Origin of the sequence: Streptococcus sp. Marseille-Q6488, from assembly GCF_946902925.1 — a bacterium.
Lineage (GTDB): Bacteria > Bacillota > Bacilli > Lactobacillales > Streptococcaceae > Streptococcus.
Map to the genome: position 1 here is coordinate 169083 of NZ_CAMPPZ010000008.1, position 57671 is coordinate 226753.

The 57671-nt window shown below is 40.8% G+C and carries 48 protein-coding genes and 1 other RNA gene (2 of these 49 cut by a window edge); 33 read left to right on the forward strand and 16 right to left on the reverse strand.

Annotated elements, in window-relative coordinates:
• The 8 genes from rpsG to pepC all read left to right on the forward strand — a co-directional run.
• On the forward strand, positions 1 to 47 hold the 3' portion of the coding sequence (rpsG, locus tag OVN23_RS04085) for a 30S ribosomal protein S7 (RefSeq protein WP_000087873.1). It extends 424 nt beyond the left edge of the window; only the last 47 of its 471 coding nucleotides appear in the window; its start codon lies off the left edge, out of view; its stop codon occupies positions 45 to 47.
• Between the two features lie 278 nt (positions 48 to 325).
• The gene (fusA, locus tag OVN23_RS04090) at positions 326 to 2407 is read left to right on the forward strand and encodes an elongation factor G (RefSeq protein WP_000090350.1); all 2082 of its coding nucleotides are present in this window, start codon (positions 326 to 328) and stop codon (positions 2405 to 2407) included.
• Positions 2408 to 2510: 103 nt separating this feature from the next.
• The gene (locus OVN23_RS04095; RefSeq protein ID WP_267240614.1) at positions 2511 to 6902 is read left to right on the forward strand and encodes a PolC-type DNA polymerase III; all 4392 of its coding nucleotides are present in this window, start codon (positions 2511 to 2513) and stop codon (positions 6900 to 6902) included.
• An 18-nt stretch (positions 6903 to 6920) separates the two neighbouring features.
• A complete protein-coding gene (locus OVN23_RS04100; protein ID WP_061439880.1) occupies positions 6921 to 7073 on the forward strand; it encodes a hypothetical protein in 153 nt (50 codons plus the stop codon).
• Between the two features lie 27 nt (positions 7074 to 7100).
• Complete coding sequence (locus OVN23_RS04105) at positions 7101 to 8342, forward strand: aminopeptidase (protein ID WP_267240615.1); 1242 nt, start codon at positions 7101 to 7103, stop codon at positions 8340 to 8342.
• 9 nt (positions 8343 to 8351) lie between these two features.
• Positions 8352 to 8582, forward strand: a complete 231-nt coding sequence (locus OVN23_RS04110; RefSeq protein WP_000580443.1) for a GlsB/YeaQ/YmgE family stress response membrane protein — start codon at positions 8352 to 8354, stop codon at positions 8580 to 8582.
• Positions 8583 to 8653: 71 nt separating this feature from the next.
• Positions 8654 to 9376 carry a pseudouridine synthase gene (locus tag OVN23_RS04115; RefSeq protein WP_267240616.1) on the forward strand — a complete coding sequence of 241 codons (723 nt, stop codon included), beginning with the start codon at positions 8654 to 8656 and terminating at the stop codon, positions 9374 to 9376.
• A gap of 111 nt (positions 9377 to 9487) precedes the next feature.
• Positions 9488 to 10822 carry an aminopeptidase C gene (gene pepC, locus OVN23_RS04120; protein WP_267240617.1) on the forward strand — a complete coding sequence of 445 codons (1335 nt, stop codon included), beginning with the start codon at positions 9488 to 9490 and terminating at the stop codon, positions 10820 to 10822.
• A gap of 168 nt (positions 10823 to 10990) precedes the next feature.
• Here pepC and OVN23_RS04125 read toward each other — a convergent pair whose 3' ends face one another.
• The 5 genes from OVN23_RS04125 to OVN23_RS04145 form a co-directional block, all read right to left on the reverse strand.
• Complete coding sequence (locus OVN23_RS04125) at positions 10991 to 11902, reverse strand: PTS system mannose/fructose/sorbose family transporter subunit IID (protein ID WP_267240618.1); 912 nt, start codon at positions 11900 to 11902, stop codon at positions 10991 to 10993.
• A 23-nt stretch (positions 11903 to 11925) separates the two neighbouring features.
• Positions 11926 to 12729, reverse strand: coding sequence for a PTS mannose/fructose/sorbose transporter subunit IIC (locus tag OVN23_RS04130; protein ID WP_061439868.1), 804 nt, complete (start codon positions 12727 to 12729; stop codon positions 11926 to 11928).
• Positions 12730 to 12754: 25 nt separating this feature from the next.
• Complete coding sequence (locus OVN23_RS04135; RefSeq protein WP_267240619.1) at positions 12755 to 13744, reverse strand: PTS sugar transporter subunit IIB; 990 nt, start codon at positions 13742 to 13744, stop codon at positions 12755 to 12757.
• A 253-nt stretch (positions 13745 to 13997) separates the two neighbouring features.
• A complete protein-coding gene (adhP, locus tag OVN23_RS04140) occupies positions 13998 to 15017 on the reverse strand; it encodes an alcohol dehydrogenase AdhP (RefSeq protein ID WP_261045318.1) in 1020 nt (339 codons plus the stop codon).
• Positions 15018 to 15241: 224 nt separating this feature from the next.
• The gene (locus OVN23_RS04145) at positions 15242 to 16054 is read right to left on the reverse strand and encodes a Cof-type HAD-IIB family hydrolase (protein WP_267240620.1); all 813 of its coding nucleotides are present in this window, start codon (positions 16052 to 16054) and stop codon (positions 15242 to 15244) included.
• Between the two features lie 189 nt (positions 16055 to 16243).
• Here OVN23_RS04145 and OVN23_RS04150 point away from each other — a divergent pair, with 189 nt between their 5' ends.
• The 6 genes from OVN23_RS04150 (at position 16244) to folK (ending at position 22526) form a co-directional block, all read left to right on the forward strand.
• Positions 16244 to 17662 carry an NCS2 family permease gene (locus OVN23_RS04150; protein ID WP_000359263.1) on the forward strand — a complete coding sequence of 473 codons (1419 nt, stop codon included), beginning with the start codon at positions 16244 to 16246 and terminating at the stop codon, positions 17660 to 17662.
• A 104-nt stretch (positions 17663 to 17766) separates the two neighbouring features.
• Entirely contained in the window at positions 17767 to 18474 is a 708-nt protein-coding gene (locus tag OVN23_RS04155) for a CPBP family intramembrane glutamic endopeptidase (protein WP_267240621.1), read from the forward strand.
• A gap of 244 nt (positions 18475 to 18718) precedes the next feature.
• Positions 18719 to 19696, forward strand: a complete 978-nt coding sequence (folP, locus tag OVN23_RS04160) for a dihydropteroate synthase (RefSeq protein ID WP_173253116.1) — start codon at positions 18719 to 18721, stop codon at positions 19694 to 19696.
• 1 nt (position 19697) lies between these two features.
• Complete coding sequence (locus tag OVN23_RS04165; RefSeq protein ID WP_173218034.1) at positions 19698 to 21020, forward strand: bifunctional folylpolyglutamate synthase/dihydrofolate synthase; 1323 nt, start codon at positions 19698 to 19700, stop codon at positions 21018 to 21020.
• Positions 21001 to 21555 (forward strand): GTP cyclohydrolase I FolE, encoded by a 555-nt coding sequence (gene folE, locus OVN23_RS04170; protein ID WP_061827444.1) that lies wholly within the window; start codon positions 21001 to 21003, stop codon positions 21553 to 21555. The genes OVN23_RS04165 and folE overlap by 20 nt, the downstream gene beginning before the upstream one ends.
• A 158-nt stretch (positions 21556 to 21713) precedes the next feature.
• On the forward strand, positions 21714 to 22526 hold the full coding sequence (gene folK, locus OVN23_RS04175; protein ID WP_267240622.1) for a 2-amino-4-hydroxy-6-hydroxymethyldihydropteridine diphosphokinase: 813 nt from the start codon (positions 21714 to 21716) through the stop codon (positions 22524 to 22526).
• A gap of 45 nt (positions 22527 to 22571) precedes the next feature.
• On the opposite strand, the gene OVN23_RS04180 is transcribed toward folK, so the two are convergent.
• Complete coding sequence (locus OVN23_RS04180; protein WP_000886035.1) at positions 22572 to 22889, reverse strand: DUF960 domain-containing protein; 318 nt, start codon at positions 22887 to 22889, stop codon at positions 22572 to 22574.
• 359 nt (positions 22890 to 23248) lie between these two features.
• Between OVN23_RS04180 and rplM the strand changes: the two genes are divergently transcribed.
• The 4 genes from rplM (at position 23249) to OVN23_RS04200 (ending at position 29228) form a co-directional block, all read left to right on the forward strand.
• Entirely contained in the window at positions 23249 to 23695 is a 447-nt protein-coding gene (gene rplM / locus OVN23_RS04185) for a 50S ribosomal protein L13 (RefSeq protein ID WP_001044624.1), read from the forward strand.
• 18 nt (positions 23696 to 23713) lie between these two features.
• A complete protein-coding gene (gene rpsI / locus OVN23_RS04190; RefSeq protein WP_000075973.1) occupies positions 23714 to 24106 on the forward strand; it encodes a 30S ribosomal protein S9 in 393 nt (130 codons plus the stop codon).
• Between the two features lie 1061 nt (positions 24107 to 25167).
• Positions 25168 to 27381, forward strand: coding sequence for a glycoside hydrolase family 31 protein (locus OVN23_RS04195; RefSeq protein WP_267240625.1), 2214 nt, complete (start codon positions 25168 to 25170; stop codon positions 27379 to 27381).
• A gap of 437 nt (positions 27382 to 27818) precedes the next feature.
• Positions 27819 to 29228 carry a peptide MFS transporter gene (locus tag OVN23_RS04200; RefSeq protein WP_413777633.1) on the forward strand — a complete coding sequence of 470 codons (1410 nt, stop codon included), beginning with the start codon at positions 27819 to 27821 and terminating at the stop codon, positions 29226 to 29228.
• A gap of 379 nt (positions 29229 to 29607) precedes the next feature.
• On the opposite strand, the gene OVN23_RS04205 is transcribed toward OVN23_RS04200, so the two are convergent.
• Genes OVN23_RS04205 through OVN23_RS04230 form a run of 6 tightly spaced genes read right to left on the reverse strand, consistent with a single transcriptional unit; the run spans position 29608 to position 32029 of the window.
• Positions 29608 to 30084, reverse strand: coding sequence for a glutathione peroxidase (locus OVN23_RS04205; RefSeq protein WP_267240626.1), 477 nt, complete (start codon positions 30082 to 30084; stop codon positions 29608 to 29610).
• Complete coding sequence (locus OVN23_RS04210) at positions 30081 to 30659, reverse strand: DUF3278 domain-containing protein (RefSeq protein WP_267240627.1); 579 nt, start codon at positions 30657 to 30659, stop codon at positions 30081 to 30083. The genes OVN23_RS04205 and OVN23_RS04210 overlap by 4 nt, the downstream gene beginning before the upstream one ends.
• 12 nt (positions 30660 to 30671) lie before the next feature.
• Positions 30672 to 31013 (reverse strand): hypothetical protein, encoded by a 342-nt coding sequence (locus tag OVN23_RS04215; protein ID WP_267240628.1) that lies wholly within the window; start codon positions 31011 to 31013, stop codon positions 30672 to 30674.
• 10 nt (positions 31014 to 31023) lie between these two features.
• Positions 31024 to 31266 carry a hypothetical protein gene (locus tag OVN23_RS04220; RefSeq protein WP_000711739.1) on the reverse strand — a complete coding sequence of 81 codons (243 nt, stop codon included), beginning with the start codon at positions 31264 to 31266 and terminating at the stop codon, positions 31024 to 31026.
• A gap of 10 nt (positions 31267 to 31276) precedes the next feature.
• The gene (locus OVN23_RS04225) at positions 31277 to 31819 is read right to left on the reverse strand and encodes a DUF3278 domain-containing protein (RefSeq protein WP_173282733.1); all 543 of its coding nucleotides are present in this window, start codon (positions 31817 to 31819) and stop codon (positions 31277 to 31279) included.
• Positions 31820 to 31834: 15 nt separating this feature from the next.
• Entirely contained in the window at positions 31835 to 32029 is a 195-nt protein-coding gene (locus OVN23_RS04230) for a helix-turn-helix transcriptional regulator (protein ID WP_001082471.1), read from the reverse strand.
• A gap of 165 nt (positions 32030 to 32194) precedes the next feature.
• Here OVN23_RS04230 and rsmH point away from each other — a divergent pair, with 165 nt between their 5' ends.
• The 5 genes from rsmH (at position 32195) to OVN23_RS04255 (ending at position 39146) form a co-directional block, all read left to right on the forward strand.
• The gene (gene rsmH / locus OVN23_RS04235) at positions 32195 to 33145 is read left to right on the forward strand and encodes a 16S rRNA (cytosine(1402)-N(4))-methyltransferase RsmH (protein ID WP_138702533.1); all 951 of its coding nucleotides are present in this window, start codon (positions 32195 to 32197) and stop codon (positions 33143 to 33145) included.
• A gap of 12 nt (positions 33146 to 33157) precedes the next feature.
• Positions 33158 to 33463, forward strand: a complete 306-nt coding sequence (gene ftsL / locus OVN23_RS04240) for a cell division protein FtsL (protein ID WP_000415898.1) — start codon at positions 33158 to 33160, stop codon at positions 33461 to 33463.
• Positions 33464 to 33466: 3 nt separating this feature from the next.
• Positions 33467 to 35719, forward strand: coding sequence for a penicillin-binding protein PBP2X (gene pbp2X, locus OVN23_RS04245; protein ID WP_267240653.1), 2253 nt, complete (start codon positions 33467 to 33469; stop codon positions 35717 to 35719).
• 1 nt (position 35720) lies between these two features.
• Positions 35721 to 36701: a phospho-N-acetylmuramoyl-pentapeptide-transferase gene (gene mraY / locus OVN23_RS04250; protein ID WP_267240654.1), complete on the forward strand. Its 981-nt coding sequence runs from the start codon at positions 35721 to 35723 to the stop codon at positions 36699 to 36701.
• A gap of 339 nt (positions 36702 to 37040) precedes the next feature.
• Positions 37041 to 39146 (forward strand): ATP-dependent Clp protease ATP-binding subunit, encoded by a 2106-nt coding sequence (locus OVN23_RS04255; RefSeq protein ID WP_267240655.1) that lies wholly within the window; start codon positions 37041 to 37043, stop codon positions 39144 to 39146.
• A 165-nt stretch (positions 39147 to 39311) separates the two neighbouring features.
• On the opposite strand, the gene OVN23_RS04260 is transcribed toward OVN23_RS04255, so the two are convergent.
• Positions 39312 to 39794 (reverse strand): S-ribosylhomocysteine lyase, encoded by a 483-nt coding sequence (locus tag OVN23_RS04260; RefSeq protein WP_000032562.1) that lies wholly within the window; start codon positions 39792 to 39794, stop codon positions 39312 to 39314.
• A 94-nt stretch (positions 39795 to 39888) separates the two neighbouring features.
• A complete protein-coding gene (locus OVN23_RS04265) occupies positions 39889 to 41373 on the reverse strand; it encodes a DUF1846 domain-containing protein (RefSeq protein ID WP_267240656.1) in 1485 nt (494 codons plus the stop codon).
• Between the two features lie 152 nt (positions 41374 to 41525).
• On the opposite strand from OVN23_RS04265, the gene OVN23_RS04270 reads away from it, so the two are divergent.
• From OVN23_RS04270 to OVN23_RS04290, 5 genes are all read left to right on the forward strand, one after another.
• Complete coding sequence (locus tag OVN23_RS04270) at positions 41526 to 43136, forward strand: glycoside hydrolase family 13 protein (protein WP_267240657.1); 1611 nt, start codon at positions 41526 to 41528, stop codon at positions 43134 to 43136.
• Positions 43137 to 43410: 274 nt separating this feature from the next.
• Positions 43411 to 45378, forward strand: a complete 1968-nt coding sequence (locus tag OVN23_RS04275; protein WP_267240658.1) for a peptide ABC transporter substrate-binding protein — start codon at positions 43411 to 43413, stop codon at positions 45376 to 45378.
• A gap of 226 nt (positions 45379 to 45604) precedes the next feature.
• The gene (locus OVN23_RS04280; RefSeq protein WP_267240659.1) at positions 45605 to 47563 is read left to right on the forward strand and encodes a peptide ABC transporter substrate-binding protein; all 1959 of its coding nucleotides are present in this window, start codon (positions 45605 to 45607) and stop codon (positions 47561 to 47563) included.
• A 332-nt stretch (positions 47564 to 47895) separates the two neighbouring features.
• Entirely contained in the window at positions 47896 to 48996 is a 1101-nt protein-coding gene (glf, locus tag OVN23_RS04285; RefSeq protein WP_267240660.1) for a UDP-galactopyranose mutase, read from the forward strand.
• A gap of 234 nt (positions 48997 to 49230) precedes the next feature.
• Positions 49231 to 51210, forward strand: a complete 1980-nt coding sequence (locus tag OVN23_RS04290; protein WP_267240661.1) for a peptide ABC transporter substrate-binding protein — start codon at positions 49231 to 49233, stop codon at positions 51208 to 51210.
• A 164-nt stretch (positions 51211 to 51374) separates the two neighbouring features.
• Here the strand turns inward: OVN23_RS04290 and pbp1a are convergent, their stop codons facing one another.
• Positions 51375 to 53528, reverse strand: a complete 2154-nt coding sequence (gene pbp1a / locus OVN23_RS04295; RefSeq protein WP_267240662.1) for a penicillin-binding protein PBP1A — start codon at positions 53526 to 53528, stop codon at positions 51375 to 51377.
• Positions 53525 to 54121, reverse strand: a complete 597-nt coding sequence (gene recU / locus OVN23_RS04300) for a Holliday junction resolvase RecU (protein ID WP_000248774.1) — start codon at positions 54119 to 54121, stop codon at positions 53525 to 53527. The genes pbp1a and recU overlap by 4 nt, the downstream gene beginning before the upstream one ends.
• 66 nt (positions 54122 to 54187) lie before the next feature.
• Between recU and OVN23_RS04305 the strand changes: the two genes are divergently transcribed.
• The 5 genes from OVN23_RS04305 to mapZ all read left to right on the forward strand — a co-directional run.
• The gene (locus OVN23_RS04305) at positions 54188 to 54715 is read left to right on the forward strand and encodes a DUF1273 domain-containing protein (protein WP_267240663.1); all 528 of its coding nucleotides are present in this window, start codon (positions 54188 to 54190) and stop codon (positions 54713 to 54715) included.
• 69 nt (positions 54716 to 54784) lie between these two features.
• Positions 54785 to 55126, forward strand: coding sequence for a cell division regulator GpsB (gpsB, locus tag OVN23_RS04310; RefSeq protein WP_000146532.1), 342 nt, complete (start codon positions 54785 to 54787; stop codon positions 55124 to 55126).
• Positions 55127 to 55146: 20 nt separating this feature from the next.
• Positions 55147 to 55527: RNase P RNA component class B (rnpB, locus tag OVN23_RS04315), an RNA gene on the forward strand.
• Between the two features lie 84 nt (positions 55528 to 55611).
• Positions 55612 to 56769: a THUMP domain-containing class I SAM-dependent RNA methyltransferase gene (locus OVN23_RS04320; protein ID WP_267240664.1), complete on the forward strand. Its 1158-nt coding sequence runs from the start codon at positions 55612 to 55614 to the stop codon at positions 56767 to 56769.
• 12 nt (positions 56770 to 56781) lie between these two features.
• Positions 56782 to 57671, forward strand: the 5' portion of a protein-coding gene (gene mapZ / locus OVN23_RS04325; protein ID WP_267240665.1) for a cell division site-positioning protein MapZ. The gene runs 499 nt beyond the window's last position; only the first 890 of its 1389 coding nucleotides appear in the window; its start codon is at positions 56782 to 56784; the stop codon falls past the right edge of the window.

Consider the following 57671-nt stretch of genomic DNA (forward strand, 5'->3'; position numbering starts at 1 on the left):
ACCGTATGGCTGAAGCTAACCGTGCATTCGCACACTTCCGTTGGTAAGATTAAGATACTAAGGGCGTTAAAAAAGCGACTGAAAATTAGGAAGCTTGACGAAGAATCGAAGATTCTAGGAGAGCTTATCTATTTTCCGAGCTTTTAGCCCGGGTTCAAATTAGCTAAATCGATTAGTATTAGCTATAACTCAACTTACCAGCTCGTAAGTTGAAACCAACAATAGCATGAAAACATTGAGAACGGGTAGGTCCTGCCTATCCGTTTTTATTAAAATCGTGTTATAATAGAATAGAAATCAAAAATAAATAGGAGAAACAAACCTCATGGCACGCGAATTTTCACTTGAAAAAACTCGTAATATCGGTATCATGGCTCACGTCGATGCTGGTAAAACAACTACAACTGAGCGTATCCTTTACTACACTGGTAAAATCCACAAAATCGGTGAAACTCACGAAGGTGCGTCACAAATGGACTGGATGGAGCAAGAGCAAGAGCGTGGTATCACTATCACATCTGCTGCGACAACAGCTCAATGGAACAACCACCGCGTAAACATCATCGACACACCAGGACACGTGGACTTCACAATCGAAGTACAACGTTCTCTTCGTGTATTGGATGGTGCGGTTACCGTTCTTGACTCACAATCAGGTGTTGAGCCTCAAACTGAAACAGTTTGGCGTCAAGCAACTGAGTATGGAGTTCCACGTATCGTATTTGCCAACAAAATGGACAAAATCGGTGCTGACTTCCTTTACTCTGTAAGCACACTTCACGATCGTCTTCAAGCAAATGCACACCCAATCCAATTGCCAATCGGTTCTGAAGATGACTTCCGTGGTATCATCGACTTGATTAAGATGAAAGCTGAAATCTATACGAACGACCTTGGTACAGATATCCTTGAAGAAGACATCCCAGCTGAATACCTTGACCAAGCTCAAGAATACCGTGAAAAATTGATTGAAGCAGTTGCTGAAACTGACGAAGAATTGATGATGAAATACCTCGAAGGTGAAGAAATCACTAACGAAGAATTGAAAGCTGGTATCCGTAAAGCGACTATCAACGTTGAATTCTTCCCAGTATTGTGTGGTTCTGCCTTCAAGAACAAAGGTGTTCAATTAATGCTTGATGCGGTTATCGACTACCTTCCAAGCCCACTTGATATCCCAGCGATCAAAGGTGTTAACCCAGATACAGACGAAGAAGAAACTCGTCCAGCATCTGACGAAGAGCCATTTGCAGCTCTTGCCTTCAAGATCATGACTGACCCATTCGTAGGTCGTTTGACATTCTTCCGTGTTTACTCAGGTGTGCTTCAATCAGGTTCTTACGTATTGAACACTTCTAAAGGTAAACGTGAACGTATCGGACGTATCCTTCAAATGCACGCTAACAGCCGTCAAGAAATTGACACTGTTTACTCAGGTGATATCGCTGCTGCCGTTGGTTTGAAAGATACTACAACTGGTGACTCATTGACAGATGAAAAAGCTAAAATCATTCTTGAGTCAATCAACGTTCCAGAACCAGTTATCCAATTGATGGTTGAGCCAAAATCTAAAGCTGACCAAGACAAAATGGGTATCGCCCTTCAAAAATTGGCTGAAGAAGATCCAACATTCCGCGTTGAAACAAACGTTGAAACTGGTGAAACAGTTATCTCTGGTATGGGTGAGCTTCACCTTGACGTCCTTGTTGACCGTATGCGTCGTGAGTTCAAAGTTGAAGCGAACGTAGGTGCTCCTCAAGTATCTTACCGTGAAACATTCCGCGCTTCTACTCAAGCTCGTGGATTCTTCAAACGTCAGTCTGGTGGTAAAGGTCAATTTGGTGATGTATGGATTGAATTTACTCCAAACGAAGAAGGTAAAGGATTCGAATTCGAAAACGCAATCGTCGGTGGTGTGGTTCCTCGTGAATTTATCCCAGCGGTTGAAAAAGGTTTGGTAGAATCTATGGCTAACGGTGTTCTTGCAGGTTACCCAATGGTTGACGTTAAAGCTAAGCTTTACGATGGTTCATACCACGATGTCGACTCATCTGAAACTGCCTTCAAGATCGCGGCTTCACTTGCCCTTAAAGAAGCTGCTAAATCAGCACAACCAGCTATCCTTGAGCCAATGATGCTTGTAACAATCACTGTTCCAGAAGAAAACCTTGGTGATGTTATGGGTCACGTAACTGCTCGTCGTGGACGTGTAGATGGTATGGAAGCACATGGTAACAGCCAAATCGTTCGTGCTTACGTTCCACTTGCTGAAATGTTCGGTTACGCAACAGTTCTTCGTTCTGCATCTCAAGGACGTGGTACATTCATGATGGTATTTGACCACTACGAAGATGTACCTAAGTCAGTACAAGAAGAAATCATTAAGAAAAACAAAGGTGAAGACTAATCTGTCCTCACTCTAGAAGGAAGTCACTTAGTGGCTTCCTTTTGTCTTTAGAAAACACCTCTAAATATGGTAAAATAGTAGGAGAATAATGTGAGGAAAATAAATGTCAAACAGTTTTGAAATTTTGATGAATCAACTGGGGATGCCTGCTGAAATGAGGCAGGATCCTGCTTTATCACAGGCCGATATTGAGCGAGTTGTGGTTCATAAAATTAGTAAGGTATGGGAGTTTCATTTCGTATTTTCTAATATTTTACCGATTGAAATCTTTTTAGAATTAAAAAAAGGGCTGAGTGAGGAATTTTCTAAGACAGGCAATAAAGCTGTTTTTGAAATCAAGACTCGGTCTCAAGAATTTTCAAATCAGCTCTTGCAGTCCTACTATAGGGAGGCTTTCTCTGAGGGACCATGTGCTAGTCAAGGTTTTAAGTCTCTTTATCAAAATTTGCAAGTTCGTGCGGAGGGGGACCAACTCTTTATTGAAGGATCTGAGGCGATTGATAAGGAACACTTTAAGAAAAATCATCTTCCTAATTTAGCCGAACAACTTGAAAAATTTGGTTTTCCAACTTTTAACTGTCAAGTAGAGAAAAATGATGTGCTGACCCAAGAGCAGGAAGAGGCTTTTCATGCTGAAAATGAGCAGATTGTTCAAGCCGCCAATGAGGAAGCGCTCCGTGCTATGGAGCAACTGGAACAGATGGCACCTCCTCCAGCGGAAGAGAAACCAGCCTTTGATTTTCAGGCCAAAAAGGCTGCGGTTAAGCCAAAGCTAGATAAGGCAGAGATTACTCCTATGATTGAAGTGACGACGGAGGAAAATCGTCTGGTCTTTGAAGGGGTTGTGTTTGATGTGGAGCAAAAAGTGACCAGAACAGGGCGTGTTTTGATCAACTTTAAAATGACGGACTACACTTCAAGTTTTTCGATGCAAAAGTGGGTTAAGAACGAGGAAGAGGCCCAGAAGTTTGATCTAATTAAGAAAAATTCTTGGCTCCGAGTGCGTGGGAATGTGGAGATGAATAACTTCACACGCGATTTGACGATGAACGTGCAGGATGTGCAGGAAGTTGTTCACTATGAGCGGAAGGATTTGATGTCAGAAGGTGAGCGTCGGGTTGAGTTTCACGCTCATACTAACATGTCGACTATGGATGCTTTGCCAGAGGTAGAAGAAATCGTTGCGACAGCTGCTAAGTGGGGACACAAGGCGGTTGCCATCACGGATCATGGAAATGTTCAGTCCTTCCCACACGGCTATAAGGCGGCCAAAAAAGCGGGAATCCAGTTGATTTATGGAATGGAAGCCAATATCGTGGAGGATCGTGTCCCTATCGTCTATAACGAAGTGGAGATGGACTTGTCGGAAGCGACCTATGTGGTCTTTGACGTAGAAACGACGGGGCTTTCAGCTATCTATAATGACTTGATTCAGGTTGCGGCCTCTAAGATGTACAAGGGGAATGTCATTGCTGAATTTGATGAATTTATTAATCCTGGTCATCCCTTGTCAGCCTTTACTACTGAGTTGACTGGAATTACAGATGACCATGTCAAAAATGCTAAGCCACTGGAACAAGTTTTGCAAGAATTCCAAGAATTCTGCAAGGATACGGTCCTAGTTGCCCACAATGCGACCTTTGACGTTGGCTTTATGAATGCCAATTATGAGCGTCATGGTCTGCCAAAAATTAGTCAACCAGTTATCGATACGCTCGAATTCGCAAGAAACCTCTATCCTGAGTATAAACGTCATGGTTTGGGACCTTTGACCAAGCGTTTTGGTGTGGCCTTAGAACATCACCACATGGCCAATTACGATGCGGAAGCTACAGGTCGCCTGCTTTTCATCTTTATCAAAGAGGTGTCAGAAAAACATGGTGTGACTGATTTGGCTAGATTAAACATTGATTTGATTAGTCCAGATTCTTATAAAAAAGCTCGGATCAAACATGCGACCATTTATGTCAAAAATCAGGTAGGTCTAAAAAATATCTTTAAGCTGGTTTCTCTGTCTAATACCAAGTATTTTGAAGGGGTGCCACGAATTCCGAGAACAGTTTTAGATGCCCATCGGGAAGGATTGATTCTGGGGTCGGCTTGTTCAGAAGGTGAAGTTTTTGATGCAGTCGTTTCCCAAGGTGTGGATGCGGCGGTTGAGGTGGCCAAGTATTACGACTTTATTGAGATCATGCCACCAGCTATCTATGCTCCATTGATTGCTAAGGAGCAGGTCAAGGATATGGAGGAACTCCAGACCATTATCAAGAGTTTGATAGAAGTTGGAGACCGTCTTGGTAAGCCCGTTCTAGCTACGGGAAATGTCCATTATATCGAACCGGAAGAAGAGATTTACCGTGAAATTATCGTCCGTAGCTTGGGACAGGGGGCTATGATTAACCGAACTATCGGGCATGGAGAACATGCCCAACCAGCACCACTTCCAAAGGCTCATTTTAGAACGACAAATGAAATGTTGGATGAATTTGCCTTCTTGGGAGAGGAATTAGCTCGTAAACTGGTTATTGAAAATCCCAATGCCTTGGCAGAAATCTTTGAACCTGTTGAAGTTGTTAAGGGGGATTTGTACACGCCTTTCATCGACAAGGCGGAAGAAACGGTCGCTGAATTGACCTATAAGAAAGCTTTTGAGATTTATGGAAATCCGCTGCCAGATATTGTCGATTTGCGGATTGAAAAAGAACTGACTTCCATTCTGGGGAATGGATTTGCTGTGATTTATCTGGCTTCCCAGATGCTGGTACAACGTTCTAATGAACGGGGTTACTTGGTTGGTTCTCGTGGGTCTGTCGGATCTAGTTTTGTTGCGACTATGATTGGGATTACAGAGGTCAATCCTCTCTCTCCTCACTATGTCTGTGGTCAGTGTCAGTACAGTGAGTTTATCACCGATGGTTCGTACGGTTCAGGATTTGATATGCCCAATAAGGACTGTCCAAACTGTGGTAACAAACTCAGCAAAAATGGGCAAGATATTCCTTTCGAGACCTTCCTTGGTTTTGATGGGGACAAGGTTCCCGATATTGACTTGAACTTCTCGGGAGAAGATCAACCTAGCGCCCACTTGGATGTACGCGATATTTTTGGTGAGGAATATGCCTTCCGTGCAGGAACGGTTGGTACGGTGGCTGCCAAGACTGCCTATGGTTTTGTCAAGGGTTACGAGCGGGACTATGGCAAGTTTTATCGTGATGCAGAGGTAGAACGCCTCGCTCAAGGTGCTGCTGGTGTCAAGCGGACAACAGGACAACACCCGGGGGGAATCGTTGTTATTCCGAACTACATGGATGTCTATGATTTCACGCCTGTTCAGTATCCAGCGGATGACGTGACGGCTGAATGGCAGACGACTCACTTTAACTTCCACGATATTGATGAGAACGTCCTTAAACTTGATGTACTGGGACATGATGATCCGACCATGATTCGAAAACTCCAGGACTTGTCTGGGATCGATCCTAATGAAATCCCTATGGATGATGAAGGCGTGATGGCCCTCTTTTCTGGGACAGATGTGCTAGGGGTAACTCCTGAACAAATCGGAACACCGACGGGTATGCTGGGAATTCCAGAGTTTGGAACCAACTTTGTACGTGGAATGGTAGATGAGACGCATCCGACGACTTTTGCAGAGCTGCTTCAGCTCTCAGGTCTGTCCCATGGTACCGATGTGTGGTTGGGAAATGCTCAGGATCTGATTAAGCAAGGAATTGCGGACCTATCAACCGTTATCGGTTGTCGGGACGACATCATGGTTTACCTCATGCATGCCGGTCTCGAACCTAAGATGGCCTTTACCATTATGGAACGGGTACGTAAGGGCTTGTGGCTCAAGATTTCCGAAGAGGAGCGAAATGGCTACATTGAAGCCATGAAGGCCAATAAGGTGCCAGAGTGGTATATCGAGTCCTGTGGGAAAATTAAGTACATGTTCCCTAAAGCCCATGCGGCAGCCTACGTTATGATGGCCTTGCGTGTAGCTTACTTCAAGGTTCACCATCCCATTTATTACTACTGTGCTTACTTCTCCATTCGTGCTAAGGCTTTTGATATCAAGACCATGGGTGCGGGCTTGGATGCCATCAAACGCAGAATGGAAGAAATCTCTGAAAAACGGAAGAACAATGAGGCCTCTAATGTGGAGATTGACCTCTATACAACTCTTGAGATTGTCAATGAAATGTGGGAACGTGGTTTCAAGTTTGGCAAACTCGATCTCTATCGTAGTCAGGCGACAGAGTTCCTTATCGATGGGGATACCCTCATTCCGCCATTTGTAGCAATGGATGGTCTGGGAGAGAACGTTGCTAAGCAGTTGGTGCGATCGCGTGAAGAGGGAGAATTCCTCTCTAAAACAGAATTGCGCAAGCGTGGTGGGCTCTCATCAACCTTGGTTGAAAAGATGGATGAGATGGGGATTCTGGGCAATATGCCAGAGGATAACCAGTTGAGTTTGTTTGATGAGTTGTTTTAAGGTCTTGGAGGGAAAAAAATGAAACTAAGAATTTTTGCGGAAGATAGGCCAGCTGAGAAGGTATTTGAATATCAATTAGAACTTGATGATCAGATAATTCTTCTATCAACAGCACTCTTGTCAGGTGCTATTGCTTTAGCAGGATTATTCTCTGCTTTGAAAGAAAAATAAAAATAGAAAATAGAAAAGAGAAACAACATGGTTTTACCAAATTTTAAAGAAAATCTAGAAAAATATGCGAAACTATTGGTTGCGAACGGAATCAATGTGCAACCTGGTCACACTTTGGCTCTCTCTATCGATGTGGAGCAACGTGAGTTGGCTCACTTAATTGTCAAAGAAGCTTATGCTTTGGGTGCACATGAGGTGATCGTTCAGTGGACAGATGATGTCATTAACCGTGAGAAATTTCTCCATGCTCCGATGGAGCGTCTGGACAATGTGCCAGAATACAAGATTGCTGAGATGAACTATCTTTTGGAGAACAAGGCTAGCCGTCTTGGAGTTCGTTCATCTGATCCAGGTGCCTTGAACGGAGTGGATGCTGACAAGCTATCAGCTTCTGCTAAAGCTATGGGACTTGCTATGAAGCCAATGCGCATCGCAACGCAATCCAACAAGGTTAGTTGGACTGTAGCAGCCGCTGCTGGACTTGAGTGGGCTAAGAAAGTCTTTCCAAATGCTGCGAGCGACGAAGAAGCAGTCGATCTCCTTTGGGACCAAATTTTCAAAACTTGCCGTGTCTACGAAGCAGATCCTGTTAAGGCTTGGGAAGAACACGCTGCAATTCTTAAGAGCAAGGCCGATATGCTTAATAAAGAGCAATTTTCAGCCCTTCACTACACAGCGCCAGGGACAGATTTGACACTTGGTTTGCCAAAGAAGCACGTTTGGGAATCAGCTGGTGCTATCAATGCGCAAGGAGAAGGATTCTTGCCAAATATGCCGACAGAAGAAGTCTTCACAGCACCTGACTTCCGTCGCGCAGATGGTTATGTAACCTCTACAAAACCACTTAGCTATAATGGAAATATCATCGAAGGCATTAAAGTAACCTTTAAAGATGGACAAATCGTGGACATCACTGCTGAGAAGGGTGATCAGGTCATGAAAGACCTTGTATTTGAAAATGCTGGTGCGCGTGCCTTAGGTGAATGTGCCTTGGTACCAGATCCAAGTCCAATTTCTCAATCAGGCATTACCTTCTTCAACACCCTTTTTGATGAGAATGCTTCAAACCACTTGGCTATCGGTGCAGCCTATGCGACTAGCGTCGTTGGTGGAGCAGAGATGAACGAAGAAGAGCTTGAAGCTGCGGGACTTAACCGTTCAGATGTTCACGTGGACTTTATGATTGGTTCTAACCAAATGGATATCGATGGGATCCGTGAGGATGGAACACGTGTGCCTCTCTTCCGTAACGGAGATTGGGCAAATTAAGGAGCCAAGATGATAGGAAGTATGTTCGTTGGTCTCCTAGTGGGATTCTTGGCAGGTGCTTTGACCAATCGTGGAGAGCGAATGGGATGTTTTGGAAAAATGTTTCTAGGCTGGATTGGTGCCTTTATAGGTCACTTACTATTTGGGACTTGGGGACCGATAATAGCAGGAACTGCCATTATTCCGGCAGTACTAGGTTCCATGATTGTCTTAGCGATTTTCTGGAGACGAGGAAGTTAATTTCTTAAATCTGAAACGAAAAGGAGGTTGGTCATTGTACCAGCCTCCTTTTGATATGATATAATAGTTCTATGAGATTAGATAAATTTTTAGTTGCCTGCGCTGTGGGGAGCCGGACTGAGGTCAAAAACTTGCTCAAGGCTGGGCGCGTGACGGTAAATGGTAAAAAAGAAAAATCAGCTAAATTGCAGATTGATGAAGAAAGAGATGATATTCGCTTTGATGGGCAAGTGTTGGAGTATGAAGAGTTTGTCTACTACATGATGAACAAGTCCAAAGGAGTTATCTCAGCGACTGAGGATCCTAAGCACAGAACCGTTCTGGACTTGCTGGATGATATTGCTCGGAGCAAGGAAGTTTTCCCAGTAGGACGCTTGGATATTGATACACATGGTCTTCTACTCTTGACCAATGATGGCCAGCTTGCCCATGCTCTTCTTTCGCCCAAGCGTCATGTGGACAAGACTTATCTGGCACAAGTCAAGGGAATTATGACCCAAGGAGATGTGGAGACATTTGCCAAGGGAATTCCTCTTAAAGACTTTACTTGTCAGCCCGCTAAACTGGAGATTGTGTCCATAGACACAGAAAAAAATCAAAGCCAAATTCGTGTGACCATTGCAGAAGGGAAGTTCCATCAGGTCAAGCGTATGGTAGCCTACTGTGGCAAGGAAGTAGTAGACTTGCAACGCTTGACTATGGGAACTTTAGTTTTAGATGAGAACTTGCAGCGAGGAGAATGGCGTCGCTTGACCAAGGAAGAATTAGAGGTTCTCCTTGCAAGTATTGCTTAGTTTGGTTTATTTTCGAAAAAGGTGAGGGACAATGTCCTCGCCTTTTATGTTTTTTAGTTGCTTCCTTTGTGAAAAGAGTTATAATAGACTGTAGAATAAAAGGAGGAATCTATGAACGCGATTCAAGAATCATTTACAGATAAACTATTTGCCAACTATGAAGCAAATGTCAAATACCAAGCGATTGAAAATGCTGCTAGTCACAATGGAATTTTTGCAGCTCTGGAACGTCGCCAAAGCCATGTAGACAACACATCTGTTTTCTCATTGGATTTGACCAAGGACAAGGTTACTAACCAGAAAGCATCTGGTCGTTGCTGGATGTTTGCGGCTCTCAACACCTTCCGCCACAAACTCATCTCGCAATACAAATTGGAGAACTTTGAGTTGTCACAAGCCCACACTTTCTTCTGGGACAAGTATGAGAAATCAAACTGGTTCTTGGAGCAAGTCATTGCGACTGCAGACCAAGAATTGACGAGCCGTAAGGTTAAATTCTTACTTCAAACTCCTCAACAAGATGGCGGTCAATGGGATATGGTGGTGTCTCTCTTTGAGAAATATGGTGTTGTTCCCAAGTCAGTTTACCCTGAGTCTGCTTCATCTAGTAGCAGTCGTGAGCTAAATGCCATTCTCAACAAATTGCTTCGTCAAGATGCTCAAATTTTGCGTGACTTGCTTGCTTCTGGCGCAGACCAAGCGACTGTTCAAGATAAGAAAGAAGACCTCTTGCAAGAAATCTTTAATTTTCTTGCTATGTCTTTAGGACTTCCACCACGTAAATTTGACTTTGCTTATCGCGATAAGGATAACAACTACCAAAGCGAAAAAGGTATCACGCCACAGGAATTTTACAAGAAATATGTCAATCTTCCTTTAGAAGACTACGTTTCTGTTATCAATGCTCCAACTGCTGATAAACCTTACGGAAAATCTTACACAGTTGAGATGTTGGGAAATGTTGTCGGTAGCCGTGCAGTTCGTTACATCAACGTTCCTATGGAGCGTTTGAAAGAATTGGCGATTGCTCAAATGCAAGCAGGTGAGACTGTTTGGTTTGGTTCTGATGTCGGCCAGCTCAGCAACCGTAAGGCTGGAATCCTTGCGACAGATGTTTATGACTTTGAATCAAGCATGGACATTAAACTTACTCAAGACAAGGCTGGACGTTTGGACTATAGCGAAAGCTTGATGACCCACGCCATGGTCTTGACAGGTGTTGACTTGGACGAAAATGGTAAATCAACCAAGTGGAAGGTTGAAAATTCATGGGGAGACAAGGTCGGTACAGATGGTTACTTTGTTGCCTCAGACGCTTGGATGGACGAATACACATACCAAATCGTTGTCCGTAAGGAATTGCTGACAGCAGAAGAACAAGCTGCCTATGAAGCAGAACCAATCGTACTTGCACCTTGGGATCCAATGGGAGCCTTGGCAGAATAATACTCAATGAAAACAAAGAGCAAACTAGGAAACTAGCCGCAAGCTGCTCAAAACACTGTTTTGAGGTTGCAGATGGACGCTGACGTGGTTTGAAGAGATTTTCGAAGAGTATAAAAGCATAGAAAAAAGGAATCAGGCTTAGAACCTGGTTCCTTTTAAGTTGTTTGATTACATGATGTGAAGAACATGTGCCACAATACCCACTGCGAAGAGTGCAAGGATAATAGTGATTGGAGATACTTTTTTCTTAAGCAAGTACATGCAAAGTAAAGTAAGGAGTAGTCCTGATAGTCCAGGAATCAACATATCCAAGTTTTGTTGGAAAGTAGTAACTTTTTCAGGTGTTTGAGATAATCCTTGTCCTACTTGTGCGAATGCTTCTTGGATACCTTTAGACCCTTCTGGCAATTTATCCCAATGGATATAAGCCTTTTCATCTAGTTGAACTTTGGCAACATCGAAAGCAAATTTAATATTTACCCAACGTTGAACAAGGACAGCAAGAATGAACATCCCAAGGATAGAAGCTCCTTTAGTGATGTCTTGAAGGATACCGCCAGACATATCTTTAGTGATTTCTGATCCAGCCTTGTATCCAATCTCTTGAACATACCACAAGAATGACATACGAATCAAGTTCCATGCAACAAAGAAGAGGAGTGGTCCCAAGATATTGCCAGTAAGGGCAAGTGAAGCACCGAGAGATCCAAGGATTGGGCGTACTGTAAACCAGAATACTGGGTCACCGATACCAGCAAGAGGCCCCATCATACCGATTTTAACCCCTTGGATAGCAGCGTCATCGATTTCCACACCGTTAGCACGTTCTTCTTCAAGTGCAAGAGTAACTCCCATGATTGGAGCAGCTACGTATGGGTGAGTATTGAAGAACTCAAGGTGACGCTCAAGAGCAGCGATTTGATCTTCTTTTTTAGTGTAGAGTTTTTTAAGAGCTGGAATGAGTGTATAAGCCCAACCCAAGTTTTGCATACGTTCATAGTTCCAAGAACCTTGTAAGAAAGTTGAACGCCACCAAACTTTTTTACGATCTGATTTAGTTAATTGAAGTTTTTCAGTCATGATGTTTTCAGTCCTTTCTTATCTTAGTAGTCTTCTAGGATATCGCCGATTGGGTCGTTAGAAGTTGCGGCCCCTCCGCCACCATTTCCACCAGTTTTAGAAAGGTGAAGGTAGATAAGAGCGATAGCAACACCGATAGCACCGAATCCGATTAGAGTAATATCTGACACGGCAGCAAGCACGAAACCGATAGCGAAGAATGGCCATACTTCACGAGTTGCCATCATGTTGATAACCATAGCGTAACCAACGGCAACGACCATACCACCACCGATAGCCATACCGTCTTTGAGCCAATCAGGCATAGCATTTAGAATGCTTTGTACGGTTTCAGTTGGTACCATTAGAAGGAGTGCTGCAGGGACTGCAATACGAAGACCTTGAAGAAGAAGTGCGACAAAGTGAGCGCGTTCAACTGCTTTAAAGTCACCTTTTTTAGCAGAAGCATCAGCAGTGTGAACCAATCCGACAGAGAGTGTACGGACAATCATAGTCAAGAATAGACCAGCAACTGCAAGAGGGATAGCAACCGCTTGGGCAACACCGATACCTGTCTTAGTAAAGTCGCCACCAAGAACCATGATAATGGCAGCAGCAACAGAAGCAAGAGCAGCGTCAGGAGCTACGGCAGCTCCGATGTTAGCCCAACCAAGGGCAATCATTTGAAGAGAACCACCAAGTATAATACCTGCTTCTAAGTGACCTGTTACAAGCCCAATAAGAGTACAAGCTACAAGTGGTTGATGGAATTGGAACTGGTCGAGGATACCTTCAAGACCTGCTAGGAAGGCTACAACGACTACTAAAACCATAGAAATAATAGACATCTTTAAAATCCTTTCATAAAATCGATTATTGTACGTTTGCTTTATTGATCAAGTCAAACAAATCTTTTTTTGTGTCGTTTGGTACTTTACGGACATCAAATTCAACACCCAGGTCACGCATTTTTTCAAATGTAGCAACGTCTTCTTTGTCCATAGACAAAACGTTGTTGACCATTGTTTTACCTGTTGAGTGAGCCATAGAACCAACGTTAAGAGTCTTGATTGGCACGCCTCCTTCGATGGCACGGAGGGCATCTTGAGGTGTTTCAAACAAGATAAGGGCATGTGTTTCTCCAAAACGCGGATCTTTTGAGACCTCAATCAATTTTTGAATTGGAACCACGTTAGCTTTGACATTACCTGGAGCTGCTTGTTTAATGAGCTCTTTACGAAGATCGTCTTTAGCCACGGTATCTGAAGCAACGATGATACGGTCTGCTTTTGAATCTGGAGTCCAAGCAGTTGCAACCTGACCGTGAAGTAAACGAGTGTCCAGACGGGCAAGGTTAATCTTGAGTTTTCCATCTCCGATAACAGTTCCTTCTGGAATAGCAGCTTGGGCAACTGGAGCAGCTGCAGCGCTTGCTACTTCCTCAACTGGGTTTAGCTCTTCTGGAAGAGCTTTGATGCCATCTTTGGCTTCTTTAATGATATTAGCAGCGACTTTTTCTACACCTGCAGCAGCGTCCATGAGGCGCTCTGTGTAGGCTTGAATCAACATCGGTAAGTTCAGTCCTGTGATGATGGCAAACTTACGCTCAGGATTTTCTCCCATCACGCGACTAGCTTGGTTGAATGGAGATCCACTCCAAAGGTCAGCCAAAACTAGAACCTCATCTTCTGCGTCAAATGCAGCAACAGCGTTATTAAACTTAGCGTATAGATCATCAGGACCTTCATTTGGCATAAAGGTTACAACCTGAACCTTTTCTTGTTCACCAAAGATCATAGATCCTGACTGATGAATACCCGCAGCAAATTCGCCGTGGCTCGCAATAATGATTCCGATACTCATTATTGTCATTCCTCCTTTTTTGTTTTAGTTTTCGTTTAAGAAAACTTTAAGACTGTTTAAGTATAAACCGTTTTCAATAAAAAATCAACTAAAAAATTAAGTATTTAATATAAAATTGTAAAAAATATAAAAAGGTTTTCTTTGAAGATGTTGATATATTGAGTTTTCAGGGATTGTTTCTGCAAACATATTTAAAAATTTAATATAAAAAGTTGGAAGAAGCTTCCAACTTTTAAAATAGGTTTTTATTAGATTAGTGGGTGAAGTCGAGTACCATACGTCCTTGGATTTGACCTTTTTCCATTTCGTCGAAAATAGCTACCGCATCTTCTACTGGACGTTTTTGAACAATTGGAACTACTAAACCTTCTGCACCGAATTGGAAGGCTTCTTCCAAGTCTTTACGAGTTCCTACAAGAGAACCGATGACTTGGATTCCATCGAGGACTGTTTTAACGATGCTGAGTTCCATCATTTCAGAAGGAAGACCGACAGCGACGACGCGACCACCGGCACGAACGGAGTCAACAGCCTGATTGAAGGCAACTTTAGATACAGCAGTTACGACAGCTGAATGAGCTCCTCCATCAGTTTTTTCCTTGATGAGTCCTGGTACATCATCAACTTCGAGGCCGTTAATAACGACATCAGCACCGACTTCTTTTGCAAGGGCAAGTTTGTCGTTGTTGATATCGACTGCGATAACATGAGCATTGAATACTTTTTTAGCGTATTGAACAGCGAGGTTACCAAGTCCACCTGCACCGTAAAGGACAACCCATTGACCTGGTTCAACTTTTGCTTCTTTTATAGCTTTATAGGTTGTTACACCAGCACATGTGATAGAAGAAGCTTGGGCTGGATCAAGTCCGTCAGGAACTTTGACAGCATAGTCAGCAGTTACGATACACTGTTCAGCCATACCACCGTCTACTGAGTAGCCAGCATTTTTTACTGTACGGCAAAGAGTTTCACGGCCAGTTGTACAGTATTCGCAAGTACCACATCCTTCAAAGAACCAAGCAACGCTGACGCGGTCACCGACTTTAAGGCTTTTCACATCTGGGGCAATTTCTTTAACGATACCAACACCTTCGTGGCCAAGAACACGTCCTGGTACTTGACCAAAGTCACCATGGGCAACGTGGAGGTCAGTGTGGCAAACACCACAGTATTCAATTTCTACAAGTGCTTCTCCAGTTTCAAGTGGACGGAGCACTTTTTCTTCAACAGCAACACCAGTGCTTTCTGGATTTACAACAACAGCTTTCATAGCTATCCTCCTTTATATTGACCGAGAACAGGGACAACGGGACTGGATTGATTTTGTGTCAACAGAGTCGAGTGTGACGAGCTCTCTTGTATTTATATGTGAAGTATATCACAAAAGAAAGCCTTTTCCAAGGTTTTGGGGGTAAAAAATAGAACAATCGATTAACTGGTTGATGAGACTGTGAAAAGAGCACAAAGACCAGCTCGCAAGCTGGTCAGAATGGACTATAAGAATAAGTCTTGTAGGGTTTTGGCAACACCGTCTTGGTCATTGGTCAGAGAAATTTGCTCATCTGCATAAGGGAGTAGCTCTGGATTGGCATTTTTCATGGCATAGCCCTTCCCAGCAAAAGCTAGCATTTCGGTATCATTGTGTTCATCTCCAAAGGCAATCAAATCCTTTTTATCGCGGTTCATTACCTTGAGCAAGTAGTCTAAGGCGAAGGCCTTGTTGACACCTTTTGGGGTACACTCAAGGATATTGAGCGGACCTCCCCAGGTATTGATGGACAGTTGATGCTGGTAGAAAGTGTTCATTTCTTTTGCCAAGGCATATTTGTCACTGGCTCTGGTCTGTAACAGAATACAGTTAGGATCCTTGGTTACTAACTCTGGCTGAAATTGATCTTCAGGCTGGAAAGCTTCTACACCAAATAGTTTAGGATCGGCAATTTCTTCATTGGGATTTGTGATGTAGAATTTTTTACGGTATTCTCCAGCGATAAAATCGGCTTGAATGTCCTCAGAACGTCGAACCATGTCTAGCAGATATTTTTTGTCTACCGTCAAACACTTTTCAAAGTCCCAAACTTGGTCTGGCAAATGAGTAAGGGAGCCGTTGAAATTAATCATAGGAGTGTCTAAGCCTAGTTCACGGTAGAAATCTTTTGACATGCGGTAAGGGCGACCTGTCGTAATAATAACCTGATGGCCTTTTTCAGCAACTTTTTTAATGGTTTCTTTGGTAAAGTCAGAAATCTGACTGTCTGAGTTGAGCAGGGTTCCATCCAGGTCTAGTGCAATAATTTTTTTCGTCATATGAACCTTTCTAGTGTCTTTCCAGATAAGATGTCTTCTATTATAACAAAAAGCAGACAGAAAAGCAGATTCCAAACAAAAAAAGAAATTTCATCAAATTCTTAAATAAATCAAACAAAGATATTGAAAAAGTGAATGATAAATGATATAATTCTATTATTGTTCGTAAAAATTAAAAGGAGATTGATAATGGACAAATTATTTAAACTAAAAGAGAACGGTACAGACGTTCGTACAGAGGTTCTTGCTGGTTTAACAACTTTCTTTGCAATGAGCTATATTCTCTTTGTAAACCCACAAATTCTTTCGCAAACAGGAATGCCTGCTCAGGGTGTATTCCTCGCAACGATTATCGGTGCAGTTGCTGGTACCCTGATGATGGCCTTCTACGCCAACTTGCCATATGCTCAAGCGCCAGGTATGGGACTCAATGCCTTCTTTACCTTTACAGTTGTATTCGGGCTTGGTTATTCATGGCAAGAAGCCCTAGCTATGGTCTTCATCTGTGGAATTATCTCATTGATTATCACCTTGACAAATGTTCGTAAAATGATCATTGAATCGATTCCAAATGCTCTTCGCTCAGCTATTTCAGCTGGTATCGGTGTCTTCCTTGCTTACGTGGGAATTAAGAATGCTGGACTTTTGAAATTCACGATTGATCCAGGCAACTATACTGTTGTAGGAGAAGGGGCTGACAAAGCGCAAGCAACCATTGCGGCAAATGCTTCAGCAGTTCCAGGCTTGGTCAGCTTTAATAATCCAGCTGTTTTGGTGGCTCTTGCAGGACTTGCTATCACAATCTTCTTTGTTATCAAAGGGATTAAAGGGGGAATTATCCTCTCTATCTTGACAACAACTGTTCTTGCTATTGCAGTTGGTTTGGTAGATTTGTCAAGCATCGATTTTGCTAATAACCATGTTGGTGCAGCTTTTGAAGATTTGAAGACAATCTTTGGTGCAGCTCTTGGTTCAGAAGGTTTGGGAGCTTTGGTTTCAGATACAGCTCGCTTGCCTGAAACTCTGATGGCCATTCTTGCCTTCTCATTGACAGATATTTTTGATACAATTGGTACCTTGATCGGTACAGGTGAAAAAGTTGGTATCGTAGCGACAAATGGTGAAAATCATCAATCAGCTAAGTTAGACAAGGCTCTTTACTCTGACTTGATTGGTACTTCAATTGGTGCCATCGCAGGTACTTCGAACGTAACGACTTATGTTGAGTCTGCTGCTGGTATTGGTGCAGGTGGACGTACTGGTTTGACAGCCTTGGTCGTGGCAATCTGTTTTGCGATCTCAAGCTTCTTTAGCCCACTTCTAGCGATTGTACCAACAGCCGCTACAGCTCCAATCTTGATTATTGTTGGGATTATGATGTTGGCTAGCTTGAAAAATATCCATTGGGACGATATGTCTGAAGCGGTTCCTGCTTTCTTCACATCTATCTTTATGGGATTCAGCTACTCTATCACTCAAGGGATTGCAGTTGGTTTCTTGACTTACACTTTGACTAAGCTTGTCAAAGGCCAAGCTAAAGATGTTCATGTCATGATTTGGATTTTGGATGCCTTGTTTATCCTTAACTACATCAGCATGGCCCTATAAATGCTATAATATAAAAAGGGGTTCTCCCCTTTTTATATTATAGTTACTTGAAAATTGCTTCAAACTAGGTAGGTGATTTTGATTGAATGGTAGGAGTATGATTGATGATAAAAAAGAATATTTGGGGTGAAGTATTAAACAGGGGGAAGTGGTTAATAATCTTTCTAGTAGGGCTTTTGTTTTCTCAGTTTCCTTTAGCCCTAGCAACTTTTCTAACTAGCAGAAAATTTCCACTGCTTCAAACTGGACTATTAGTAGGGACCTTATCTCTTGTGGTTTTAACTGTATTTATAATAGGTGCTAAGAAAACACAGTTGGCTAGTTTTGGTTTATCGTTTTTCAAGGCTAAGGATTTGGCTAGATTGGCCTTAAGCTATCTAGTGATTCTTGCCTTTAATATTCTTGGTGTGGTCTTACTTCATTTGATGAATGAAACAACAACCAGCAATCAATCAAATATTAATGATTTGGTCCAGAATAGTTCCTTAATTTCCAGTTTTTTCTTACTGGTTCTAATAGCTCCTATTTGTGAGGAGATTTTATGTCGAGGAGTGATTCCTAAAAAACTCTTTCGTGGTAAAGAAAATGTGGGTTATATAGTCGGTGCTATTATCTTTGCCTTGCTTCATTTACCGACAAATCTACCTTCTCTTCTTATCTATGGAGGAATGTCAACTGTGCTAACTTGGACAGTTTATAAAACCCAACGTTTGGAAATGTCTATCTTACTTCACATGATTGTTAATGGAGTTTTTTTCTGTTTGTTGGCTCTTGTGGTGATCATGAGTCGGACATTAGGGATTTCTATTTAATACTCAATGAAAATCAAAGAGCAAACTAGGAAACTAGCCGCAGGCTGCTCAAAACACTGTTTTGAGGTTGTAGATAAGACTGACGAAGTCAGTCACATATATACGGCAAGGCGACGTTGACGTGGTTTGAAGAGATTTTCGAAGAGTATAAGATTATTGACAATTGCTTACTTGTTTCTACTGGGAAAAAGATGAATGCAATCGTGTCCATCTTTTTCTTTTTATGGTAAAATAGAGAAATAATATGGTGAAAAGCCTTGAGGGAGTGACCGATATGTCAAGTAAAGCCAATCATGCAAAGACAGCTATTTGCGGAATTATCAATGTAACCCCAGACTCTTTTTCGGACGGTGGTCAATTTTTTGCTCTTGAGCAAGCGCTCCAGCAGGCTCGTAAATTGATAGCCGAAGGGGCTAGTATGCTAGATATCGGCGGAGAATCGACTCGGCCGGGAAGTAGCTATGTTGTTGAGATAGAAGAGGAAATCCAGCGTGTTGTTCCAGTGATTAAAGCGATTCGCAAGGAAAGTGATGTCCTCATTTCTATTGATACTTGGAAGAGTCAGGTGGCAGAGGCTGCTTTGGCTGCTGGTGCCAATCTAGTCAATGATATCACTGGTCTTATGGGTGATGAAAAAATGGCCCATGTGGTAGCTAAGGCTGGAGCGAAAGTAGTCATCATGTTTAATCCAGTTATGGCTCGACCTCAGCATCCTAGCTCGCTCATATTCCCTCATTTTGGATTTAATCAAGCTTTTACAGAGGAAGAGTTAGCTGACTTCGAAAAATTGCCAATCGAAGACTTGATGGAGGCTTTCTTTGAACGAGCATTAGCGAGAGCGGACGAAGCTGGTATTGTACCAGAAAATATCCTGTTGGATCCAGGAATTGGCTTTGGTCTGACCAAGAAAGAAAATCTGCTTCTTTTACGGGACTTGGATAAACTACATCAGAAGGGCTATCCAATCTTTCTTGGAGTGTCGCGCAAGCGATTTGTCATCAATATCCTAGAAGAAAATGGTTTTGAAGTCAATCCTGAGACAGAGCTTGGTTTCCGCAATCGAGATACGGCTTCGGCTCATGTAACTAGTATCGCTGCAAGACAGGGTGTGGAAGTGGTGCGCGTGCATGATGTAGCTAGTCACAGGATGGCAGTTGAAATTGCCTCCGCCATTCGTCTGGCTGATGAAGCGGAAAATTTAGATTTAAAACAATATAAATAAGATGAAAGAAATTGAAAACAATCAGTGGATTGCCCACTATCGGACGGATCAACCGCATTTTGGCTTGGAACGAATGGTGGAACTGTTAGCTTTGCGTGGCAATCCCCATCTCAAACTCAAGGTTATCCATATCGGAGGGACCAATGGCAAGGGTTCGACCATTGCTTTTTTGAAAAATATGCTAGAAAAGATGGGGCTGAGAGTTGGGGTGTTCAGCTCGCCCTATCTCATTCATTACACAGACCAGATTAGCATCAATGGAGAATCTATCCCAGAAGCGAGGCTAGAAGCCCTCATGGCAGACTATCAGTCTTTGCTGGAGGGAGAAACGGCCGCCAATTTGCAGGGGACAACCGAGTTTGAGATTATCACAGCTATAGCCTATGATTACTTTGCCTCGGAGCAAGTAGACGTGGCTATCATGGAAGTCGGCATGGGTGGACTTTTAGATAGTACCAATGTCTGCCAGCCCATTTTGACAGGCATCACCACTATTGGACTGGATCATGTGGCCCTACTTGGTGACACCTTGGATGCCATAGCAGAGCAGAAAGCAGGTATTATCAAACAAGGGATTCCCTTGGTAACAGGGCGTATTGCTCCAGAAGCTTTGGCTATGATTGACTGCATTGCGGAAGGGAAAGATGCACTGAGATTTGCCTACGGGACAGATTATCAGGTCAGCCATCAAGAAAGTGTGGTGACAGGGGAAGTCTTTGACTATACAAGTGCTGTCAGACAAGGTCGCTTCCAGACTAGCCTGCTTGGCTTGCACCAGATAGAGAATGCTGGGATGGCCATAGCTTTACTTGATACTTTTTGTTTAGAAGATGGTCGAGAGCTAGCAAGCAATGACCTACTTGGTCAAGCCTTGGAAGAAGCAAGTTGGCCAGGGCGTTTGGAAGTTGTGTCGAGAGACCCCCTGATGATTTTGGATGGGGCCCACAATCCCCATGCTATCAAGGCCTTATTGGCAACCTTGCAAGAACGCTTTGCGGATTATCATAAGGAAATCCTCTTTACTTGTATCAAAACCAAGGCCTTGGAGGATATGTTGGACTTGCTGGGGACAATGCCAGATACCGAGCTTACTCTGACACATTTTGAAGATAGTCGGGCGACTGATGAAAGCGTGTTGGAAGAGGCAGCTAAGTCTAGGAATCTCAACTACCAAGGTTGGCAGGATTTTCTAGAGCAGAAATTGACAGATAAAAAAGAAGAGAAACAAACAGTTAGGATTGTCACGGGTTCCTTGTATTTCTTGAGCCAAGTGAGAGCCTATCTGATGGAGAGGAAGAATGAGAATGGATACACAAAAGATTGAAGCAGCTGTAAAAATGATTATCGAGGCTGTCGGAGAGGACGTTAATCGCGAGGGCTTGCAGGAAACACCTGCTCGTGTAGCCCGTATGTACCAAGAGATTTTTTCAGGTCTTGGTCAAACAGCGGAGGAACATTTGTCAAAATCCTTTGAGATTATTGACGATAATATGGTGGTAGAAAAGGATATTTTTTTCCATACCATGTGTGAACACCACTTCTTGCCATTTTATGGTAGAGCGCATATTGCCTATATTCCAGATGGCCGTGTGGCAGGTTTGTCTAAGCTAGCTCGTACGGTTGAAGTTTATTCTAAAAAGCCACAAATTCAAGAACGGTTGAATATCGAAGTGGCTGATGCCTTGATGGAGTATCTAGGCGCTAAAGGAGCCTTTGTTGTCATTGAGGCGGAACATATGTGTATGAGCATGCGTGGTGTCAGAAAACCGGGCACTGCCACCTTGACGACAGTAGCTCGTGGTCTATTTGAAACAGATAAGGACCTCCGTGATCAGGCTTATCGTTTAATGGGACTATAATACTCTTCGAAAATCAAATTCAAACCACGTCAGCTTTCATCTGCAACCTCAAAACAGTGTTTTGAGCAGCCTGCGGCTAGCTTCCTAGTTTGCACTTTGATTTTCATTGAGTATAAAAAGAATCCGCTTTGGGCGGATTTTTCGAGAAAGGAATCATTATGGATCAACTGCAGATTAAGGATTTGGAAATTTTTGCCTATCATGGTCTTTTTCCGAGTGAGAAAGAATTGGGGCAAAAGTTTGTCGTTTCAGCTATCCTATTCTATGATATGACCAAGGCGGCGACAGATTTGGATTTAACAGCCTCTGTCCATTATGGAGAACTGTGTCAGCAGTGGACGACTTGGTTTCAGGAAACAACTGAGGACTTGATTGAAACGGTAGCCTACAAACTAGTAGAACGTACCTTTGAGGCTTATCCTCTTGTCCAAGAAATGAAGCTGGAACTGAAAAAACCTTGGGCACCGGTGCATTTGCCACTAGATACTTGCTCGGTAACCATTCATCGCCGCAAGCAACGAGCCTTTATCGCCCTAGGAAGCAATATGGGAGATAAACAAGCAAACTTGAAACAAGCCATTGAGAAAATGCGAAATCAAGGTATCCATATTCTCAAAGAGTCCAGTGTCTTGACGACGGAGCCTTGGGGTGGTGTGGAGCAAGATAGCTTTGCTAATCAAGTGGTTGAAGTAGAAACATGGTTGCCTGCTCCAGTGCTATTAGAGACCTTGTTAGCCATTGAGTCAGAGATGGGACGGGTGAGAGAAGTACATTGGGGGCCTCGTTTGATTGATTTGGACTTGCTCTTTGTGGAGGACCAGATCCTTTATACAGACGACCTCATCTTGCCTCATCCTTACATAGCGGAACGCCTTTTTGTCCTTGAGTCTTTACAGGAAATTGCGCCTCATTTTATCCATCCTACATTAAAGCAACCGATCCGCAACTTGTATAATACTTTGAAAAAATAAAAAAAGCTCTAGTTTTCAGTCATTTGTAACTGAAGACTAGAGTTTTTAAAATAGGTCATTTTCTTCTGGGAGGAGGATAGTTTCTCTACCATCCATGTCTAAAACCAGTACTCTTGGCGGATATAGAGGGTCAAAAGGATGGTTAAAGTCAAAATCAATAGCTGTAGGGAGGTGTTGACTTGAAAAATGGAAGGTAATTTTTCCTTGGTTATTGAGCAATTGAAACTCAAGTTCTTCTTCCAATTCAAAGACATTTTTTAAGAAATGGTCGATGATATACCAAAAAGAGTCAATGACATCATCAGGCAAGCTGGTAACAATGCCAAAACTAGCCGACCGCATGTGGGTATTGGTAAAAGCCATATCTTTGCCTCCTTTCTTTTCCCTTATCATACAGCAAATAGGATTAAAAATCAAGAAAAGGTGATTTTTTGAAAAGGATTTTAGCTACAGGAAGAAATAAGGAAAAAATCCCAAAAATCTCCCGAAGTTAATAGGTAAATTCCCAAATTAACTTGATTATATAACTTTCAGTTACTTTGAGAAGTTACGGTTTAGAAAAATATTTTTCATATCTATTGACTTTTAGGGGTGAAATTTGGTATTATAGTAGGCGGTATTGTTTACCCCATTTGAAAGGCCCCGGAACCTTCCAAATACTTTTCGATGGGAAGGAACACCCATCACCGTAAACAAAAATCGAACTATATATAGGAGAAATCATGAACAAAACAACATTTATGGCTAAACCAGGCCAAGTTGAACGTAAATGGTACGTAGTTGACGCAACTGATGTACCACTTGGACGTCTTTCTGCAGTAGTTGCTAGCGTACTTCGCGGAAAAAACAAACCAACATTTACACCACACACTGATACAGGTGACTTTGTGATTGTTATCAATGCTGAAAAAGTTAAATTGACTGGTAAAAAAGCAACTGATAAAATCTACTACACTCACTCAAACCACCCAGGTGGATTGAAACAAATCTCTGCAGGTGAACTTCGTTCTAAAAATGCAGTACGTTTGATCGAGAAATCAGTTAAAGGTATGCTTCCACACAATACTCTTGGACGCGCTCAAGGTATGAAGTTGAAAGTATTTGTTGGAGCTGAGCACACTCACGCTGCACAACAACCAGAAGTTCTTGATATTTCAGGACTTATCTAAGGAAAGGAACAATAAAGTATGTCACAAGCACAATATGCAGGTACTGGACGTCGTAAAAACGCTGTTGCACGCGTTCGCCTTGTTCCAGGAACTGGTAAAATCACTGTTAACAAAAAAGATGTTGAAGAGTACATCCCACACGCTGACCTTCGTCTTGTCATCAACCAACCATTCGCAGTTACTTCAACTGTAGGTTCATACGACGTTTTCGTTAACGTTGTAGGTGGTGGATACGCTGGTCAATCAGGAGCTATCCGTCACGGTATCGCTCGTGCCCTTCTTCAAGTAGACCCAGACTTCCGTGATTCATTGAAACGCGCAGGACTTCTTACACGTGATTCACGTAAAGTTGAACGTAAGAAACCAGGTCTTAAGAAAGCTCGTAAAGCATCACAATTTAGTAAACGTTAATTCGAAAGAATTACTATACTTACAAAGAGCACCTTTCGGGGTGTTCTTTTTATACTTTCTTACTAAATTGGTGCAATTGACACAGTTGTTGTGACTTTAGTCGCTTGCAAATGTGGCTGCAACCGGACAAGGCCAGTTGGCTCAAAACGTTAATTAATACGATACTATCAACGTTTCAAATCACTCGAAAGTTTACCTTATTGTTTCTTTTTATATTCTTAAGAAATCAAAAGCAACATAAGTCGTCAGCTCTTTATTATAAAAACATTAATTAGCATTCTAGTATTATCTTCAGTCTCAAATCAGTATTTTGAGTTGTACGAAATCAGTTTTTGATTTTTGTTTAGTCTTACTTCGTTTTCCCCTGAAGTTAAGTTCTTGCTCAGCATCATTAGTTAAAAAGGAAAAAGAATACGTTTTATATTTGGGTTTGAGGTTTATAAAATAGGATAAGCGCACTGAATATTAAGGTGTTATAGACAAAATAAAATATTTAAAAGCTACAGAGAAACATGGTATAATGTAACTAAAGGAGGTAGCATATGTCCTTAGATATAGATAAAGAAAAGATGACAATCATGGGAGTAGCTTTTGAAAACCGATCCGTTTTTAAGAGTGTTTGGTATTAAGTATAAATATGATTGAAGGATGGCGACCTACGGTTAGTGATGTTGAAAAATTACGAGATGAAGCTCTTGCTCTGGGGATGACTTAATGAAGCGCAACTGTTATGAATCTTATGACTATGTTGATCCGAATAATTTATATACCTATCCGGGTTCTTCAGTTCTAAGAAATAAGCAGGAAGGAAAAAAGCACGCGAGCTTGAATATCGTATGATTGCTAGTAAGAGTTTGAAATTATTTATCAATCCTATCTTAGAAAGGTTGGAAAGGGATAACTCTTTAATAAACTCTTGATTTGTTAAAAGATATTTTGTCTACTACATTTTTTCAATTGAGTATTATTTGTCATAGATAGAACATTGCATTCAGAATAAGGAAAAACGCATCAAAAATGGTGCGTTCTGTTTTTATGCTACATAAAAGGAGGAAAACAAATTGAAAATTTTTAAGGGAGAGTTTTATCGAATCTCTGTATTAACAGACAAGCTAGTAAGGTTAGAATACTCTCAAACTGGAAGTTTTGAGGATAGAACGACACAACTTATCTATAATAGAGATTTTGGCCAAGTTTCGTTAGATTATATCGAGACATCAAACGTACTAGATATTATGACGGACTATTTTCATCTGCACTTTAATAAAGGAGAATTTAACGCCGAAAATTTATTTATAGAATTAAAAGGAAATTTTGCCGTATATGGTAGTCGCTGGTATTTTGGTGAATCTATTGAAACGTTAAAAGGAACAGCTCGGACTCTGGATGAGGCAGATGGAGCAATCTCGTTAGAAGATGGAATTATTAGCCGAAATGGTATAGCCTTATTGGATGATTCTAAAGGATTTATTTGGGATGAACAGTCTGGTTATATTGAGAGAGAAAATCAAATTGACCTCTATTTCTTTGCCTATGGGCATGATTATAGAGGAGCAATCAGAGACTTTTACCATTTGACTGGTTCAACACCCTTGTTGCCAAGATATGCTTTAGGTAATTGGTGGAGTAGGTATTGGCCTTATACGTCGGATGAATACTTGGATTTAATAGACAGATTTGAAACAGAGAAAATTCCATTATCTATCGGTGTGTTAGATATGGATTGGCATATAACTGATATTCCAGCTCGTTTTGGAAGTGGCTGGACAGGATATAGTTGGAATAGAAGCTTAATACCAAATCCAGAACAGTTATTGCAACAACTTCATGATAGAAAGTTAAAACTTTCCTTAAATGTCCATCCTGCTGATGGTATACGGGCTTATGAAGAAGCTTATCCTCGGGTCGCAAAACGATTAGGGTTAAATGTAGAATTAGAGGAACCTGCTATTTTTGATTTTTTTAATCCATCTTTTAGAGAATCCTACTTTAAAGATGTTCATTATAAGCTAGAAAAGCAGGGAGTAGATTTTTGGTGGATTGACTGGCAACAAGGGACACAAGGCATGTTGGATCCACTGTGGCTTTTAAACCATTATCACTATCAGGATAGTTGTAAAAATGCAGAAGGTGGCTTAATTTTATCAAGATATGCAGGGCCTGGCAGTCACCGCTACCCTGTTGGTTTTTCAGGGGACACTATTATTAGTTGGGATTCGTTAAGATTTCAACCTTATTTTACAGCGACAGCATCTAATATCGGTTATAGTTGGTGGAGTCATGATATCGGTGGACACATGCTGGGGGATTATGACGAGGAGCTACAAACTAGATGGCTACAGTTTGGCGTTTTTAGTCCGATAACTCGCTTACATAGTTCTAGAAGTCCCTTTAATAGTAAAGAACCTTGGTTTTTTTCAGAAACAACATCTAAGATTATGAAGAAATACCTTCGTTTGAGACATCAGATGATTCCATATCTATATACCATGAATGTAAAGACACACGAGGAAGGTGCCCCATTAATCAGCCCAATCTATTATTTCTACCCAGAGAATGATGAGAGCTATAATGTTCCAAATCAATACTTTTTTGGAACAGAACTGATGGTGGCTCCCATTGTAGAGAAGATGGATTTGGCATTCCAATCTGCAAAAGTGGATGTATGGTTCCCTGAAGGTGAATGGTATGACTTCTTTTCAGAGAAAAAATATACAGGTGGTGTGAAGTTGAGTGTTTATAGAGACCTTTCAACTATACCTGTGTTTGCAAAAAGTGGTGCAATCATTCCCTTGGTTGGTTCTGAGATAGATATGGGTGTTGAGTTACCTGAAGTTGTAGATTGGTATGTATTCCCAGGCAAACAACATTCTTTTGAAATGATTGAAGATCAAAATGGTCAAAGATATAAAACAAGATTATCAATCGACTGGGAAATGGGGATGGTAGAGCTAACATTACAAGGAGATTCTAGTATCGTTCCAAGCAATAGAAAACATAGAATTCATTTTAAAGGAACGAATGTGTCTATAATTGAATTGCCAAATAAGAATGATACAGCTAATTTTGAATGGAAAGATAATAAAATACCATCTCTAAATGATGAAGTTTTTAGACTACTAAAGACGGCTTCTCTTCCATATGAATTAAAAGATAGATTGTTAAATCAATTCATCAATGCCAAAAATTCTCATGACTTAATGAATATCTTGCATCATCAGGATAAGGAATTGAGAGGGCGTTTGTTGGAATTGATATTTACTAGCGAAAACTAATTGAGAAATTTCGTACATAATTTCTATTATTTAATGTGTAATAGTTTTACATCTCTATGCTTATTGACTTGTATTTTAGTAATTACAAGTTTGGCATAGGGATGTTTTTTGTTTACTGAAGAGGAAAGGATAAGTATGTTTCAAGGTTTGAAACATTTTTAAACTAAACAAGAGCAAATTTTTAAAGGTGATTTTTCAAAGTAACTTCCACTTGCCTGATCGAAGTGGAAGTTAGTCTGAAATGGCTTTTTATGGTGGAATTAAGTATGAGACGTGTGATTTTTTCAGAAAATTTTCTAAAATAAACATAATTTGTTTGACATTCGTTTGAAAATTCTGTAAAATAAGTTATTATATTTTTAAGGAGAGTATATATGGAAAAACAGAAAACATTTTTTGGACATCCTATGGGCTTGTCCACCCTCTTCTTTACAGAGATGTGGGAACGCTTTTCTTACTATGGGATGCGAGCTATCCTACTTTACTATATGTACTATAGTGTGCAAGATGGTGGGTTGGGGATGGATAAGACCACAGCTGCATCGGTTATGGCGATTTATGGCTCGCTGGTATTTTTGTCCTCGGTTATCGGTGGTTTTGTCAGTGACCGTATTTTAGGAAGCCGTAAGACTGTCTTTTACGGTGGGATTCTGATTATGCTAGGGCATATTGCTTTGGCAACACCTTTTGGACAAGTGGCTCTCTATCTTTCTATTGCCTTGATTATCTTTGGAACTGGATTTTTAAAACCCAATATCTCAGATATGGTGGGGGGAATTTATGAGAAAGAGGATGATAGACGGGATGCAGGTTTTAGTATCTTTGTCTTTGGTATTAACTTAGGTGCCTTCGTTGCCCCTTATTTAGTAGGTTATCTAGGTCAGGAAGTCAATTTCCATCTAGGTTTCTCATTAGCTGCCATTGGGATGTTCTTTGGTCTGGTGAAGTATGTTTTAGATGGGAAGAAATACCTGCCTGAATCAAGTCTTTACCCTACTGATCCACTTTCACAGAAGGACCGGCAGACCTTGATTAAACGCTTGCTGATTACACTTGTCATGGTTATTCTTGTGGTTATAGGTTTAGTCTTTACTCACCAGTTTAACGTGGATATGATTGTTAATATCTTTACAGTAATTGCGGTAATCATTCCAATCTACTATTTCTTTAAAATTTTATCTAGTCAGAAAATAACTGCTACTGAGAGATCCCGAGTATTTGCCTACATTCCTTTATTTATCGCTGGAGTACTCTTCTGGTCTATTGAGGAGCAGGGGTCTGTTGTTCTCGCTCTATTTGCGGATGATCAAACTCGACTTTACTTTAATGTATTTGGGAATCAGATTCATTTCCCATCTAGCTTTTTCCAAAGTATCAATCCACTTTTCATTATGATTTATGTGCCGATTTTTGCGTGGTTGTGGGGGAAAATGGGTAAAAAGCAACCATCCTCTGCTAAGAAATTTGCTTACGGTTTATTTGCTGCAGGTTTATCCTTCTTGTGGATGATGTTACCAGGGATGCTCTTTGGGACAGATGTTAAGGTCAGTCCTCTCTGGTTGATTATGAGTTGGGCTATTGTGATTGTAGGGGAGATGTTGATTTCGCCTATTGGTCTATCAGTCACTACTAAGCTAGCACCAAAATCCTTCCAAGCACAAATGATGTCTATCTGGTTCTTGAGTAATGCAGCTGCCCAAGCTATCAATGCTCAAATTGTAAAATTTTATACAAGCGAAACTGAAGTAGCTTACTATGGAATTGTTGGAGGAATTACGATTGTATTCGGTATTATCTTACTCTTCTACGTTCCACGTATTGAAAAACTAATGTCTGGTATCAAATAGAGAAAAACTGGGATTTCTGTAGGGATTCTAAAAGTTAGATCAATTATTTATTCAAAGGATTTAGTTCTGTATGGTACAGGGCTAAGTCCTTTTAGTTTGATTAAAACTCATGATGTTTTTGATATTCCTAGTAGACAATCGTACACTTTTTCTATTTAATACTCAATGAAAATCAAAGAGTAAACTAGGAAACTAGCCGCAGGTTGCTCAAAACACTGTTTTGAGGTTGTAGATAAGACTGACGAAGTCGATCACATATATATGGCAAGGCGACGTTGACGTGGTTTGAAGAGATTTTCGAAGAGTATAAGTCAAAGCCAATCAAAAAATCTCACTATTCAATAGGCTAAAGGAAACCTAATCATAGTGAGATTGTGAATTATAGTAGGGTTTGTATGGCCTCTTCAATTTGTTTTGGGTCTGTTTTTGAAGAGAAGCGTTCAAAGACCTGCCCATCTCGATTGATAAGAAACTTAGCGAAATTCCATTCGACTCGTTTTCCCAGTGGTCCAGATTTCTGGTCTTTCAACCAAACATAGAGGGGATCTGCTTCTTTGCCGTTGACCTTAATCTTGGCAAATCGTGGGAAGGTGGTTTGATAGTTTAGGCTACAGAAGTCGTTGATTTCCTCTGCGCTACCTGGTGCTTGCCCCATAAACTGATTGCAAGGGAAGTCTAAAATCTCAAAACCTTGGTCTTGATAGCGGTCATAGAGTTCTTGAAGTCCTTGGTACTGGGGCGTTAAACCACATCCGGTAGCAGTGTTGACAACCAAGAGAACTTTCCCACGATAGGCATCTAGTGGAGTTTCTTGATTGTCTTGATTTAAGACTGAAAAATCGTATAGTGTAGTCATTGATTGCTTTTCTCCTTCTGTTTGGTATTTTTAGGAGTCTTCTCCTCCTGTAGTGATAGAAATCCGTAGGTCAGTGTTCCAAAAATGCTGCCGATAATCAGGCCATACATCAGGAAAGGAACACTTTTATCGAATTGCACGAGCAACTTTCCAAAATCTGAAAGGGACATCTGCTGAACGAAGACTTTATGAAAGATGAGTAGGGTAAAGAGGCCAATCTGAAGACCGATAAACACAACCCAGCTTCGAAATTTGATTTGGTTTTTGCTGTAGGTTTTGAGGATGATTTCTGACTTGTCATCTTTTTCCAGATGGAGTTCTTTGACGGCTCTTTGAGTTTTTAAAGTAATGAAAAAAATGAGTCCAGAGTAAACGTAGGGCATGGCATAGCGAACGGCTTCTATGAAGCGTCCAAATAATAGATAAAACAAGAAGAGGAAGAAGGAAGAATAAACGATTTGGACCATGGAACGGGCACAAGCCTTGTAGATAATCTCTTGTCGGCATTCATCAAAAGGGCCTTGGATGTGAAAGAGATTTCGAAGTAGGCGAGTGGTGAAGTCTTCTTTTTTCATGCTGATAACCTCCTAAATGAGCGGTTTTTGATTGACTTCTTTAACGAGTTGATAGAGATAATAAAGATAAGTGATAGAAGAAATGCTAGCGATAGTGAACAGTAAATAATATTTCCAACCGCTTGAGGCGAGCATCAGTTGTGGAAAAGATAGAATTATAAAGTATAGTGCTAAGTTAAGTGTGCGCGTTTTTGGGGAGTTAATCTTTAGATAAGTTAGTACTTTATTAAGTGCTGGAAAAAAGACTAGCACGAGGAATATCTCTCTGATTGGTAAGTCCCCTGAAATGATGATGAAGATGAGCAGAGAACTGAACAAAAGATGATAGGTCAGTAAAGTTAGTAATGATTTCATAAGGCACCTCCTAATCCTGGTCTTTTTTAGCTCTTGCAATACGAAGTGAGTCGACAATATGTATCATCACTCCGAAAAAGAAAGCTCCCAGTATAGTTTTAAAAATATGTTTTGTATTTAGAAGAGAACTGATAAAATTTGGATTTTCACTTGTTAGGGTATCAATAAGTGGAATTATAAAAAATATCACTGTTCCATAAATCGAACCTGCTTTCAGACCAGGATAACGTAACTGTTTCTTTTCTTTTTTCATGAGTTTCCTCCTAATCCTCATCCGGATTTTTCTTAGTTTTTGCAATGCGACGGGAGATGAGAATCTGTATAACCACTCCAAAGAAGACAGACTGGAGGATGCTTGAAAAAATATTTTTAAAAGCAAGAAGTGACTGAAGATAGTCCTGACTCTCACCTAGCAGTATATGGAGAAGAGGGATTGTAAAAAAACTCATTAATCCATAGACTATTCCAGCTTTCAGACCAGGGTAATGTAGTTGCTTACTTTCTTTCTCACTCAGCATATCTGGATCAATAGCTGTAATCCCTGTTTTTTTGGTTTGGGAGAGCACATAGAGAGCAGAAATCATCGAAATGCCGAATACCACAAGAGGATAGCCGATAGCGACAATTTGCGGGTATTTATAAGCGAGGACGACGGGGATGAGATTCCCAAATGTCATCAGATAAAAGAGGATGATAAAAACTTGATTGCCGATACGATCAGCCTCGCGTCGTTTGTGTTCGTCAAGAGGGCCAGAAATTCCGTAGATGCGTTTGATCAGTTTTTCCGTGAAGGTTTCTTTTTTCATAAGTTTGCTCCTTTTTTAAAAATTATCCTCCCAAAAGAGACTGTTGAGGTCAGTTTGGAGGCTGCGGGCGAGATTGAGACAGAGTTCCAAGGTTGGATTGTACTTGTCGTTTTCAATCATATTGATAGTCTGTCTCGAGACACCGATATCCTTGGCGAGTTCGAGCTGGGAAATACCCAATTCCTTGCGAAATTCTTTCACACGATTCATCTGGTCTCCTTTCTGATTTATGTCGTATATATTTGACTATATTATAGTCTTTTAAACATAAAGTGTCAAGTATTTTTGACATATTTTTTGAAGAAATAGTAGTCTCCTTGTCCTATTTGTCTGACAAGTGCAAGCTGGTCGGATTTGTGGTAAAATAGATAAGATATGACAAAAGAATTTCATCATGTAACGGTCTTACTCCACGAAACGATTGATATGCTTGACGTAAAACCTGACGGTATCTACGTTGATGCGACTTTGGGTGGATCAGGCCATAGCGAATATTTATTAAGTAAATTAAGTGAAAAAGGCCATCTCTATGCCTTTGACCAGGATCAGAATGCCATTGACAATGCGCAAAAACACTTGGCACCTTACATTGAGAAGGGAATGGTGACCTTTATCAAGGATAACTTCCGTCATTTACAGGCACGTTTGCGCGAAGCTGGTGTTCAGGAAATTGATGGAATTTGTTATGACTTGGGAGTGTCTAGTCCTCAATTGGACCAGCGTGAGCGTGGTTTTTCTTATAAAAAGGACGCGCCACTAGACATGCGGATGAATCAGGATGCTAGTCTGACAGCCTATGAAGTGGTGAACCACTATGACTATCATGACTTAGTTCGTATTTTCTTCAAGTATGGAGAGGACAAATTCTCTAAACAGATTGCGCGTAAGATTGAGCAAGCGCGTGAAGTGAAGCCGATTGAGACAACGACTGAGTTAGCAGAGATTATCAAGTCGGCCAAACCTGCCAAGGAGCTCAAGAAGAAGGGCCATCCTGCCAAGCAGATTTTCCAGGCTATTCGAATTGAAGTCAATGATGAACTGGGAGCGGCAGATGAGTCCATTCAGCAGGCTATGGAGATGTTGGCTCTAGATGGTAGAATCTCAGTGATTACCTTCCATTCGCTAGAAGACCGCTTGACCAAGCAATTGTTCAAGGAAGCTTCAACAGTGGAAGTTCCCAAAGGTTTGCCTTTCATCCCAGATGATCTCAAACCTAAGATGGAATTGGTGTCCCGTAAGCCAATCTTGCCAAGTGCAGAAGAATTAGAAGCCAATAACCGCTCGCACTCAGCCAAGTTGCGCGTGGCCAGAAAAATTCACAAGTAAGAGGAAAAAAGAATGGAAAAAACAGGTCAAATACTACAGATGCAACTTAAACGGTTTTCGCGTGTGGAAAAAGCTTTTTACTTTTCCATTGCTGTAACCACTCTTATTGTAGCCATTAGTATTATTTTTATGCAGACCAAGCTCTTGCAAGTGCAGAATGATTTGACAAAAATCAATGCGCAGATAGAGGAAAAGAAGACCGAATTGGACGATGCCAAGCAAGAGGTCAATGAACTATTACGTGCAGAACGTTTGAAAGAAATTGCCAATTCACACGATTTGCAATTAAACAATGAAAATATTCGAATAGCGGAGTAAGATATGAAGTGGACAAAAAGAGTAATCCGTTATGCGACGAAAAATCGGAAATCGCCGGCTGAAAACAGACGCAGAGTTGGAAAAAGTCTGAGTTTATTATCTGTCTTTGTTTTTGCCGTTTTTTTAGTCAATTTTGCGGTCATTATTGGGACGGGCACTCGCTTTGGAACAGATTTAGCGAAGGAAGCTAAGAAGGTTCATCAAACCACCCGTACAGTTCCTGCCAAACGTGGGACTATTTATGACCGAAATGGAGTCCCGATTGCTGAGGATGCAACCTCCTATAATGTCTATGCGGTTATTGATGAGAACTATAAGTCAGCAACGGGTAAGATTCTTTACGTAGAGAAAACACAATTTAACAAGGTTGCAGAGGTCTTTCATAAGTATCTGGACATGGAAGAATCCTATGTAAGAGAGCAACTCTCGCAACCTAATCTCAAGCAAGTTTCCTTTGGAGCGAAGGGCAATGGGATTACCTATGCCAATATGATGGCTATCAAAAAAGAATTGGAAACTGCAGAGGTCAAGGGGATTGATTTTACAACCAGTCCCAATCGTAGTTATCCAAACGGACAATTTGCTTCTAGTTTTATCGGTCTAGCTCAGCTCCATGAAAATGAAGATGGCAGCAAGAGTTTGCTGGGAACCTCTGGAATGGAGAGTTCCTTGAACAGTATTCTTGCAGGGACAGACGGCATTATTACCTATGAAAAGGATCGTCTGGGTAATATTGTACCCGGAACAGAACAAGTTTCCCAACAAACGGTAGATGGTAAGGATGTTTATACAACCATTTCCAGCCCCCTCCAGTCCTTTATGGAAACCCAGATGGATGCCTTTCTAGAAAAAGTAAAAGGTAAGTATATGACCGCGACCTTGGTCAGTGCAAAGACCGGTGAAATCCTCGCTACCACCCAACGACCTACCTTTAATGCAGATACTAAAGAAGGAATCACTGAGGACTTTGTTTGGCGTGATATTCTTTATCAAAGTAACTATGAACCAGGATCAGCCATGAAGGTTATGACGTTAGCTTCTTCTATTGATAATAATACCTTCCCAAGTGGAGAATACTTCAATAGCAGTGAATTCAAAATAGCGGATGCGACGACTCGAGATTGGGATGTTAATGAAGGTTTGACTACTGGTGGGATGATGACTTTCTTACAAGGTTTCGCTCACTCCAGTAATGTTGGAATGAGTCTACTTGAACAAAAAATGGGAGATGCTACTTGGTTGGATTATCTAAAACGCTTTAAATTTGGGGTTCCAACTCGCTTTGGCTTGACAGATGAATACGCTGGTCAACTTCCAGCTGATAATATTGTTAGTATTGCTCAAAGCTCATTTGGGCAAGGAATTTCAGTGACACAAACACAAATGCTTCGTGCCTTTACAGCTATTGCTAATGATGGAGTTATGCTGGAGCCAAAATTTATAAGTGCTATTTATGATACTAACAATCAGTCTGTACGTAAGTCACAAAAAGAAATAGTAGGAAATCCTGTTTCCAAAGAGGCAGCAAGCACAACTCGAAATCACATGATCTTAGTTGGGACGGACCCTCTATATGGAACTATGTATAATCACTACACAGGAAAGCCAATTATAACAGTTCCTGGACAAAATGTAGCAGTTAAATCCGGTACGGCTCAAATCGCTGATGAGAAAAATGGAGGATACTTGGTTGGTTCTACCAATTATATTTTCTCAGCTGTGACTATGAATCCTGCTGAAAATCCTGATTTTATCTTGTATGTAACGGTTCAACAGCCTGAGCATTATTCAGGTATCCAGTTGGGAGAATTTGCCACCCCAATCTTGGAGCGGGCTTCAGCTATGAAAGAATCTCTCAATCTTCAATCTCCAGCTAAGAATTTAGATCAAGTGACGACAGAATCTTCGTATGCAATGCCTAGCATCAAGGATATTTCACCTGGTGATTTGGCGGAAGCCTTACGTCGAAATATTGTGCAACCAATCGTTGTTGGTACTGGAACAAAGATTAAAGAGACTTCTGTAGAAGAAGGAAAAAATCTTGCACCAAACCAACAAGTTCTCCTTTTATCGGATAAGGTAGAAGAAATTCCAGACATGTATGGCTGGAAAAAAGAGACTGCTGAGATCTTTGCTAAATGGTTGGATATTGAGCTGGAATTTGAAGGGTCAGGTTCTGTTGTTCAGAAGCAAGATGTTCGGACTAATACAGCTATCAAAAACATTAAAAAAATTAAATTAACTTTAGGAGACTAATATGTTTATTTCCATCAGTGCTGGAATTGTGACATTTTTACTAACTTTAGTAGGAATTCCGGCCTTTATCCAATTTTATAGAAAGGCGCAAATTACAGGCCAGCAGATGCATGAGGATGTCAAACAGCACCAGGCAAAAGCTGGAACTCCTACAATGGGAGGTTTGGTTTTCTTAATTACTTCTGTTTTGGTTGCTTTCTTTTTTGCCCTATTTAGTAGCCAATTCAGCAATAATGTAGGAATGATTTTGTTCATCTTGGTCCTTTATGGACTTGTCGGATTTTTAGATGACTTTCTCAAGGTCTTCCGTAAGATAAATGAGGGGCTAAATCCCAAGCAGAAATTGGCTCTTCAGCTTCTAGGTGGAGTTATCTTCTATCTTTTCTATGAGCGTGGGGGCGATATCCTTTCTGTATTTGGTTATCCAGTTCATTTGGGATTTTTCTATATTTTCTTCGCCCTTTTCTGGCTAGTCGGTTTTTCAAATGCAGTGAACTTGACAGACGGAATTGACGGTCTGGCTAGTATTTCAGTGGCGATTAGTTTGTCTGCTTATGGAATTATTGCCTATGTGCAAGGTCAGATGGATATTCTTCTGGTGATTCTGGCCATGATTGGTGGTTTACTCGGCTTCTTCGTCTTTAACCATAAGCCTGCCAAGGTCTTTATGGGAGATGTGGGAAGTTTGGCCCTCGGTGGAATGCTGGCAGCTATATCTATGGCCCTCCACCAAGAATGGACTCTCTTGATTATCGGAATTGTGTATGTTTTTGAAACAACTTCGGTCATGATGCAAGTAAGTTATTTCAAACTGACAGGTGGTAAACGTATTTTCCGTATGACGCCTGTGCATCACCATTTTGAGCTTGGGGGATTGTCTGGTAAAGGAAATCCTTGGAGTGAATGGAAGGTTGACTTCTTCTTTTGGGGAGTGGGGCTTCTAGCAAGTCTCCTGACGCTAACAATTTTGTATTTGATGTAAGAATGGCACCCTGATGTTTCAGGGTGTTTTTGCTTTTTAAAAAACATTGGTCAGTCAAAGTCAAATCACTTGACCTTTTCTGACCAATGTAGTATATTATGAACGTAAGGTAAATGAAAGCCTTACTAGAACACTTATTTAAAGTAAAATAGAAAGAGGTGGGGTCTATGTTTAATCTAGAAATCTTCAGAAGTAAAGATAGTCTACTCCTGCTTGAAAAAGAAAAACCAGAAATAGTACCTAGAGTAGCGATTTAGCTAGTCTAAATTTTTTAAAACAAAGGTCAAAGATAGTCAATATCAGTAATCATAACTAAGTAAACAAAAAGAGGTAAAGAATATGAACAACAACTTTAATAATTTTAACAACATGGATGATTTATTTAACCAATTGATGGGTGGTATGCGCGGATACAGTTCTGAAAATCGTCGTTACTTGATTAATGGACGTGAAGTCACACCTGAGGAATTTGCTCACTATCGTGCGACTGGTCAATTACCAGGAAATGCAGAAGTTGATGGCCAAATGCCACAACATACGTCAGGTATGAAACAAGACGGTGTCCTTGCTAAACTAGGTCGAAACTTGACTGCAGAAGCGCGTGAGGGCAAGCTGGATCCAGTTATCGGACGAAACAAGGAAATTCAAGAAACATCTGAAATCCTCTCACGCCGTACTAAGAACAATCCTGTTTTGGTCGGAGATGCAGGCGTTGGTAAGACAGCTGTTGTCGAAGGTTTGGCACAAGCCATTGTGAACGGTGATGTTCCAGCTGCCATTAAGAATAAGGAACTTATTTCCATTGACATCTCAGGTCTTGAGGCTGGTACTCAATACCGTGGTAGTTTTGAAGAAAACGTTCAAAACCTAGTCAATGAAGTGAAAGAAGCAGGGAATATTATTCTCTTCTTTGATGAAATTCACCAAATCCTCGGTGCAGGTAGCACTGGTGGAGACAGTGGTTCTAAAGGGCTTGCAGACATTCTTAAGCCAGCTCTCTCTCGTGGGGAATTGACAGTGATTGGGGCAACGACTCAGGATGAATACCGTAACACCATCTTGAAGAATGCTGCTCTTGCTCGTCGTTTTAACGAAGTCAAGGTCAATGCTCCTTCAGCAGAGGATACATATAAAATTCTTCAAGGAATTCGTGACCTCTATCAACAACACCACAATGTCATCTTGCCAGACGAAGTTTTGAAAGCAGCGGTGGATTATTCTGTTCAGTATATTCCACAACGTAGCTTGCCAGATAAGGCTATCGACCTTGTCGATGTTACGGCGGCTCACTTGGCAGCTCAGCATCCTGTAACAGATGTGCATGCTGTTGAACGTGAAATTGAGGTAGAAAAAGACAAGCAAGAAAAAGCTGTTGAGTCAGAAGATTTTGAAGCAGCTCTAAACTATAAAACACGCATCGCAGAATTGGAAAAGAAAATCGAAAACCACACAGAAGATATGAAGGTGACTGCAAGTGTCAACGATGTGGCTGAATCTGTAGAACGAATGACCGGTATTCCAGTATCTCAAATGGGGGCTACGGACATCGAACGTTTGAAAGATATGGCTCATCGCTTGCAAGACAAGGTAATCGGTCAAGATAAGGCAGTTGAAGCTGTTTCTCGTGCTATCCGTCGTAACCGTGCTGGTTTTGATGAAGGTAATCGCCCAATCGGTAGTTTCCTCTTTGTAGGACCAACTGGGGTTGGTAAGACAGAGCTTGCTAAGCAATTGGCGCTAGATATGTTTGGAACCAAGGATGCGATCATCCGTTTGGATATGTCTGAATACAGTGACCGCACAGCTGTTTCTAAGCTAATTGGTACAACAGCAGGATATGTGGGTTATGATGACAATAGCAATACCTTAACAGAACGTGTTCGTCGCAATCCATACTCTATCATTCTCTTGGATGAAATTGAGAAGGCTGATCCTCAAGTCATTACCCTTCTCCTCCAAGTCTTGGATGATGGTCGTTTGACAGATGGTCAAGGTAACACTGTCAACTTCAAGAATACGGTGATTATCGCAACTTCAAACGCAGGCTTTGGTTACGAAGTTAACTTGACAGAAGATGCTGATAAACCAGAATTGATGGATCGTTTGAAACCTTACTTCCGTCCAGAATTCCTTAACCGTTTCAATGCTGTTATCGAATTCTCACACTTGACGAAAGAAGATCTTTCTAAGATTGTGGATTTGATGTTGGCTGAAGTCAACCAAACCTTGGCTAAGAAAGACATTGATTTGGTAGTCAGTCAAGCAGCTAAGGACTATATCACAGAAGAAGGTTATGACGAAGTCATGGGTGTTCGTCCTCTCCGTCGCGTGGTTGAACAAGAAATTCGTGATAAGGTGACAGACTTCCACTTGGATCATTTAGATGCCAAACACCTAGAAGCAGATATGGAAGATGGCGTTTTAGTCATTCGTGAAAAAGCCTAATACTCTTCGAAAATCAAATTCAAACCACGTCAACGTCGCCTTGCCGTACTCAAGTACAGCCTGCGGCTAGTTTCCTAGTTTGCTCTTTGATTTTCATTGAGTATAAGACAAAATTTTGAGAATAAAAAAGAAGGAGCCAGCTGAAAAACTGGTTCCTTTTTGTGTTTAAATCACATGACGTTCAAAGGCATCATCTGAAATCCCTTGTTCTAGGATGAGTTTTGCCCATTCTTTAGCAGAGAAGAGGCTGTGATCCTTGTAGTTTCCGCAAGATTCGATGGTTGTTCCAGGGACGTCTTCCCAAGTAGTAGTTTCAGCGATTTCCTTGAGTGAATCCTTGATAACAGCCGCGATTTCAGCACTGGTGTGGCGCCCCCACATAATCATATGGAAGCCTGTACGGCAACCAAATGGTGAACAGTCAATCATGCCGTCAATTCGGGTACGAATGAGTTTTGCCAAGAGGTGCTCGATAGTGTGAAGGCCAGCAGTAGGGATAGAGTCTTCATTGGGTTGCACTAAACGAATGTCATAATTGGAGATGACATCTCCCTTTGGCCCTGTTTCTTCCCCAATCAAGCGAACATAGGGTGCTTTAACAATGGTGTGGTCAAGTTCAAAACTTTCGACAATAACTTCTTTTGACATGGTAAATCCTTTCAGTTTTCTTCTTTCATTATATCATAAAGGTTGCTCCTGAGACAGAGAGAAAACCTCTCCGAGAGTGGAGAGGTTGAAATCTTTATTTACGATACAAGCGGTCGTATTGGTAGTATGGGTCAAAGGTTACATTGATACCCAATTTGCGAAGGACATTCTTGTCTTCATCGGTCAAGATGATGGTTGAGTGGGCTTCGCTTCCTTTGAGGTTGCCAAGTTCTTCCATAGCACGAGCAGCATCAGGATTTTCTGTGGCTGTGATGGCAAGGGCAATCAAAATTTCATTTGAATGAAGGCGTGGATTGCGGCTACCGAGATGATCGATTTTAAGACCTTGGATTGGCTTAACAACTTCAGGTTCGATTAGTTTTACTTCTTTAGCGATGTCAGCTGATTTCTTGATGGCGTTGATAAGAGCAGCTGCTGTAGGGCCAAAGAGTTCTGAGTTCTTACCAGTGACAATTTCCCCAGTTGGCAATTCAAGGGCTAGGGCTGGTCCACCAGTTTCTTCTGCTTTTTGACGTGCAGTAACAGCAACCTTACGGTCTGCTGGTGTGATACCGAGGTCATTCATAAGCAACTCAATTTTCTTGACAGCAGATTCGCCCACTTTTTCGGCTTTGAAATCAAGAACAGTCTGATAGTAGCGGCGGATGATTTCTTGTTTAGAAGCTTCGACAGCAGCTTCATCATCTGTAATAGCGAAACCAACCATGTTGACACCCATATCTGTCGGAGAAGCGTATGGAGATTTACCAAGGATACGTTCTAACATGCGCTTGAGCACTGGGAAAATCTCGATATCACGGTTGTAGTTGACAGTGGTTTCTCCATAGGTTTGAAGATGGAAAGGGTCAATCATGTTGACATCATCAAGGTCAGCTGTGGCAGCCTCGTAGGCCAAGTTGACTGGATGATGAAGGGGAAGATTCCAAACTGGGAAGGTTTCAAATTTAGCGTAGCCAGACTTGATGCCATTGATCTGGTCGTGGTACATATTGGACATACAGGTTGCCAATTTTCCAGAACCAGGTCCAGGAGCAGTTACGACAATCAAGTTGCGACTAGTTTTGATGTAGTCATTTTTTCCCATTCCTTCTGGAGAAATGATATGATCCATATCCGTCGGATATCCTTTGATTGGATAATGAAGATAAGAATAAATTCCGTTTTTCTCAAGCTGGTTGCGGAAGGCATCTGCAGCTGGTTGACCAGCGTACTGTGTGATGACAACGGAGCCAACAAAAATTCCTAATTCATTGAATTTGTCAATCAAACGAAGAACTTCTTGGTCATAAGAAATACCCAAGTCACCACGTGCTTTGGAATGCTCGATATTGCTAGCATTAATAGCAATCACAACCTCAACCTGCTCTTTCAATTCTTGTAAGAGCTTGATTTTGTTGTCAGGCTCATAACCAGGAAGGACACGAGCGGCGTGGAAATCTTCTAACATTTTGCCACCAAACTCCAAGTAGAGTTTGCCGTCAAATTGGTTAATACGCTCCAAAATGTGGTCGCGCTGTAGATTCAAATATTGTTCAGAACTAAAAGCTTGTTTTTTCATTTTTTTACCTCTGACCTCTATTATAATAAAAAAATGGAAGTTAGGAAACTATGGAGTTAAAAAAGTAATCAAAAAGATTAGGCAAACGCTTGCATAAAAATCTGAAAAGTGCTATCATAGACTGTAGATTATTAAAATAATGAGGTAAGAAGATGCAAGAAAAATGGTGGCACAATGCCGTAGTCTATCAAGTTTATCCTAAGAGCTTTATGGATAGCAACGGAGATGGAATTGGCGATTTGCCAGGAATTACCAGTAAGTTAGACTATCTAGCCAAGTTAGGAATTACAGCGATTTGGCTTTCTCCAGTTTATGACAGCCCTATGGATGATAATGGCTATGATATTGCTGATTATCAAGCGATTGCAACGATTTTTGGAACCATGGAGGATATGGACCAACTGATTGTGGAAGCTAAGAAGCGTGATATTCGTATCATCATGGACTTGGTGGTCAATCATACCTCAGATGAACATGCATGGTTTGTCGAGGCCTGTGAAAATCCTGACAGCCCTGAGCGAGACTACTATATCTGGCGCGATGAACCCAACGACCTAGATTCTATCTTTAGTGGATCTGCTTGGGAATATGATGAAAAGTCAGGTCAATACTATCTCCACTTTTTCAGTAAGAAACAGCCGGATCTTAACTGGGAAAATGAAAAACTTCGTCAGAAAATTTATGAGATGATGAACTTCTGGATTGATAAAGGCATTGGTGGTTTCCGCATGGATGTCATTGACATGATTGGGAAAATTCCTGACGAGAAAGTAGTCAATAATGGACCTATGCTCCATCCCTATCTCAAGGAGATGAATCAAGCGACCTTTGGAGATAAAGATCTCTTGACGGTGGGAGAAACTTGGGGGGCAACGCCTGATATTGCCAAGCTCTACTCTGATCCAAAGGGGCAAGAATTGTCTATGGTCTTCCAGTTTGAACATATCGGTCTTCAGTATCAGGAAGGTCAGCCTAAGTGGCACTATCAAAAAGAGCTGAATATCCCTAAGTTGAAAGAGATTTTCAACAAATGGCAGACAGAGTTAGGAGTTGAGGATGGCTGGAATTCGCTTTTCTGGAACAATCATGACCTCCCTCGTATCGTCTCAATCTGGGGAAATGACCAAGAATACCGCGAAAAATCTGCCAAAGCCTTTGCAATCTTGCTTCATCTTATGAGAGGAACTCCTTATATCTACCAAGGTGAGGAGATTGGGATGACCAACTATCCCTTTGAAACACTGGATCAAGTAGAAGATATTGAATCCCTTAACTATGCGCGTGAGGCTCTTGAAAAAGGTGTTCCGCTGGAAGAAATTATGGACAGTATCCGTGTCATTGGACGTGATAATGCCCGTACCCCTATGCAATGGGACGAAAGCAAAAACGCCGGTTTCTCAACAGGTCAACCTTGGTTGGCAGTCAATCCAAACTATCAAGCAATTAATGTTCAAGAAGCGCTGGCAAATCCAGATTCTATTTTCTATACTTATCAGAAGTTGGTCCAAATCCGTAAGGAGAACAGCTGGCTGATTCGAGCTGACTTTGAATTGCTTGATACGGCTGATAAGATCTTTGCCTACATCCGTAAAGATGGCGACCGTCGTTTCCTAGTTGTGGCTAACTTGTCCAATGAAGAACAAGACTTGGCAGTAGAAGGAAAAGTCAAATCGGTCTTGATTGAAAACACCCTAGCTCAAGAAGTCTTTGAAAAACAAATCTTGACTCCATGGGATGCTTTCTGTGTGGAATTGACTGACTAAAATGAGAGAGATTGGGCAAAAACTCGACTTCAGGAGAAAATGAAGTAAATCTTCCCACAATAAAACGCATAGTACCAAGGTTTTCATTGTACTGACTTGATATTATGCGTTTTTTGTTTTAAAGACTTTTTTCCCAGCCTCTTTTTGCTAAAAGTTGTGTAAAAACTCTTTTAAAAACATTTGTTAGAATTTTCTAACAAATTCTACAAGAACTCTTGCATTTATAAAAAAATAGGGTATAATAGTGAAAATACTATTTTGAAGGAGATTATTTATGCAATCGAAAAAGTGGCTCTTAGGAGCAGGAGTGACCTTGAGCACAGCCATTCTTTTAACAGCTTGTGGGAAAAGTGAAAAGAATGCAGATGCTCCCAAAACATTCTCTTATGTTTATGCAGTTGATCCATCATCCTTGGATTATAGCCTTACAAGTAAAAGTTCAACTTCTGACGTAATAGGTAATGTCGTCGACGGTCTTTTAGAGAATGATAAATATGGGAATCTCATTCCTTCTCTGGCAGAGGATTGGTCAGTTTCTAAAGATGGCTTGACTTATACCTACAAACTTCGTAAAGGTGTGAAGTGGTATACTTCTGAAGGAGAAGAGTATGCGGAAGTTAAAGCTCAGGATTTTGTTACAGGTCTGAAACATGCAGCAGACGGAAAATCCGATGGTCTTTCTTTGGTTGAGAAATCCATCAAAGGATTGGAGGCTTATGTTAGTGGTGAGACAAACGACTTCTCAACTGTAGGTGTGAAGGCTCTTGATGATTATACGGTAGAATATACTCTTAATCAACCGGAAAGTTTTTGGAACTCTAAAATAACCACTGCAACCATGCTTCCTGTAAATGAAGAATTTTTGAATGCAACAGGCAAGGATTACGGAGCGCCAACTCCATCAAGTATTCTTTACAATGGCCCATATTTTTTGAAATCTTTGATTTCTAAATCTGTGATTGAATATGAAAAAAATCCTAACTATTGGGATAAGGACAATGTCAAAATTGATAATGTTAAATTGACATTCTATGATGGTTCAGATCAAGAATCCTTAATTCGTAGCTTTACACAAGGTGCCTATACCACTGCACGTCTTTTTCCAGCAAGCTCAAACTTTGAGTCAACTAAGAAAGAGTACGGAGATAAGATTGTCTATAGTCCACAAGAGGCAACAAGCTACTACCTCACTGTGAACGTAAACCGCCAGTCTTACAATAAAACAGCTAAAACAGATGAGTCACAAAAAACATCAACAAAAGAAGCTCTTCTCAATAAGAACTTCCGTCAGGCTCTTAATTTTGCATTTAATCGCCACGCCTATACAGCTCAATTAAACGGTGAAGAGGGTGCGGATAAGATTATTCGTAATAGTCTAGTGCCAGATAATTACGTTCAAGTAGCTGGGAAGACCTTCGGACAGTTGGCTCAGGATGAACTACTGAAATATGGAGAACAGTGGAAAGATGTGACTCTCACAGATGGTAAGGATACAATTTACAATCCAACAAAGGCTAAATTTGCATTTGAAAAAGCGAAGTCAGAATTGCAAGCTAAGGGAGTGAGTTTCCCGATTCATTTGGATGTGCCTGTTGAGCAAACTGATGTAGTTGCGGTTCAACAAACCAATTCGCTAAAACAATCAATTGAAGAAACGCTTGGAACGGAGAATGTCATTATAGATGTTCTTCAAATGACAGATAATGAGAAGGAAAGTATTACTTCTCAAGCTAAAGTTCCAACCCAAAAAGATTATGATTTGAACGGAACAGGTTGGGGACCAGATTACCAAGATCCAGCAACCTATCTCAATATTTTAGATGCTAAGAAGGGTTCTGCCTTGAAACATCTAGGTATAACAAAGGGCAAGGATCCTGAAGTCATGGCGAAAGTTGGCTTGGATGAATACAAGAAGCTCTTGGATGATGCGGCTTCTGAGACAAGTAATCTTGATAAACGATACGAAAAGTATGCCAAAGCACAGGCTTGGGTTACTGATAGTTCACTTCTTATTCCAGTTGCTTCTTCAGGGGGCTCTCCTATGGTTAGTCGTACTGTTCCATTTACCAAAGCTTATTCACAGGTTGGTATTAAGGGGGATCCATTTATTTTTAAAGGAATGGAACTTCAAAATGATATTGTGACAACTAAAGAGTATGATGCGGCCTTCAAAAAGTGGCAAAAGGAAAAACTGGAATCGAATGCTCAGTATCAAAAGGATTTAGAAAAGCACATAAAATAATGTGAATGAGAATCTTGCTTTCGTTAGGTTATCAGTTAATTCATTGATATTTAAATGATAAATCGCATAAAAACAAGGGAGGACTGTATGAAAGATAGAAATCCTTTGTTTTTTTATGACTAAAGTTTATAAACTTTCATTCTCAAAATTAAATTAACTTTACAAATTCCCACTATTTTGGTAAAATAAATATATGTTATAAAAACTAACATAAAGGAGAAAGAAGATGACTACAAAGAAGCGTGTTCTTAGTGCAGGCCTGACTGTTGCGGCTGCTTTGCTTTTAGCTGCTTGCGGACAATCAGGTTCAGATACAAAAACTTACTCATCAACCTTTAGTGGAAATCCAACTACATTTAACTATTTATTAGATTACTATGCTGATAATACAGCTATTATTACTAACCTAGTTGATGGTTTGCTTGAAAATGACAATCATGGGAATCTAGTTCCATCTTTGGCAGAAGACTGGTCTGTTTCAAGCGATGGTCTGACTTATACCTACAAATTGAGAAAAGATGCCAAATGGTTCACGGCTGACGGTGAAGAGTACGCCCCAGTCAAGGCACAAGATTTTGTGACAGGTATCAAGTATGCAGTGGACAATAAATCCCAGGCCATTGACTTGATTCAAAACTCGATCAAGGGCTTGAATGATTATATTACAGGAGCGGATTCTGACTTTTCTAAGGTTGGGGTGAAGGCTATTGACGACCAGACTGTTGAGTATACTTTGGTACGCCCAGAACCTTACTGGAACTCAAAAACAACCAACAGTATTCTTTTCCCGGTAAATGAAGAGTTTTTAAATTCAAAAGGGAAAGATTTTGGGACCCTATCTCCAGATAGCATTCTCTACAGCGGACCTTATTTGTTAAAAGATTTCACATCAAAATCATCTATCGAGTATGTGAAGAATCCGCATTACTATGATCATGACAAAGTATCGATTGAACACGTGAAATTAGCTTACTTTGATGGCTCAGACCAAGAATTGACCATTCGTAACTTTGAAAGTGGAGCCTATTCTATCGCTGGGGTTTATCCAAATAGTTCAAACTTTGCCAAGACCAAGGAGAAATATAAGGATAATATCGTCTATAGCTTGCAGGACAAGACTTCTTGGTATTTCAATTTCAACGTCAACCGCAAGGCCTACAACCATACATCTAAAACGACAGATGAGCAGAAGAAGTCGACTGAGACAGCTGTCTTGAACAAAAACTTCCGCCAAGCAGTGAACTTCGCCTTGGACCGCACAGCCTATTCTGCCCAGTCAAATGGGGAAGAAGCAGCTAGCAAGACCCTTCGTAACACCTTGGTGCCTCCTACATTTGTCCAAGTTGGAGACAAGACTTTTGGAGAGGTAGTCGCTTCTAAATTGGTCAACTATGGCACAGAATGGTCAGGTATTAACTTGGCAGATGCTCAAGATGTCTATTTCAACAAAGAAAAGGCTCAAGCAAAATTTGCGGAAGCTAAAAAAGAATTGACAAGTCAAGGTGTGACTTTCCCAATTCACTTGGATGTGGCGGTTGATCAGACAAGTAAAAATGCTGTGACAGGCATGAACTCAGTTAAGCAGACCCTTGAGTCAGTTTTGGGTGCTGATAACATTGTCATTGATGTTCAGCAACTTTCAACAGATGATTTTAATAACGTAGCCTTCTTAGCGCCAACAGCAGCTGATCGTGACTACGATTTGAACTTTGATGGTTGGGTAGGTGACTATCAGGATCCATCAACTTATCTCAATCCTTTCAATGCAGAGGATGGGTTCTACCTTAAGATTTTTGGACTAGATGCTCAGGAAGATAAAGCTAAGATTGCTAGCTTGGGACTTGATACTTACACCAAGATGCTCAAAGATGCAGATAGCGAAAATAAAGATGTAGCCAAACGCTATGAAAAATATGCTGAAGCACAGGCTTGGATGATTGACAATTCTCTAATCATGTCAGCTATGTCAAGTGGTGGAACAGCATCTGTAACCAAAGTAACGCCATTTACAAGAGGGTATTCACTGGTCGGCATCAAGGGTGACGGAAATAACTACAAGTACATGAAACTGCAAAAAGATACTGTGACAACCAAACAGTATGAAGAAGCTAAGACCAAATGGGAGCAAGAAAGCAAAAAAGCAATCGAAAAAGCCCAAAAAGAAGCAGAAAAACATGTTAAATAGTTAGAAATAGCCTTTTCAAGCAAAATCATAAAGACAAACATCAGTTTTGGTGCTTGTCTTTTTAAATCACTCGGCTATTGAAAACTGAGAAATGATTTGTTTTGTGCTAAAATAGATTGAAATTAATACTAAATGAAAATCAAAGAATAACTGGGAAGTTAGCTAAAAGTACAGCTTTGAGGTGGTAGATAGAACTGATGAAGTCAGCTCAAAATACTGTTCTGAGGTTGCAGATGGACGCTGACGTGGTTTGAAGAGATTTTCGAAGAGTATAAGATTCTCTCTTTTACTATAGTTAAGCAGATGTAAAGATAAATGATAAGGAAGAGACTATGTACGACTATCTAATCGTTGGTGCTGGTTTGTCGGGAGCAATTTTTGCTTATGAAGCAACCAAGCGTGGAAAAAAAGTAAAAGTTATTGATAAACGTGACCACATTGGTGGGAATATCTACTGTGAGAATGTAGAAGGAGTTAATGTTCATAAATACGGTGCTCATATCTTCCATACTTCTAATAAGAAAGTCTGGGATTATGTGAATCAATTTGCTGAATTTAACAATTACATCAACTCGCCTCTAGCTAATTACAAGGGTAGCCTTTATAATCTACCTTTCAATATGAATACTTTCTATGCTATGTGGGGGACAAAAACTCCTCAAGAGGTCAAAAATAAGATTGCTGATCAAACGGCTCATATGAAGGACGTTGAACCTAAAAACTTGGAAGAACAGGCTATCAAGTTAATCGGTCCAGATATTTATGAAAAGTTGATCAAAGGCTACACTGAAAAGCAATGGGGACGTTCTGCGACTGACCTTCCACCCTTTATCATCAAACGTCTACCGGTTCGTTTAACCTTTGATAATAACTACTTTAATGACTGTTATCAGGGTATTCCAATTGGTGGGTATAATGTCATTATCGAAAATATGCTCAAGGATGTTGAAGTAGGACTTGGAGTTGACTTTTTTGCAAATCGTCAGGAATTAGAAGCTTCTGCTGAAAAAGTTGTCTTTACAGGGATGATTGATCAATACTTTGATTATAAACATGGTGAGTTAGAATACCGTAGTCTTCGTTTTGAGCATGAAGTTCTTGATGAAGAAAACTATCAAGGAAATGCTGTTGTCAACTATACAGAACGAGAAATTCCTTATACTCGCATTATTGAGCATAAACACTTTGAGTATGGTACACAAGCTAAAACGGTCATTACTCGTGAATACCCAGCTGATTGGAAACGAGGAGATGAGCCTTATTATCCAATCAATGACGAGAGAAACAATGTCCTGTTTGCTAAATATCAAGAAGAAGCAGCACAGAATGATAAGGTCATTTTCTGTGGACGTTTGGCTGATTATAAATACTATGACATGCATGTGGTCATCGAACGGGCTTTGGAAGTAGTCGAGGAAGAGTTGGGACAATAATGCAAGGATTCTGTCATTTTAGAATCTTTGCTACTTAAGATTTTTAGAAGTAAGGTCAACAAGATTCTTTTCTGGTTATCAGAAGAGAATCTCTGTTGGCTTTTTTGGCATAAATGAACAATTTTATTTTTCAGAATATATCAAATATAACAAATAACTCTTAAAATTCAGAAAATTCTATTGACAGGACTTGAAAAAGAGTCTATAATGAATAAAAAAACAAAGGAGAATACTATGAAAACAAGAAAAGTATTGGCTCTTGCGGGAGTAACCTTATTAGCAGCTGGTGTTTTAGCTGCTTGTTCTGGGGGTTCAGGTGCTCAAGGTGAAAAAACCTTTGCCTTTACCTACGAGACACATCCAGATAATCTCAACTATTTGACAACTGGTAAGGCAGCAACTTCTGAGATTACTAGTAATGTCATTGATGGATTGCTTGAAAATGATAAATACGGGAACCTTGTTCCTTCATTGGCAGAAGACTGGTCAGTTTCTAAGGATGGCTTGACTTATACTTATAAGATTCGTCAGGATGCCAAGTGGTATACATCTGAGGGAGAAGAGTATGCTCCTGTTAAGGCTCAGGACTTTGTAACAGGACTTAAATATGCAACAGATAAGAAAGCAGAAGCCCTTTACTTGGTACAGGATTCAATCAAAGGTCTGGATGCCTATGCCAAAGGTGAAATCACAGACTTCGCTCAAGTCGGGATTAAAGCCCTTGACGACCAAACAATCCAATACACCTTGAACAAGCCTGAAACTTTTTGGAACTCAAAAACAACCATGGGTGTGCTTGCGCCAGTCAATGAAGAGTTTTTGAATTCAAAAGGGGATGATTTTGCCAAAGCTACGGATCCAAGTAGTCTCTTGTATAACGGCCCTTATTTGCTGAAATCCATTGTGACCAAATCCTCTGTTGAATTTGCGAAAAATCCGAACTACTGGGATAAGGACAATGTGCATATTGACAAAGTTAAATTGTCATTCTGGGACGGGCAAGATACCAGCAAACCAGCAGAAAACTTTAAAGATGGTAGCCTTACAGCAGCTCGTCTTTATCCAACAAGTGCAAGTTTCGCAGAGCTTGAGAAGAGTATGAAAGACAATATCGTCTATACGCAACAAGACTCTACGACTTATCTAGTAGGGACAAATATTGACCGTCAATCTTATAAGCACACATCTAAGACTAGCGAAGAACAAAAGACATCAACTAAAAAGGCTCTCTTAAACAAGGATTTCCGTCAGGCTATTGCCTTTGGTTTTGACCGTACAGCCTATGCCTCTCAGTTGAATGGAGAAACTGGAGCAAGCAAAATCTTGCGTAATCTCTTTGTGCCACCAACATTTGTTCAAGCAGATGGGAAGAACTTTGGCGATATAGTCAAAGAAAAATTAGTGACTTATGGGGATGAATGGAAGGATGTCAATCTTGCAGATTCACAAGATGGTCTTTACAATCCAGAAAAAGCTAAAGCAGAATTTGCCAAAGCCAAATCAGCCCTACAAGCTGAGGGAGTACAATTCCCAATTCACTTGGATATGCCAGTTGACCAGACAGCAACTACAAAAGTTCAACGTGTCCAATCTATGAAACAATCCTTGGAAGCAACTTTAGGAACTGATAATGTCGTTATTGATATCCAACAATTGCAAAAAGATGAATTGCTTAATGTAACTCTATTTGCCGAAAATGCTGCTGGCGAAGACTGGGATTTATCAGATAATGTCGGTTGGGGTCCAGACTTTGCCGATCCATCAACCTACCTTGATATTATCAAACCTTCTGTAGGAGAAAGTACTAAAACATATTTAGGATTTGACTCAGGGGAAGATAATGTAGCTGCTAAAAAAGTAGGTCTATATGACTACGAAAAATTGGTTACTGAAGCTGGTGATGAGACTACAGATGTTGCTAAACGATATGATAAATACGCAGCAGCCCAAGCTTGGTTGACAGATAGTGCCTTGATCATCCCAACAACTTCTAAAACTGGTCGTCCAATCTTGTCTAAGATGGTACCATTTACAATACCATTTGCATTGTCAGGAAATAAAGGTACAAGTGACCCAGTCTTGTATAAATACCTTGAAATTCAAGACAAGGCAGTTACTGCAGATGAATACCAAAAAGCTCAAGAAAAATGGATGAAAGAAAAAGCAGAATCCAATAAAAAAGCGCAAGAAGAACTTGCCAAACATGTGAAATAAGATAAAAAGAGACTGAGCAAAAAGTCTTTAAAAGCAAAACGCATATTGTCAGGTGATGAAAGCCTTGATCGTATGCGTTTTATTGTGGGGAAATGTACTTGATCTCTGTATTTCATTTTGAAAATGACAAAATCCTGAGTTTAGAGTTCTCAGGATTTTTTCGTTTACTGTTGTGGTTGCTGTTGAACTTGTGGATTTTGTGGCGTTGGTTGTACTGGTTGTGTCGGTTGAACAGCTTGTCCTTGATTAGGATCAGTTGCTGGAGCATTATTGGGTTGTTGACCAACCGTAGTACTTGCCTGTGTAGTTGAACTTTCAGCTGTTGAGGATTGTTGAGTAGAGGGTTCAGTCCATATTGGGCGAGCTCCATTTTTGAATACAAATTCCCCGTTTCTGAAAAGTCCGTCTGGCATCGTCCAGTCTTCTGGATGAGTATCTTCTGATAGATACGTTATCATTGAGCGATAAACTTTAGCTGCAACTAGGAAACCATCTCCAACTATTGGAGTAAAACGGTTTGAGTATCCAGTCCATACAGCCATAGAATACTTAGGAGTATATCCTACAAACGATTCATCTGGAGCTACGTAGCTAGTGTTTTTGACATATTTTTCGATTTCTTCATCAGTATAGTTAGAAGTACCAGTCTTACCAGCTTGTGGAAGCCATGGTAGGTAGGCACCACGACCGATACCATAAACTAAGACTGTTTTCATCATTTCGGTCATCATATAGGCTGTAGTCTCTTTCATAGCTCGTGTACCGGCATCAGAAAATTCTTTTTCACTACCATCACTGAAGACTATTTTATTGATATACATTGGTTTATGGTAAATACCACCATTAGCAAAGGCGGCATAAGCAGCAGCCATTTTTTCACTACTTGCACCGTATTGTTTGCTAGATTCGGTTGTATTACTTGAAATGGCGTTTGCATAATACATGCTTGGATAGTCGATACCAAGACCATTAAGGAAGGTTTTAGCTCTATCTAGACCGACCTTATTCAAAGTCTCAACGGCTGTGACATTTCGTGATTGTTGAAGAGCATATTGCAGAGTAATATTACCGAAATATGCTCTATCCCAGTTGTAGACAGGTGTGCTTGTTCCCGGATAGTTATAAGGAATATCATTAACCATAGTTGCAGTGGAATCATAAACACCGTATTCTATGGCAGGTGCATAATCGGTGATTGGTTTCATTGCTGAACCCCAGTCACGATTGGTTTCCACAGCTTGGTTGGTACCAAATGAAACGTTACTTGCTTGGTGACGAGCTCCAAGTTGGGCGATGACTTTACCATTTGAAACATCTACGACCGTAGATGCGACTTGCAAATCATCGTCAGGGTAAGAGACGTATTGATCGGAGTTGTAGATATCCCACAGATGTTTTTGAGCTTCTTGGTCTACATTTGTGTAAACATCCATCCCAGTAGTTAGAAGGTTATAGCCAGTTTCTTGTTCTACTTGATTGATGACCTCCTTGAGGTAATTATCCATGTAAGCAGGGTAATTACTTGCTGATTTGAGACTTTGTAGTCCATCAGTAATTGGTGTATTGACTGCTTTCTCATACTGTTCAGCAGAGATGTAACCTTGATTTTTCATTTCAGATAAGACCAAGTTTCGGCGGTCTTGGGCTGCTTCTGGATGTGAATAGGGGTCATATTGGTTTGGTGCCTGAGGCATTCCAGCCAGCAAGGCTAACTGAGGTAAACTTAAATTATTGAGGTCTTTACCATAGTAGTTTTGAGCTGCTGTCTGCATTCCATAGTTGCCATTAGACATGTAGACCTTATTTATATAGTAGGTCAAGATTTCCTGTTTGGTTGCTTTTTGTTCTAACTGAATCGCTAACCAAGCTTCCTGAGCCTTACGAGAAATAGTCTGGTCGGAAGTCGAGGTTGAAAAGTAAGTCAATTTAATCAACTGTTGGGTGAGAGTTGATCCACCTTGGAGGGAATTGCTTTGCAGATTGCGCAAGAAAGCTCCCAGGATACGGATGGTATCAATCCCCCTGTGGTCGAAGAAGCGATGGTCTTCGATAGAAACGATTGCCTTAACCAAATCTGTGGGAATATCATTAGCTTGGGCATTGACGCGGCGTTCAGAACCCAAGTCAGCAATGAGTTGATTTTTATTGTCGTAGATTTTACTAGAGGTTGTTGCAACTAGTTTACTCTCGGATAGGCTAGGAGCCTTGCTAACATAGTAGAAAAAAACTCCTCCGCCTAAGACAATGGCTGCGATAACCAAGCTTAAGAAGCTAATGCTCAGATACTTGATTAGGCGCAGAATCGTTGGTTTGTTCATCTTGTTTTACCACCTAATAAATGTTCTTTGATAACATTGAGATAAGGAATTTGAGGGAAGGCACCAGCCTTGATTTCATATCCATATTCTCGAATATATCCAAGTGGCATTGATTTTTGTCCTTTATCTTGATGATAGAAGCGAATCAAATCGAATGCCGGCAATAAGTAGGTTTCTTGCTGAGAAGAAAAGTGAAGAAGGACAAAGCAGATTCCTTGTTGGGCAAGGACTTGTTCCATATGCTGAATCTGATGTGGATGAAAATTTTTCATCGGAATCGCACGTTTTTGTTTTGTTTCCTTGGCTTCAAAGTCGATGTAATATCCATTATAAACGCCAGAATAGTCCGTCGTTGAAGCTTGTCGAAAATAGGCTTCAACAATCTTGGCACGACTTCGTTGTGGATAGTCCACTCGTACGATTTGAATAGGGGTTGGTTTCTTGTGTATAACAGCCAAGCCCTGAGACAAATAGTAGTCGTTGGTAGCATTGATCATCTTTTCAAAAGACATTCCTCGATTTGCGAAATTTTTGGGTTGAGAAAGAGATGGTTGTCTTTTTTGTGATGAAAGTTTATGTGGATAGTTGACCATAATTCTCCTTATTGGTACAATAACATCACTCTATTATACCATAAATTTGCACAGAAAGGGTTAAAAATGGCTACAGTTTTGGTTTTAGGCTATTCTGCTTTTGATTTGGGTTTATTTTCTGACAAGGATCCTCGTCTTAAATTGATAAAAAAAGCAATACGTAAAGATTTAGAGGCTATGGCAGCAGATGGAGTGTCTTGGCTTGTGTTTACAGGAAGTTTGGGTTTTGAATATTGGGTTTTAGAGGTTGCTCAGGAAATGAAGACCGAATACGGTTTCCAGTTGGCGACCATTTTTGCTTTTGAAACCCATGGGGAAAATTGGAATGAAGGCAATCAGATGAAACTGAGCCGCTTTAAGCAGGTAGACTTTGTCAAATATGCCTATCCTCGCTATGAACACAAGGGGCAGTTAAGAGATTACCAGCAGTTTTTACTGGAAAACACGAATAGTTCCTATCTTTTTTATGACGAAGAAAATGAAACGAAACTAGCTTATTTTTACCAAAAGATGAAAAATCAAGAGGACTATTTTATAAAGAGATTAACATTTGATCAATTAAATGAACTTGCTGAAAATTTTTCCGAAAATTGAAGCTTTGACCTTGATTTTTGTTTGCCTTTTTTTATATAATAATACTAGCAAGCGAGAATGGAGAGAGACATGGCAAGTATTATTTTTTCAGCGAAAGATATTTTTGAACAAGAGTTTGGACGTGAAGTCCGTGGGTATAGCAAGGTAGAAGTTGATGAGTTTTTAGACGATGTCATCAAGGACTATGAAACCTATGCTGCCTTGGTCAAGTCACTTCGTCAGGAGATTGCGGATTTGAAGGAAGAATTAACTCGTAAACCGCAAGTGAGTTCGGCTCCAAGTCCTAGTCACCCAGATCCAATTGATGTGGCTGCTTCATCTTCTATGACGAATTTTGATATTTTAAAACGCTTGAATCGTCTTGAAAAAGAAGTATTCGGTAAACAAATTTTAGACAATACTGATTTGTAATTCAGGTCTTGTTACATGCAATTTTTGGATAATCGCGTGAGGAGAATTGCTTCTCATGAGGAAAGTCCATGCTAGCACAGGCTGTGATGCCTGTAGTGTTTGTGCTAGGCGAAACCATAAGCCTAGGGACGAGAAATCGTTACGGCAGTTGAAATGGCTAAGTCTTTGGATAGGTCAGAGTAGACTTGAAAGTGCCACAGTGACGGAGTCTTTCTGGAAACAGAGAGAGTGGAACGCGGTAAACCCCTCAAGCTAGCAACCCAAATTTTGGTCGGGGCATGGAGTACGCGGAAACGAACGTAGTATTCTGACTGCTATCAGCTAGAGCTGTTAGTGGTAGACAGATGATTATCGAAGGAAGTGGTCCTAGTCACTTCTGGAACAAAACATGGCTTATAGAAAATTGCATATAGGTTGGGGCTGAGAAATTTTCTCAACCTCATTTTTTAAAGTGGACATATAGAAAGGTCTTGCAAGACTGTAACATGAAAAAAGAATTTAATTTAATTGCAACTGTGGCAGCAGGGCTTGAAGCTGTTGTAGGACGAGAAGTGCGAGAGTTGGGCTACGATTGTCAGGTTGAAAATGGACGTGTTCGTTTTCAAGGAGACGTGAGAGCTATTATCGAAACCAACCTTTGGCTTCGGGCAGCAGATCGTATCAAAATTATCGTAGGAACTTTCCCAGCTAATACTTTTGAGGAACTGTTTCAGGGAGTTTTCGCTTTAGATTGGGAAAATTATTTACCACTTGGAGCTCGGTTCCCGATTTCAAAAGCAAAATGTGTTAAATCTAAACTTCACAATGAGCCCAGTGTACAGGCTATTTCTAAGAAAGCTGTTGTCAAGAAATTGCAGAAACACTACGCCCGCCCAGAAGGTGTTCCTCTGATGGAGAATGGCCCAGAGTTTAAGATTGAGGTCTCTATTCTCAAAGACATAGCAACTGTCATGATTGATACGACAGGGTCTAGCCTCTTTAAACGTGGTTATCGTACCGAAAAAGGGGGAGCCCCTATCAAGGAAAACATGGCGGCAGCCATTTTACAACTTTCTAACTGGTATCCAGACAAGCCTTTGATTGATCCGACCTGTGGTTCGGGGACTTTCTGTATCGAGGCTGTCATGATTGCCAGAAAGATGGCACCAGGACTTCGTCGTTCTTTTGCATTTGAGGAGTGGAACTGGGTCAGCGATCGCTTGATTCAGGAAGTGCGTACAGAGGCGGCTAAAAAAGTGGACCGTGAGCTGGAATTGGATATCATGGGCTGTGATATTGATGCTCGCATGGTGGAAATTGCTAAGGCCAATGCTCAGGCAGCTGGTGTTGCAGGGGATATTACCTTTAAGCAGATGCGCGTGCAGGATTTACGTTCTGATAAAATCAATGGTGTGATTATCTCCAATCCGCCTTACGGGGAGCGTTTATCAGATGATGCAGGGGTGACCAAGCTCTATGCTGAAATGGGTCAAGTATTTGCACCACTGAAAACTTGGAGCAAATTTATCCTGACTAGTGATGAAGCCTTTGAAAGCAAGTATGGTAGTCAAGCAGATAAGAAGCGTAAGTTATACAACGGAACCTTGAAAGTGGATCTGTATCAATATTTTGGTCAGCGTGTCAAACGGCAAGAGGTAAAATAGAAAGGGATACTCATGAGTAAAAAAAGACGAAATCGTCATAAAAAAGAAGGTCAAGAACCGCAATTTGATTTTGATGAGGCAAAAGAGCTAACAGTTGGTCAAGCTATTCGTAAAAATGAAGAAGTGGAAGCAGGAGTCTTGCCTGAGGATTCCATTTTGGACAAGTATGTTAAACAACACAAAGATGAAATCGAAGCAGATAAGTTTGCGACTCGCCAATACAAAAAAGAGGAGTTAGTTGAAACTCATAGTCTGGATGATTTAATTCAAGAGATGCGTGAGGCTGTAGAGGAGTCAGAAGCTTCTTCGGAGGAAGTTCCATCTTCTGAAGACATCTTACCACCCTTGCCTCTGGACGATGAGGAGCAAGGCTTGGATCCTCTATTGCTAGAGGATGAAACTCCAACAGAAATGACTGAAGAAGTGGAAGAGGAGCAAAACCTTTCTCGTCTGGATCAAGAGGACTCAGAAAAGAAAAGTAAAAAAGGCTTTGTTTTGACCGCTTTGGCGCTTGTATCAGTGATTATCTGTGTCAGTGCTTATTATGTCTATCGTCAAGTGAATCGCTCGACCAAGGAAATTGAAACTTCTCAATCAACTACAGCCAATCAATCAGATGTGGATGATTTTAATACACTTTATGACGCCTTCTACACAGATAGTAATAAAACGGCTTTGAAAAATAGTCAGTTTGATAAACTAAGTCAACTCAAGACCTTACTTGATAAGCTGGAAGGTAGTCGTGAGCATACGCTTGCCAAATCTAAATATGATAGTCTAGCAACGCAAATCAAGGCCATTCAAGATGTCAATGCACAATTTGAAAAACCAGCTATTGTGGATGGTGTGTTGGATACCAATGCCAAAGCCAAATCGGATGCTAAATTTACAGATATTAAAAC

Coding starts and splice junctions, on each gene's coding strand:
- fusA (WP_000090350.1), top strand. CDS start 326: ATGGCACGCGAATTTTCACTTGAAAAAACTCGTAATATCGGTATCATG.
- OVN23_RS04095 (WP_267240614.1), top strand. CDS start 2,511: ATGTCAAACAGTTTTGAAATTTTGATGAATCAACTGGGGATGCCTGCT.
- OVN23_RS04100 (WP_061439880.1), top strand. CDS start 6,921: ATGAAACTAAGAATTTTTGCGGAAGATAGGCCAGCTGAGAAGGTATTT.
- OVN23_RS04105 (WP_267240615.1), top strand. CDS start 7,101: ATGGTTTTACCAAATTTTAAAGAAAATCTAGAAAAATATGCGAAACTA.
- OVN23_RS04110 (WP_000580443.1), top strand. CDS start 8,352: ATGATAGGAAGTATGTTCGTTGGTCTCCTAGTGGGATTCTTGGCAGGT.
- OVN23_RS04115 (WP_267240616.1), top strand. CDS start 8,654: ATGAGATTAGATAAATTTTTAGTTGCCTGCGCTGTGGGGAGCCGGACT.
- pepC (WP_267240617.1), top strand. CDS start 9,488: ATGAACGCGATTCAAGAATCATTTACAGATAAACTATTTGCCAACTAT.
- OVN23_RS04125 (WP_267240618.1), bottom strand. CDS start 11,902: ATGACTGAAAAACTTCAATTAACTAAATCAGATCGTAAAAAAGTTTGG.
- OVN23_RS04130 (WP_061439868.1), bottom strand. CDS start 12,729: ATGTCTATTATTTCTATGGTTTTAGTAGTCGTTGTAGCCTTCCTAGCA.
- OVN23_RS04135 (WP_267240619.1), bottom strand. CDS start 13,744: ATGAGTATCGGAATCATTATTGCGAGCCACGGCGAATTTGCTGCGGGT.
- adhP (WP_261045318.1), bottom strand. CDS start 15,017: ATGAAAGCTGTTGTTGTAAATCCAGAAAGCACTGGTGTTGCTGTTGAA.
- OVN23_RS04145 (WP_267240620.1), bottom strand. CDS start 16,054: ATGACGAAAAAAATTATTGCACTAGACCTGGATGGAACCCTGCTCAAC.
- OVN23_RS04150 (WP_000359263.1), top strand. CDS start 16,244: ATGGACAAATTATTTAAACTAAAAGAGAACGGTACAGACGTTCGTACA.
- OVN23_RS04155 (WP_267240621.1), top strand. CDS start 17,767: ATGATAAAAAAGAATATTTGGGGTGAAGTATTAAACAGGGGGAAGTGG.
- folP (WP_173253116.1), top strand. CDS start 18,719: ATGGTGAAAAGCCTTGAGGGAGTGACCGATATGTCAAGTAAAGCCAAT.
- OVN23_RS04165 (WP_173218034.1), top strand. CDS start 19,698: ATGAAAGAAATTGAAAACAATCAGTGGATTGCCCACTATCGGACGGAT.
- folE (WP_061827444.1), top strand. CDS start 21,001: ATGGATACACAAAAGATTGAAGCAGCTGTAAAAATGATTATCGAGGCT.
- folK (WP_267240622.1), top strand. CDS start 21,714: ATGGATCAACTGCAGATTAAGGATTTGGAAATTTTTGCCTATCATGGT.
- OVN23_RS04180 (WP_000886035.1), bottom strand. CDS start 22,889: ATGGCTTTTACCAATACCCACATGCGGTCGGCTAGTTTTGGCATTGTT.
- rplM (WP_001044624.1), top strand. CDS start 23,249: ATGAACAAAACAACATTTATGGCTAAACCAGGCCAAGTTGAACGTAAA.
- rpsI (WP_000075973.1), top strand. CDS start 23,714: ATGTCACAAGCACAATATGCAGGTACTGGACGTCGTAAAAACGCTGTT.
- OVN23_RS04200 (WP_413777633.1), top strand. CDS start 27,819: ATGTGGGAACGCTTTTCTTACTATGGGATGCGAGCTATCCTACTTTAC.
- OVN23_RS04205 (WP_267240626.1), bottom strand. CDS start 30,084: ATGACTACACTATACGATTTTTCAGTCTTAAATCAAGACAATCAAGAA.
- OVN23_RS04210 (WP_267240627.1), bottom strand. CDS start 30,659: ATGAAAAAAGAAGACTTCACCACTCGCCTACTTCGAAATCTCTTTCAC.
- OVN23_RS04215 (WP_267240628.1), bottom strand. CDS start 31,013: ATGAAATCATTACTAACTTTACTGACCTATCATCTTTTGTTCAGTTCT.
- OVN23_RS04220 (WP_000711739.1), bottom strand. CDS start 31,266: ATGAAAAAAGAAAAGAAACAGTTACGTTATCCTGGTCTGAAAGCAGGT.
- OVN23_RS04225 (WP_173282733.1), bottom strand. CDS start 31,819: ATGAAAAAAGAAACCTTCACGGAAAAACTGATCAAACGCATCTACGGA.
- OVN23_RS04230 (WP_001082471.1), bottom strand. CDS start 32,029: ATGAATCGTGTGAAAGAATTTCGCAAGGAATTGGGTATTTCCCAGCTC.
- rsmH (WP_138702533.1), top strand. CDS start 32,195: ATGACAAAAGAATTTCATCATGTAACGGTCTTACTCCACGAAACGATT.
- ftsL (WP_000415898.1), top strand. CDS start 33,158: ATGGAAAAAACAGGTCAAATACTACAGATGCAACTTAAACGGTTTTCG.
- pbp2X (WP_267240653.1), top strand. CDS start 33,467: ATGAAGTGGACAAAAAGAGTAATCCGTTATGCGACGAAAAATCGGAAA.
- mraY (WP_267240654.1), top strand. CDS start 35,721: ATGTTTATTTCCATCAGTGCTGGAATTGTGACATTTTTACTAACTTTA.
- OVN23_RS04255 (WP_267240655.1), top strand. CDS start 37,041: ATGAACAACAACTTTAATAATTTTAACAACATGGATGATTTATTTAAC.
- OVN23_RS04260 (WP_000032562.1), bottom strand. CDS start 39,794: ATGTCAAAAGAAGTTATTGTCGAAAGTTTTGAACTTGACCACACCATT.
- OVN23_RS04265 (WP_267240656.1), bottom strand. CDS start 41,373: ATGAAAAAACAAGCTTTTAGTTCTGAACAATATTTGAATCTACAGCGC.
- OVN23_RS04270 (WP_267240657.1), top strand. CDS start 41,526: ATGCAAGAAAAATGGTGGCACAATGCCGTAGTCTATCAAGTTTATCCT.
- OVN23_RS04275 (WP_267240658.1), top strand. CDS start 43,411: ATGCAATCGAAAAAGTGGCTCTTAGGAGCAGGAGTGACCTTGAGCACA.
- OVN23_RS04280 (WP_267240659.1), top strand. CDS start 45,605: ATGACTACAAAGAAGCGTGTTCTTAGTGCAGGCCTGACTGTTGCGGCT.
- glf (WP_267240660.1), top strand. CDS start 47,896: ATGTACGACTATCTAATCGTTGGTGCTGGTTTGTCGGGAGCAATTTTT.
- OVN23_RS04290 (WP_267240661.1), top strand. CDS start 49,231: ATGAAAACAAGAAAAGTATTGGCTCTTGCGGGAGTAACCTTATTAGCA.
- pbp1a (WP_267240662.1), bottom strand. CDS start 53,528: ATGAACAAACCAACGATTCTGCGCCTAATCAAGTATCTGAGCATTAGC.
- recU (WP_000248774.1), bottom strand. CDS start 54,121: ATGGTCAACTATCCACATAAACTTTCATCACAAAAAAGACAACCATCT.
- OVN23_RS04305 (WP_267240663.1), top strand. CDS start 54,188: ATGGCTACAGTTTTGGTTTTAGGCTATTCTGCTTTTGATTTGGGTTTA.
- gpsB (WP_000146532.1), top strand. CDS start 54,785: ATGGCAAGTATTATTTTTTCAGCGAAAGATATTTTTGAACAAGAGTTT.
- OVN23_RS04320 (WP_267240664.1), top strand. CDS start 55,612: ATGAAAAAAGAATTTAATTTAATTGCAACTGTGGCAGCAGGGCTTGAA.